Here is a 56,345-nt window from a genome sequence, read left to right on the forward strand (position 1 = left end):
TCGAAATGCTCACCCCACACACTGTTGCCACCGATCCGCAACACCCCCTCGTCCACCCGGATCGGACCCGACGCCGCCTGCTGAGCCACCTGCACACCATTCACGAACAAACGCACCATCGACCCGTCATACGTCGACGCCAGATGCGACCACACACCCGCAGGCAACGTCCCCGTCCCGAACGCCTCCACATCCGCGTTCGCACTCACGATCGCCACCGGACGCGTCGACTCCGTGAACGCGTACAACCCATACGCCAAACCATTGCGATGCTGCTTCACCACCACGCTCTTCCACCGATACGTCGACTCCACCGGCTTCACCCACGCCTCCACCGTCGCCCCACCCGTCAAGCGAAGACTCGGCGAATCAGCCACCGTCACCCAACTCGACGTGCCATTGAACGACAACGCACCGCCGTACCTCCCACCCGTCGTCCAGGTCGTACCGGTCGTCGCACCGTTGTTGTTCAGGCCGGAGGCGTCGGCCACGGCGGTGCCCGTGCCCTCCTCCAGGCCGTAGGCGGCGACCAGGCCGGTGTTCGCCGGGGGCGGGGTGACCGTCGCGCTGACCTGGGCGGACGGCGGGCTCACGTTGGCGGCCGCGTCGAAGGCGAGCACGCGGTAGTAGTGGGTGCCCGCCGGCACGCCCGAGTCGGTGAACGCGGTGCCGGGGGTGGAGCCCACCTGGTTGGCGCCGGAGGGCGTGAAGCCGGCCGTGGTCGAGCGGTGGACGGTGTAGCCGGCGACGCCCGTGTCGTCGGTCGAGGCGGTCCAGGTGAGCTGGGCGCTGCCGGGGCCTCCGGTGGCGACCGGCGAGCCGGGGGCGGTCGGCGGCTGAGTGTCCGCAGGAGGCGGCGGGCCGACGGGGGTGTTCATGTCGGTCTGGATCTGGGTGGTGGTCAGTGCCCGGTCGTAGACGCGGACCTCGTCGATCAGCCCATCGAAATGCTCACCCCACACACTGTTGCCACCGATCCGCAACACCCCCTCGTCCACCCGGATCGGACCCGACGCCGCCTGCTGAGCCACCTGCACACCATTCACGAACAAACGCACCATCGACCCGTCATACGTCGACGCCAGATGCGACCACACACCCGCAGGCAACGTCCCCGTCCCGAACGCCTCCACATCCGCGTTCGCACTCACGATCGCCACCGGACGCGTCGACTCCGTGAACGCGTACAACCCATACGCCAAACCATTGCGATGCTGCTTCACCACCACGCTCTTCCACCGATACGTCGACTCCACCGGCTTCACCCACGCCTCCACCGTCGCCCCACCCGTCAAGCGAAGACTCGGCGAATCAGCCACCGTCACCCAACTCGACGTGCCATTGAACGACAACGCACCGCCGTACCTCCCACCCGTCGTCCAGGTCGTACCGGTCGTCGCACCGTTGTTGTTCAGGCCGGAGGCGTCGGCCACGGCGGTGCCCGTGCCCTCGTCCAGGCTGTAGGCGGCGACCAGGCCCGTCGCGGGCTGGATCGGGCCGTACGCGGCGGTGTAGGTGGTGGCGGTGGCGGGGGCGGTGATGTTGTGGTTCGCCGCGCCGGAGTCCGACCACGAGCCGAACGCCTGGTCGCCCTGCGGGGTGGGCGCGGAGACGGAGTTGCTGGAGCCGACGATCACCGTACGGGTGAAGGGGGCGGTCGTCTGCTCGCTGTTGAAGCCGAGTCGCAGCCCGGCGGGCGCCGTCTGGAAGGTCAGGTTCACCGTCCTCGGCTGGAGCAGGACGCTCTCGGTGTCCGTCAGGCCCTGCGCGTCGGTCACGGTGAGCCGCAGTTCGAGGTGCGAGGGGTACTCGTGGTCGGGGGCCTGGAAGGAGCCGCTGTCGCCGGTGAAGGAGGTGATCTGATGCTCGTGGCAGGTGCTCGGGCAGTGGTGCATGATCAGCGCCCAGAGCATCCGCGCGCCGGGGATCGTCCCGTCCTGGGCGTCGGCGCCCGTGCCGGAGAAGCTCACCGTCTGGCCGACCGCCCAGGTGGTCGAGGACACCGGGGTCGTGATCGTCGCCGTGGGCGCGGTGTTGTCCACGTTGATCGTGACCGTGGCGTCGCCCTGGCCGCCTCTGCCGTCGCTCACGCGCAGCCGTACCTGGTAGGAGCCCGGCTGGGAGTACGTGCGCGAGGGGGTGGCCGCGGTGGAGTCGTCGAGGTCGCCGTCGCCGTCGAGGTCCCAGGCGTAGGTCAGCGGGTCGCCGTCGGCGTCGCTGGAGCCGGTGCCCGAGAGGTTCACGGTGAGGGGCGCGGTGCCGGACGTCGTGCTCGCGGCGATCACCGCGACCGGCGGGTTGTTGTTGTAGATGTAGCGGACGATCCGGCCGTTGGCGAAGTCGACGGCGAACAGGTCGCCGTTGGGGCCGGTCTCCAGTTCCACGACCGGGATGCCGGAGTCGACCGTCGCGATCGCCGTCGTGTCGGGCAGGCCGTTCGCGCCCTTCGGCATGACCCAGATGCAACTACGGCTGTAGTCGGAGAAGAACAGCGCGCCGTCGTAGGAGTCGGGGTAGGAACCGCCGGCGTAGAAGGCCACGCCGCTGGCGGAGGAACCGCCGGACGGGCAGGGCTCGTTCGGGACGACCTTGGCGTTGTGGTTCCAGGCGAAGTACGGCGGGGTGTGCGCGGACGCGCCGGCGGCGTAGAGGTTCTCGCACAGGGTCAGGTTCAGGTTGTCGTAGCCGCCCTGCCGGTTCGGTCCCTCGTAACAGGGCCAGCCGAAGTTCCGGACCGGGCCCGTCGGGGCGGCGATCCTGCCGATCTCCTCGTAGGTGTTCCAGCCGACCTCGCCGTACCAGATCTCGTCGGTTCCGGGGCGGTTGGTGATCCGGAAGGGGTTGCGCATGCCGTGGGCGACGATCCTGGCGAGGTTGGCGTCGGCGCTGCCCGCGTTCGGGTTGCCGGTGGCCGCCGCGCCGGTGTCCGGGTTGATGCGGATCACGGTGCCGTCGAGGCCGGCGGGGTCGCCGCTGGTGCGCACGTCCTGGGAGCGCAGCGCGCCGCCCTGCGCGGCCGGCGGGACGAGCGCGGTGCCGACCGGGGAGGGCGGGTCGCCGCACGGGTTGTCGGGGGTGATGTCCGAGCTGGTCTGGTTGTCCTGGCCGTAGTCGGCGAAGTTGAAGCTGGCGCCGTCGCCGGCCGAGGCGTACAGCATGCCGTCGGGACCGAACTGCAGGTCGCCGACGGAGTGGCTGGGGTGCTGCTGACACCAGTCGGTGATCAACGGGGTCTCCGCGCCGGTGGGCGAGATGACCGACAGGCGGCCCGTGATGAGGCAGCCGTCCCCCGTGGGCCCCGGCGGCGACGGGCAGGGGTCGGCGGTGGCGCCCGCCGTACCCCAGCGTGGGGCGGTGCCGCCGGGGACCGCGTCGCGGGAGTAGAGCACGTAGAGGCGCGGGTCGGCGGGGAAGTCGGGGTGCAGCGCCATGCCGAGCAGCCCGCGGTCCCAGAAGTTGTGCACCTGGGTGCGCAGGTCGGCGTAGACGGACGGGGTGGTGTCGGCGAGGGAGTCGAAGACCTTGATGAGGCCGCTCTTCTCGGCCACGAACACCCGGCCGTCGGCGGCGAACTCGATGTTGGACGGCTGGGTGAGCCCGCTGAGGACGATCTGCTTCTCGAAGCGTTCGGGGAGGGCCTGGGCCGGGGACGCGGAGACGACGGTCAGGCTCGCGGCGATGAGGAGGACGGATAACAGGGCACGGCGAATCCGCTTCACGTTGGAAACCCCCACGGAGAATGATGACCACCCGTGGCGCCCCGAGCCACCCCGGCATCTATGCCGATTTATGCATTTAAATCGGTCCAATGCCACGGATCTGACCTCATGTGGACAGGGGTGAGATTGGGGCCTGGCTAATGAGGGGATCTCATGTTAATCCCGCAGCCGGCCCGCCCCCACCAGCGCCACCGCCCTGGTCCCGATCCTGAACGACACGTCCGGCCGTACCCCCAGCGAGATCTTACGGCTCCGCGCCGCCACCGCGATCACGCTCTCCTCGGGCAGCACCGACGCCAGCGCCCGCACCATCCCCAGCGCCCCCTCCCCCTCATGCCGGCCCCGCCACCTGGTCTGCTCCCCGTAAGGAACATCGGCCAGCACGACATCGGGCCGCCACGAGCCGAGCGCCGCGCCGAGCTGCCCCCGATCGAAGACGTCCGCCCGCCGGATGGCATGCGGCACGTCACCGCCGGCGGCGGCCAGCCCACGCCCGATCCGCCCCGCCGCCTCGGCCGCCGCCGCATGGGACGGCTTGCCGAAACGCTCCGCCAGGTCCCGCAGCTCGCCCGCCCGACCGGCCAGACCGGCCCCGGTCAGCAGCCCGAGATTCCGGCCCGCGATGGTCAGCGCGTCGTCGTCGAAGTCGGAGGCCAGCACCGCCCCGATCCGGGCCCGGAGCAGGATCGCGACCACCGTCAGCAGGTAGCCGCTGCCGCAGCACGGGTCCCAGACCACCAGGGGCCGGTCCGCCCTCCGCAGCTCGGCGGCACGCTGGAACATCTCGGTGGCCAGCCGTACCGGGAAGGCGGGGAAGCCGGGAGCGGAGTGCAGGACCGCGCCGCTCGCCAGGTCCTCGTAGTCGTCGCGGACGGTCGCGTGACGATAGGCCATGCCCGGCGGCTAGCGGGCCGACCGCTGGCGGGCGGCCTCGTAGAGGACCACCGTCGCGGCGTTGGCGGCGTTGAGCGAGCTGGCGGAACCCGTGATCGGGATGCGGGCCATGGTGTCGCACGCCTCGCGCCAGGCCGTGCTCAGGCCGTTGGTCTCGTTGCCGATGACCAGCAGGGACGGGCCGGTCAGGTCGTGGTCGGCGAGGTCGACGTCGCCCTTCTCGTCGGTGCCGACGACGGTCAGCGGCAGGCCGTCCGCCCGCAGCCGCCGCACCCACGCGAGGACCCCGGCGGGCGAGCCCTCGCGCACCACCGGGACGGCGAACAGCGAACCGGTGGACGCCCGCACCGACTTGGGGTCGTAGGGGTCGGCGGCGTGGCCGGTGACGATCACCCCGGCGCCCCCGAACGCGTCGACCGAGCGGATCAGGGTGCCGATGTTGCCGGGGCTGGTCGGCCGGTCGAAGACGACGCCGAGGAAGGACGGGCCCGCCGGGATGCGGGACAGGTCGTCGGCGGGCAGCCCGACCACGGCCAGCAGTTCGGGGACCTCCTCCGCCTTGCCGCTCAGCTCACCGAGAAGCTCGCCCGACATCGCCACCCGCTCCGCCCGCCGCCGGTCGAGGAGGTCGGCCGCCCAGCCGGAGAGCGGCCGGTCGGCGTCGTAGAGCAGCGCGTGGATCGGCCAGCCGTGCTCGTCCGCGAGCTGGATCGGGCGCACCCCCTGGACCAGGAACTCCCCCGCCCGCTGGCGCTTGTTGCGGTTCGACAGCAACGCCTGCCACTGCTGGAAGCGGGCGTTCCGCTTCATCACCCGCAGTATCTCTCCCACCCGACCGCCCCTGATCTTCCCTACGACTCCAGCTGAACCGACCAAAGCCTTTCATGCCGCCACGGGCCCCCGTCACGGCATGGGAGGCGGCCCGCGGATAGCCGGGGTGCGGAAGACGAGAAACGAGGGGACGACTTGATCTCACCCCCTGGAGCAGCCGACGGCACTTCGACGACGACATCCGGCGGGAAGGTGCCCACTCCTCCCCGCCGGACGGACCTGTCAGCAGCTCAGGTTGCCACCGGGAGTGGTGCCGAGGAGCTGGACGAACCTCTGGTAGGACTGGATCCGGCTCTGCACCTGGGCAGGGTTCCTGCCGTCGCACTCCAGGCTGCCGTTGATGCTGCGGATCGTCTGGCCGAAGCCGTGGCCGTTGACCATGGCGTTGTGCGGGGTCATGGTGCCGGGGCCGTTCTGGGTGTTCCAGTACCAAAGGGCCGTCTTCCACGCCACCGCGGCGTCGGTCTGCACCAGGTAGGGGTTGCTGAGCAGATTGATGCCGAGCGCGTCGCCCGCCGCCTTGTAGTTGAAGTTCCAGCTGAGCTGGATCGGGCCGCGCCCGTAGTAGGCCGCCTGTCCCGCCGGGCACCCGTACGGCTGGCCGGCGTCGCAGTAGTGCGGATAGTTGGCGGTGTTCTGCTCGACGATGTGGACCAGGCCACCGGTCTCATGGTTGACGTTCGCCAGGAAGGCGGCGGCCTCCTGCTTCCGCACGGTGTCGCTGCCCGTCTTGGCGAAGCCCGGGTAGGCGCTCAACGCGGCGGTCAGCCCGCTGTAGGTGTAGAAGGAGTTGCGGCCGGGGAACATCTGGTTGAACTGGGCCTCGCTGACCACGAATCCCGACGGGCCCGGCGGATCGGTCGGACCGGTTCCGCCGCAGGTGTAGGGCTCCCAGTACCACGTGCTGATGACCGGGTCGTAGCCCGGGTTCTCGTGCTTGGCCCGGTAGTACAGGCCGTTGGTGTATCTGACGATGGAGCCCGCCGGGTAGAACGTGCCGGCCGCCCAGTTCGGGTGGGTGCAGCCCGGTCCGGTCGAGCCGCCGGTGCAGGAGCCCTGGTCCGCCCAGACGTCCGCATTGCCCGGCGTCTCGTTCTGGGTCCACCACTTGGCCGTCCAGTTGCGGCTGTTGTGGGAGACGGCGGCGCCGCCGACGTACACCGCCGTGGAGTTCCACGCGGTGGCGCAGGTCGCGGCCGAGGCGCTGGACATCGGCAGGACGACCGCCAGCACGCTCACCACCGCGGCGGCGGCCAGAGCCGCCATGAGGCGTTGCCTGAACACCTGATCACCCCATTCCGGGCCAAAACTTTTAGGAAAGTTTCCTAAAAGCTGGGATGACCATAACCTTGACATCACCCCCTGACAAGGCCCATTGGTCCGCCAGGATCGACCTGGCGGACCATGGGGTTAAACGGTGCGTATCAGGCCATCGCGTCAGCGGAACCCGCGGAGTCGCAGGCTGTTGCTGACCACGAAGACGCTGGAGAACGCCATCGCGGCACCGGCGATCATCGGGTTGAGCAGTCCCATCGCGGCCAGCGGCAGGGCGGCCACGTTGTAGGCGAAGGCCCAGAACAGGTTGCCCTTGATGGTGCGCAGGGTCCGCCGCGACAACCGGATCGCGTCCGCCGCCACCCGCAGGTCACCGCGGACCAGCGTGAGGTCGGACGCCTCGATCGCGGCGTCCGTGCCGGTTCCCATGGCCAGCCCCAGGTCGGCCTGGGCCAGCGCGGCCGCGTCGTTGACCCCGTCGCCCACCATGGCCACCGTCCGGCCCTCGCCCTGGAGACGCTTGACGACATCCACCTTGTCGGCGGGCAGCACCTCGGCGATGACCTCGTCGATGCCCACCTCGGCCGCGACCGTCCTGGCCACCGCCTCGTTGTCACCGGTCAGCAACACCGGGGTCAGCCCGAGGGCACGCAGGTCGGCGATCGCCTGCCTGCTGGTCGGCTTGACGGTGTCGGCCACGACCAGGACCGCGCGGGCCTTGCCGTCCCAGCCGACCGCCACCGCCGTACGGCCGGCGGCCTGCGCCGCCAGGAGCTTCCGCTCCAGCTCGGCGGGCAGGTGCTGGGACCACTCGGCCAGCAGCTTGGGCCGCCCGACGAGCACCGCGTGCCCGTCCACGATCCCCTGCACGCCGAGCCCTTCGACGTTGGCGAAATCCTCCACCTTGGCGGTGGACCGCGCGTCCCGGGCGATCGCCTGGGCGATGGGGTGTTCGGAGGCGTCCTCCAGCGCGCCGGCGAGTTCGAGGACCTCCTCGCGGTTCTCGCCCTCGGCGAGGTGGACGTCGGTGAGGGTCATCCTGCCTTCGGTGACGGTTCCGGTCTTGTCCAGGACGACGGTGTCGATCGTGCGGGTGGACTCCAGCACCTCGGGACCCTTGATCAGGATGCCGAGCTGCGCGCCCCGTCCGGTGCCCACCAGCAGGGCGGTGGGGGTGGCCAGGCCCAGGGCGCACGGGCAGGCGATGATCAGAACCGCCACCGCGGCCGTGAACGCCGCCCCCACCCCGTCGCCGGTGCCCAGCCAGAAGCCGAGCGTGCCCAGGGCGAGCGCGATCACGATCGGCACGAAGATCCCGGAGATCCGGTCGGCCAGGCGTTGCACCTGCGCCTTGCCGGTCTGCGCGTCCTCCACCAGCTTGGCCATCTGCGCCAGCTGCGTGTCGGATCCGATCCGGGTGGCCTTGACGACCAGGCGGCCGCCGGCGTTGACCGTCGCTCCGGTCACCGCGTCGCCCGGCCGTACCTCCACCGGCATCGACTCGCCGGTCAGCATCGAGGCGTCGACCGCCGAGGCGCCCTCCTCGATCACGCCGTCGGTGGCGATCTTCTCGCCCGGCCGTACGACGAACAGGTCGCCCACCGCGAGCCGGTCGCTCGGGATGCGGGTCTCCACGCCGTCGCGGAGCACCGCGACGTCCTTGGCGCCCAGTTCCAGCAGGGCGCGCAGGGCCGCGCCCGCGCGGCGCTTGGAGCGCGCCTCGAAGTAGCGGCCCGCCAGGATGAACATCGTCACCCCGGCCGCGGCCTCCAGGTAGATGTTGCCCGACCCGTCGGTGCGCTCGATGGTGAACGCGAACGGGTGGATCATGCCGGGCGTGCCCGCCGTGCCGAAGAACAGCGCCCAGAGCGACCAGCCCAGCGCGGCGATCGTGCCGACCGAGACCAGCGTGTCCATGGTCGCCGCGCCGTGCCGGAGGTTGGCCCAGGCCGCACGGTGGAACGGCCAGCCGGCGTAGACGACGACCGGGGCGGCCAGCGTCAGCGACAGCCACTGCCAGTTGGTGAACTGCAACGCCGGGATCATCGCCATCGCGATCACCGGCACCGCCAGCACCACCGAGGTGATCAGCCGCTGCCGCAGCGGGGCCAGCTCGTCACGCCCGGCGCTCGGGTCAGGGTCCTCGGCGGCGGGCGGGGCGGGCAGTTCGGCGGTGTAGCCGGTCTTCTCCACCTCGGCGATCAGGTCCTGCGGATCGACGCCGCCGGTGAAGGTCACCTTCGCCTTCTCGGTGGCGTAGTTGACCGTGGCGGTCACGCCGTCGAGTTTGTTGAGCTTGCGCTCGATCCGGTTGGCGCACGACGCGCAGGTCATGCCGCCGATCGAGAGCTCGACCGCGCCGCCGGCAATCGGCGGCCTGTCATCGGTGACTGGAGACATCACCTACTCCTTTCGCACGTCGTGGCTGCTCAGTGGGTGTGGTCGCCGTGCTCTTCCGGGGCGGCCGGATCGGGCGTGATCTCGCCGGCGCGGACGGTGAAGGCCGCGGTGCGTACGGCTCCCGCGTGCCGGAAGTCGAGGAAGAGACGGTAGTCGCCGCGGCTGGGCACCTCCGCGTAGAAGGTGATCTCCGGGCCGGGCTTGGTCTTGCCGTCGCCGGGCTCCCCGTCGGGGTGCACGTGCAGGTAGGCGAGGTCACCGGCGCGCAGTGCGACCAGGTGGCCGTACGCGCCCAGGTAGGGCTGCAGGTCGGTGACCGGCTCGCCGTCCTTGGTGACCTTCAGGGTGAGCTTGCTCGACCGGCCGGGCACCAGATCGCCGCCGAGTTCGACGGTGTAGCCGTCGACGCTCGCCGTACGGTTCGCCTCGGGGAGCGATCGCGGCTGGTAGTCGCCCTCAGCGTACAGGTCGACGCCCAGGGTCAGGGCGGTCGCGCCCTGCGGGGCGAAGTCGGCGAACGCCCGGTACGTGCCCGCCTCGGGCAGGGTGAGCTTCACCGACCAGACGCCGTCGCCGGTCTGTTCGGGGTGTAGGTGCTGGAAGTCACGCAGTTCGCGGGAGACCACGATGAAATGGAGCTTCTTGTCGTGCTGCACCTTGTAGTCGGTCACGGGGGCCCCGTCGGGACCGGTCACGGTGAAGCGGAAGTCGGTCGGCTCGCCGGGCTTGATCTGCGTGGTGAGCGGGGTCAGGGTGTAGCCGTTCTGTGACACTTGAAGCCCTCCTGGGATCATTTCCTCCGGCTCATCGCCGGCGGCCGGGGGCTCACTGGTGTGCACGGAGTGCCCTGTGCCGGCCGTCTGACCGGCGTCGGCCGTACGACCCGCGTCGGGCTGACCGCCGACGGGCCCCACCGCGTTGCCCACCCCGAGCGCACCGCCGAAGACCAGAGCCAGCCCGAGGGCGTACGCTCCGACCTTGGCCGCCGTGTTCATGGTGCCGCCACCTTGTATCCGGCCTCCTCGACGGCGGCGACGATCTTCTCCGCGTCGACGAGGCTCTCGCTGTCAACGGTCAGCAGGCCGGTGGCCAGATCGACCTCGACCCCGGTGACACCCGGAACCTCGCCGACCTCCTCCTTGACCGAGCTGACGCAGTGACCGCAGGTCATGCCCGTGACGGTGTAGGTGGTGATGCTCATAACAATCACTCCTCTAGGTACGCAATCAAGAACGGACAAGACGGGCGATGGCCTCGGAGGCTTCCTTGATCTTCGCCTCGGCCTCGGCCCCGCCCTTCGCGGTGGCGTCGGCCACGCAGTGGGCCATGTGCTCTTCGAGCATGGAGAGGGCGAAGGACTGCAACGCCCGGTTGGCCGCCGACACCTGCGTCAGGACGTCGATGCAGTATTTGTCGTCTTCGACCATCCGCTGCAGGCCCCTGACCTGCCCTTCGATCCGTCGCAATCGCCGCAGATGGTCTTGCTGGTTCTCGGTGTATCCGGCCATTCCACCCACCTCCCTGTCGTTTCCCAGGCTAACACCCTACCCCCCTAGGGTATTCCACCAGGTGTGGGATACCCTTGTGGAGTATCCTGAGACAGGAAGTTAACATACCCCCGGGGGGTTAGCAACTAGGCGGGATCCCAGTCGGCCCTGTCGATGGCGTACTCGACCTCGCCGTGCTCCGTGCCCTCGATGGGGTGCTCCCACTCCAGGTGGAAGGTCCGCACGAGACGCAGCCCCGCCTTCTCCATCACCCGTCTGGAGCCCAGGTTGACCGCCATCGTCTGCGCGGTCACCCGCCGCACGCCCAGCTCGGTGAACCCCTTGCGGATCAGCGCCCGCGACCCCTCGGTCCCGTAGCCCAGCCCCCAGGAGGACCTGCGCAGCCGATAACCCAGCTCGGGCTCGTCAAGCGGAGCGCCCTCCGGCGGGCGGAAGTGGAACCAGCCGATGAACTCCCCGGTGGCCTTCTCCTGCGCCGCCCAGAAACCGTACCCCTCGAAACGCCGGTAGTAGGCGAGGAACGCCGGCAGCGTCTCGGCCTCGATCACGCCACGGTCGGCCGGCCTGCCGCCGTCGAGGAACCGCATGACGAGCGGATCGTCGTTCAGCTCGAACAGGTTGTCCACATCGGCCTCGGTGAACCGGCGCAACACCAGCCGATCCGTCTCCAGGAAGATCTCCACCTGTCCTACCGTACGGCGGACCAGGCGCGCCGGAGGGCCTCGATCTCTTCGGGACCGCACTCCCTGGCGATGTACGGGATGTCCAGCACGTGACGCAGGCCCTCCTCGGGAATCCGGTCGCGGACCACCGAGGCGTCCCGCAGGATCTGCGCGTACAGCGCCTCGCCGTCCATGCAGAACACGTCGATGACCGCGAGCCGCCCGTCGGCCGCCTGCCGTACGTTGCCCGGGTTCAGATCGATACCGTCCCACCAGGGCATCCGCGCGCGGTACTCGGCGTCGACGGCCAGCGCCTCCCGCCGCAGCCCGGCGAGGTCGCCCTCGTCGTCCCTGCCTTCGCGCCACCGCCGGGCCACCTCCGCGGCGTCCTGTTCCTTCGCCGGTGTGAGGAACTCCATCACGGTCAGCGAACCGCCGCCGTCGAGCGCGGCGACGAGGTCCATCCGCGGCAGGAACGGATGACCGGGGCAACGGCGGCAGAGCTCCACGAAGGCCGCGTACGCCGGGTCGAACGGGCACACCCGGGCCGCGAGCAGCCCATTCGGCGACCGCAGCCCGACGGCCCAGTCGCCCACGCCGGAGAGGGACCAACCCAGCCCGATGAGATCGGTGATCACCCGGCGGTGGTCGGACGCGTCCCAGACACGGCCGAGCAACGGGGCGAGGTCCTGACCCCGGTGGTGAACTCCCATCCGGGCAGCCTACATAACGTCTCCCGGCCCGGCGCGCGCCTGATCGAACGAGTACGGCCTGGCGCTATGTTTCTACCCAGCGACTGGCGTTCCCCTTGAACCGGAGGCTGCGATGAGTTACCCGGGTCCCGGCCGGCAACCCTCAGGTCCGGCCCCTGGCCAGGGCGGACACGGTCACCCTGCACCGAACGGCCAGCCTCCGCCGCCCTACGGCCAGCCTTCACCGTACGGCCAGCCCTCGCCATACGGGCAACCATCGCCCCACCATCACCAGCAGCAGCCACCACCACCACCGCACGGCCAACCTTCCCCCTATGGCCAACCTTCGCCATACGGACAACCCTCGCCGTACGGGCAACCTGGGGCATACGGGCAGCCAGGGGCATACGGGCAGCCCTCGCCGTACGGACAGCAACCGGGTCCGTACGGACATCCGCCGCAGCAGGGCTACGGTCCGCCGGCCGGGAAGCCCAGCACGGTGCCGGTCTACATCGCGGTGCTGCTGTTCGGGTTGTGCGCCGTGGTGTCGTTCATCTTCGCGATCATCACCTGGGACGGCACCTCAAGGAACCTCGAGGTCACCACCGCTGTCATCGGCATGGCCGTCACCCACTACATCACCGGCAACATCGACTTCGCGATCTCGGCGACCCTGACGGTCGCCTGCACGGTCGCCCTGTTCGCCGTTCTGCTCGCGTTCCGGCTCGGCTTCGCCCGGTGGGTGCTGGCGTTCGTCGGCGGCGTGGTGATCGCCTACTACCTCTACGCGCTCCTCTATGTGCTGATCAACGGCGGCGGCGGGTTCGTCGTCCTGCTCGCGCTGTCGCTCGTCCTGTGGATCAGCGCCGTCGTCACGGTGCTCCTCCCAGCGGTCGGCAGAGGCCTCCGCGGGCGTTGATTTAGACTGGGCACTCCCGGTGAATGGAGTTCGATTCCTGATGAGCAAGTCTCCGAGCTATCTCGGTCGCATGCTGGGGCTGCTGGAGTTCGTCGCGACGCAGGACGGTTCCGCCGCGCTGGCCTCCGAAGCGGCCCAGCGGCTCGACATGCCGTTGTCGACCGCCGCCCGCCAGGTGACCCTGCTCGAAGAACTCGGTTTCGTACGGCGGAGCCAGGACGGCGCGCTGATGCCGGGGCCGCGCCTGTTCAGGATGGCGCTGTGCACCGTCGCGCAGCTGCCGCGTGACGAGGGCCTGCGTACGGCGGTGCGCACGCTCGCGCTGGAGACCGGCGAGAGTGTGAGCGCCGGGGTGCTCGTCGGCGCGGAGATCATGCTGGTGGCCAGACAGGAGTCCGCCCATCCGCTGCGGATCGCCGCCCAGGTGGGCGACCTGGTCACGGCGCACAACTCGGCGATGGGCAAGGCCGTACTCGCCAATCTGCCGCGCCCCCGCCAGCTCGCCCTGCTGCGCGCCTCGCTCGGCGCCGCGGCAGGCCACGCGGAAAGCGAAGCGGAGGAGACGCTCGACGGCCTCGCCGCCGAACTGGACGAGGTGCGCAAGTACGGCTACGCGGTCGACGAGGAGACCTACCATCCGGGGCAGCGCTGCCGGGCGGCGGCGATCCCCGACTCCCGGGGCAACGCGTACATGGCGATCTCGGTGGCCGGGCCGACTGTCAGGTTCACCGCGGAGCACGCGCGGGCCTGCCTGCCCGCGCTGCTCGCCGCGGTCAACGAGCTGTCGCCGTGGCTGACGGGCGACCGCTGAAGGACGCCTCCGCGGCGTCGAGCAGCAGGTCGACGTCGGCCTCGGTGTGGGCCGCCGACAGCGCGCAGTGCAGCAGCGGCTTCTCCACGATCAGGATGCCGCGCTCGACGGTCTCGGCGAGGAGCGCCGCGTACCTGGTCGCGTCCGTCGCCGTCGCCGTCCGGTAGTCGTCCACCGGCTCGGCGGTGAAGTACGGCTGGAAGTGCCCGCCGCCCCCCGCCAGCCGCGCCGGGACGCCGTGCGCGGACGCGCGCCGCTCGAAGCCCTCACGCAGCCGGTCGGTCAGCTGGACGAGGTGGCCGTGCACGGACCCGTCCCGCAGCGCGGTCAGCGAGGCCGTCACCGCGGCCATCGCCACCGCGTGCCCGTTGTAGGTGCCGACCCAGCCCACCGGGCCGCCCGCGGTGGGATCGGTGGACGCGATCAGCGCCGGGTCGCCCTCGACGGCGGCCACCGGGTAACCGTTCGCGATCGCCTTGCCGAAGAGCGTGAGGTCGGCTCGCACGCCGTACAGTTCACGCGCCCCGCCGGGGGCCACCCGGAAGCCGGTCAGCAGCTCGTCGAAGACCAGCACGATCCCCAGTTCGGCGGTCACCTCGCGGAGTCGCCGGAGGTAGCCGGGCGTGGCGGGGACATAACCGATGTCGATCAGCACCGGCTCGACGAACACCGCGGCCAACCGGTCGGCGTTCCGCCGCAGCAGGGCCTCGGTGCCGTCGGCGTCGTTGAACGGCAGGACCAGGGTGTCGGCCGCGTCGGGCGCGAGCCCCGCGGACGAGGGCACGGCCGCCGGGGCACCGGTGGGCCCCCACTGGGCCGGCGGCGGCCAGGTCGACACCCACAGCGGGTCGGACCAGCCGTGGTAGGACGACTCGGCCTTGGCGACCGCCGGACGCCCGGTGGCGTGCCTGGCGATGGCGAGGGCGTGCATCGCCGCCTCGGTGCCGGTGTTCGCGAACCGCACGGAACCGCAGCCGGGCACGATCTCGGCGAGCAGTTCCACGGCCTCGACCGCCGCCGCCGTCTCCGAGCCCGTGGTGACGCCCGAGCTCACCGCCGCGTGCACCGCCTCCTGCACCCCCGGATGCGCGTGCCCGAGGATCACCGAGGCGTTGCCCATCGTGCAGTCGAGCCAGCGCCGGCCGTCCACGTCCCAGAGATGGGCGCCCTCGGCCCGCGCCGCGAACACCGGGTGCGGGGCACGCAGCCGCGAGTTGGAGTGCACGCCTCCGGGCACCCGTCGCTTCGCCCGCTCGAACAGCTCGGTTGATCGCACACCCGGCCCCTAGCTCTCACTCAGTGAGTGTCTAATCCCAACAGTCGGTTCGAGGTTAGGCGGCACGCGGGGGCTCTTGTCAACCAGGCCGCGACATGTCGGGGCTGGATTGCCGGGCAACTCAGGCGAAGGCCCCACTTTTTGAAATGTCACGCCTTGGTAGCAAATTTCCGTATAGCTGGATTGGCGGCGGCGGTGAACCCAGATTGACAGGCATGTCCTGTGACACACGGAGGTCTATGTGAAACGCACCATGGTCATCGGTGCCGCAGCCGTACTCGCCCTCACCACGGTGGTGACCCCGGCTCAGGCTCAGCGTGTCTCCCAGGAGACCGAGTACGTCGTCCTGTACAAGGAAGGCGCCGACGCGGCTCAGGCCAAACAGGCCATCCAGGCCGCGGGCGGCACCGTCGTCAAAGAGAACACCGCCGTCGGCCTGGCCACGATCTCGACCACCAACGCCGACTTCGTGAGCGCGGTACAGGGGAACGCCACGATCGACGGCGTCGCGCACAACCGGACCATCGGCAACGTGCCCCCCGAGGCACGCTCGACCGGCGCGGCGCGCAAGGCCATCGCGAACCGGGCCGTGGAGAAGGAGGGCCGCGGCGCTCCCGCCGCCGCCACCAAGCACGGGAAGCCGAAGCCCAAGGCGGAGCCGCTGTCGGAGCTGCAGTGGGACATGAAGCAGATCAACGCGACCGTCGACGGCTCGTACAAGCACAACCAGGGTGACCCCGGCGTACTCGTCGGCATCCTGGACACCGGCGTGGACGGCTCGCATCCCGACATCGCGCCCAACTTCAACCGCGCCCTGAGCCGCAACTTCACCGTCGACGTCCCGGCGGACGCCGACGGCGCCGAAGTCGACGGTCCCTGCGCGGACGAGCCCGACCAGTCCTGCAACGACCCCGCCGACGTCGACGAGAACGACCACGGCACCCACGTGGCCTCCTCGATCGCCTCGCCGATCAACCAGCTCGGCACGTCCGGCGTGGCCCCCAAGGTGTCCATCGTCAACCTCCGGGCGGGCCAGGACTCCGGCTACTTCTTCCTGCAGCCCAGCGTGGACGCCCTGACCTACGCCGGTGACGTGGGCGTCGACGTGGTCAACATGAGCTACTACATCGACCCGTGGCTCTTCAACTGCACCGACAACCCGGCCGACTCCCCCGCGGACCGGATCGAGCAGGGCATCATCATCAAGGCCGCCCAGCGGGCCCTCGACTACGCCCACCGGAAGGGCGTCACCCTGGTCGCCGCGGCAGGCAACGGCGCGACCGACTACACCAAGACACTCACCGACGCCTCCAGCCCCGACTTCGCCAGCGTGCCCGGCGAGGCCGCCTACGAGCGCACCATCTCGCCGAACTGCATCTCGATGCCGAGCGAGGGCAACCACGTGATCTCGGTCTCCTCGACGGGCATCAGCAAGCGCAAGTCGTACTTCTCCGACTACGGCAATGGTTACGTCGATGTCGCCTCCCCCGGCGGCGACGCCTACGACACCCCCGGCAACACCCGGGACATCACCAAGGCCACCCTCGCCGCCTACCCCAAGGCCCTGGCCGAGGCGCGCGGCGAGCTGAACGCCGACGGCACCCCCAACGTCGAGTACCTGGTCCGTGACTGCAAGGGCGACGTCTGCGCCTACTACCAGTTCATCCAGGGCACCTCGATGGCCTCACCCCGCGCCGCCGGCGTGGCCGCCCTGATCGTCAGCAAGTACGGCCAGCGCGACCGCCACCACGGCGGCAAGACCCTCAACCCGGCCGTCGTCGGGACGGTCCTGGCGGCCACCGCCAGCAAGACCTCCTGCCCCACTCCCCCCGCCCACACCTACACCCGTCACCTGCCCACCGGGGCGACGGTGACCGCCACCCACCTGTGCGAGGGCAACACCCTGCGCAACGGCTTCTACGGCCACGGCATCGTCGACGCCCTCCGCGCCGGCCGCTGACCCCACCGGCCCCCGCAGCCTGCGGGGGCCGCCTTTTCCTGTACGGCCCGCCACCCCGGCGCCATTCGCCGTAGCCACCGGGCGTCCGTGGGCACATGGCACTCCAGCGCCCGTGGCCGGGCACCGTAACACCCCGGCCGCCGGCCATCTCCGCTGGTTTCTTGGCCGAGCACCGAACAATCCGCCGCCAAGCCATCTCCGCTGGCTTCCCGTGGCCACCACCCAACCGGCGCCTCAGTCTCCGAAATACCGCCGGAGGACTCCATTCCAGCGATTGGCGGACATGTCTCGTAGCCGGGCCACCCCGAGGCAGTATTTGCTGATGCTCACCGGACGCGCCCCCATGTCGCGCAGTATCCCGTCGGCCCGGCCGTAGCCTGCCTCGGATTTCGATTCCACCAGCACATAATCTCCCCGAGCCCTGACCACTCCCGTTCCATCACGGCAGATCAGTCCGGAATCACAGGTCAGCCTGGCTTGGCCCAGGCGATCGACCAGGGTGATCCGCCGGTAGTCCGTGGCGATAACAGGTTCCAATCCATTGGGCGGAAAAACTCGCAATCCACTCAGCAAAGTGTCGGACACAAATTCCATGGCCTTCGAACTCAACACACCGCGCGGACCGTCGTCATAGGGGATGCGGTGTTTGTCGGTGTTCTTTCCCGCACCACTCAATTTGACCTCAAGAAATCTGCCGCCGCCGTCCAGATAGGTGCGGACGCGGATCTTGAAACGGTTTCGCCGTCCTTGTCGATGGTGGCGGTAGGTAAGCAGGTCGGGCGTGTCAAAATAGGTGGAGCTGTACCGGAACTGTCGCCGCCCGCCGATCTCCAGCACCGCGAAGCCGTCGCCGAGTTCGGCGGCGAGCCGGGCCATCGTGGAGACCGGTACGACATACTTCCGGTCCACGCGGGTCATCAGCTCCGCGACGTCGCCGAGGCCGACCGGCGGCAGCCCCGCCGCGACCCCGGCGAGCAGCACATCGGCGATCACGGCCGCACGACCCGGTAGCGGACGTCGACCACCATGACGTCCCTGACGTAGTCGACCTCGTTGACGATGCACTGCAGTACGGGAGCCCGCAGCCGGTTCTCCAGGTCCGCGTGCAGCGACCGCGGGTCGGCGTGCACGACGTCGAGCGTCACCACCTGGTGCCGCGTCTGGCCGAGCAGCTGGGGGTGATCCGCGATGTACATGACCGCCAGCAACATCAGGTCGAGGAGCAGCGCGGTCAGCGGGAACGCCGCCGCGATCCCGTTCACCAAACCGAGCGCGATCGCCACGAAGTAGTACGCGATCTCGCCCTGGGTGATCTCGCTCGATCGCAACCGGATGATCGAGAGCACCCCGAACAGCCCGAACCCCACCGCGAGATCGACCCGCTGCACCAGCAGCAACGACACCACCGCGAAGATCCCCACGTTCAGCGCGATGTACGCGAACAGCAGGTCACGGCGATGGTGACGGCGGAAGTACAACACATACGCCAGCACGGTGATAGCGGCCAGATCCATCACTAGCCCAATCAGGGTAGCCCCGGACATTTCGCCTCCTTGAAGCCGTCCGATCCTTCGATGAACAGCTTGGAGATGGCGGGTGAACCCTCAGTGAGGCGTTCATGAGGACGCTCTCATCGTCGAAACCGCACCATTTCCACCATCGTGCCGCCGTGCAGGGCGATCACCACCCGGCCGCCCGCCCTGACGGCTGCCGCGGTGGCAGCTCGCGCAGCCCGGCCGCCAGATCCGGCCAGATGGCATCGTTGTGCCCGAAATCACGCAAACTTCAGGAATAGCGGACTATCGCGCGGCGGTTGCAGCAACCCATGAGCGTCGAAGCGATCGTGGGCATCACGATGGTGGCCCTGGGGATGGTCCTCACCCCCGGGCCCAACATGATCTATCTGGTCTCACGATCGATCACCCAGGGGCGCAGAGCCGGGTTCGTCTCGCTGGCCGGGGTGGCCGCGGGTTTCTTCGCCTATCTGGCGGCGACCTGTCTCGGCCTCACCGTGATCTTCGCCTACGTGCCCGCGGCGTACCTCGCGATCAAGTTCGGCGGCGCCGCCTACCTGCTCTATCTGGCGTGGAAGACGCTCAGGCCCGGCGGCGTGTCGGTCTTCGAGCCGAAGGCCCTCGCTCCCGACTCCCCGCGCCGCCTGTTCACGATGGGGCTGGTCACCAACCTGCTCAACCCCAAGGCCGCGCTGCTCTACCTCTCGCTGCTCCCGCAGTTCATCGATCCCGGCGCGGGAAACGTGATGCTGCAGAGCTTCGTGGTCGGCAGCATCCAGATCACGGTGAGCATGCTCGTCAACACCGTGTTCATCCTGACGGCCGGGTCGCTGGCCGCCTTCCTCGGCAGCCGCCCGTCCTGGCTCCGCATTCAGCGCTACCTGATGGGCACGATCCTCGCCGGGCTGGCCATCCACCTCGCGACCGACCGCTCCAAGGCCATAGTCGCCACCTGACCCGGTCAGGGGCAGGCCAGAGCCACCTAACCTCGGCCGGCGGCAGGCTTGAGCAGCCCGGTCTCGTACGCCGCCGCGACCGCGGCCGCCCGGTCGCCCACCTCCAGCTTGGCGAAGATGTGCAGCAGATGCGTCTTCACCGTCGCCTCGGTGATGAACAGTTTCGCGGCGACCTCACGGTTGGTCGCGCCACGGGCGATGAGCCAGAGCACCTCAAGCTCGCGGCGGCTCAGCGTCCGCTGCTCCGGCGTGCGCGCCCGTTGCGTCAGCACACCGGCCACGGAGGGGGACAGCACCGACTCACCGCGAGCCGCCGCCCGTACGGCGCGGCGCAGGTCGGCGCGCGGGGTGTCCTTGAGCAGATAGCCGGTGGCGCCCTGCTCGATCGCGGGCAGGACGTCGGCGTCGTCGTCGAAGGTGGTCAGGACCAGCACGTGGATGCCGGGTGTCTGCTCGCGTAGCCGGCGGATGACCTCCGCGCCGCTCATCTTCGGCATGCGCAGGTCCAGGAGCACCACATCGGGGCCGGTCCGCAGGGCTACGGCGAGCGCCTCCGGCCCGTCGGCGGCCTCACCGACCACCTCGAAGTCGCCGCCGTCGCTGAAGATCCCGCGCAGCCCGTCACGGACGACCGGATGGTCATCCACGATGATCATACGAATGGGCATGTCTCACACCGTGTCTCTGGAGCGGTCGGGCGATGCCGGATCCGAACCGGCGGCGCTCCCGTCGAGATCCCCCGGGGCCCCGAGGAGGACCTGGCCCACGTCGTCTGGGACCTGGTCGCCGGGGGGGATGGCCGGAACCGTGGCGGAGATGCCCGTCCCCTGGCCGGGGGCCGTCTCTATCGTGAAGGCCCCGGCCAGCCGGGTGACTCGCTGGCGCATCGCGATGAGGCCGAAGCCGCCCGCGATCGAGGAGGCCGTCGCCCCGGGGGTGAAGCCGGAACCGTCGTCCCGCACGTCCAGCGCCACGACGTCCTCCATGTAGGACAGGGTAAGTCCGGCCCGGCCGGCCGCGGCGTGCCTGCCGACGTTGGCCAGCGCCTCCTGCGCCACCCGCAGCAAGGTGATCTCCACCTCCGCGTGCAGCGGCCGAGGGTCGCCGGTGACCGACACGGCGGCGGGCACGCCGGTGGCCTGCGACCATTTCGTCGCGATGTCGTGCAGGGCCGCGCCGAGCTGGGCCTCGTCCAGCGGCACCGGACGCAACCCCTGAACCGACCGGCGAGCCTCGTTCAGGCTCTCTCTGGCCAGGGTGCGCACAGTGTCGAGGCGCGAGCGGACGGCGGGCACGTCGTCGATCACGCTCTCGGCGGCTTCGACCTGGGTGAGGACGCCGGCCAGGCCCTGCGCGATGGTGTCGTGGATCTCCCTGGCCATCCGCTGCCGCTCCTCCAGCACGCCGGCCTCACGAGCGCGGGTCAGCAGCTGGGCCTGCAGATTCCCGTTCTCCTCCGCGAGCGCGGCCAGTTCGGCGGTGGTCTCCCTCAACTGCGCGATCATGACCTTGCGACGGTCGTTCTGGGTGGCGACGGTCCTGGTCAGCAGGCCGACCGCGGAGGCGATCAGCATCGCGACGAGGAAGGCGTAGAGCGTCTCGCCCGGGGTCCGCACGGCCCCGGGGGGAAGGGCGACCAGCACGCCCGCCGTCGCCGCCACGCCCCCGTACGCCCACCATCCGGGCAGCAGGACGAATGCCTGCATGAACGCGCCGATGCCCGTCACCATGAACAGCCCGTCGATCCTGACCAACGCCCCCACGACGGCGAGCAGCACGCCGAAGCGGATGATCGCCCCCACCGGCCGCGCCGCCGGGCCGAGGCGCGACGTGACGAACCAGTGCCACGCTCCCGCGAGCGACGCCAGCACCAGCACCTCCAGCCGCCAGTCCCGGACCAGGGCGAAGACCGCCGGGAGCAGGATGAAGAGGTACGGCAGGGCGAGGTGGGCGCGATCCCGGCGCGAGACGCCGGGGCCGTCGGTCACCACCGGAACGCTTTGACGGCGACGCCGCCGGCAATGATGAACATCGCCACCATGACGCCCAGCGTAACCGGGGAGATCGCGTTGCCCTCCCAGGCGGCACGGATCGCCTCGACCACGGGGGCCATGGGGGTCAGGTCGCCGATGGCCCGCATCGCACCGGACGTGGTCTCGCGGGGGATCATGGCGCCGGAGACGAAGACCATCGGAAAGAAGACGCTCAGCCCGATCACGGTCGCGGTCCGCCCGGTCGGGACGAGCGCGCCGATGAGGAGGCCGATGGCGCCCAGGCTCAGCGCGCCCAGTATCCACGCCAGCAGCACACCCGCCGCGTTGGCGGGCGCCGACAGCCCGAAGGCGGCCAGGCCGATGATGATCAGCAGCACCGTCCCGAGCGCGGCCAGCAGCATGTGCGCGGCCCACTGGGCCCCGAACAGCATGGCGGGCGAGGCGGGAGTGGCGCGCAGCCGCTTCAGCACCCGGCGTTCTCTGTACTGTGCCAGCGTGGCCGGGAGGACGACCAGCCCGGCCAGGCCGATGACGAAGATGCTCAGCATCGGCACCGTGGCGTCGACGACGGGCAGCCCGCCCGGCAGAGGCTTGCCGGTGCGCAGCTTCACCCACATCATGATCGCCGGGAAGGCCAGGGCGAAGAACCCCGACATCGGATCACGAATGATCAGTTTGAGCTCGACCGCGATGACCTGCGTGATGCCTTTCATCCGAGTTCCCTTCCGGTCAGTGCGAAGTACGCGTCGTCCAGTGAGGCGGACCGTCCCTTGGCGATCAATTCGCGCGGGCTGCCCTCGGCGATGACCCGGCCCTGATCGATGATCGCGATACGGTCGCACAGCGCCTCGGCCTCATCCATGAAATGGGTGACCAGCACCACGGTGATCCCACGATCACGCATGTCGCGGATCAGCTCCCAGGTCATCCGGCGGGCGGCGGGATCCAGGCCCGTGGTGAGTTCGTCGAGGAAGACGACTTCCGGGTTGCCCACCAGGGCCAGCGCGATGAACAACCGCTGCTTCCAGCCACCGGACAGGCTCGCGAACCGGGCGCGCCGCTTGTCCGTCAGTCCCCACTCCTCCATCAGCTTCCGCCAGTCGGCGGGCTTGTCGTAGAAGGAGGCGTACATCCGTAGCGCCTCGCCGACCTTGATCGCGTCGGGCAGGGCGGCCTCCTGCAGTTGGACGCCGATCCGCTGCAGCAGCTCGCGCCGGTCGCCTTCCGGATCCAGGCCCAGCACGCGCAGGGTGCCGCCGTCTCGCCGCCGCAATCCCGACGCGCACTCCACCACCGTGGTCTTCCCCGCTCCGTTGGGCCCGGCGATCCCGAAGATCTCGCCTCGCTCCACCCGCACGGAGACGCCGTCCACCGCCTTGCCGGCCTTGTAGCTCTTGGTCAGGCCGTCGATCTCGATGACTGTCATGTCCCGAGAATCGCCGGTGGACGAACCCCTCGGAATCCACCGAACGGTTGATGAGGGACGGGTGGCCGCTCGACGCGTGAGCCGGGTTTACGTGGTTTTGCGGGGTGGCTTGATGTCATGGGGTCAACCCCGGGCGGTTGGAACGAGTGCCCTGAAACCGCCCGGGGCCCCAGCCGGATCGTGCCCGACGGAAGGACCTGCACATGGTACCGAAGTGGAAGATCGCAGTCGGAGCCGCCGCGATCGGCGCCGGAGCGCTGCTCGCGACCGGGGGCGTGGCGCTGGCCAGCGCCGGCGCGGCCGTGACGCCTGCGACGCCCGCTCCCGCGGAGCCTCCGGCGACGAGTCAGCCGCCCGCGCCCGAGCAGTCCCCCACGGAGTCCCCCGCGGAGAAGGACTGGGACTGCCCGGACAAGGAGCGGGCCGCCGACGCGTCGGCGGTCTGACCGGTCGCAGAGGGTTCGGCAAGGGCCTGTGGTCTCGACGACCACAGGCCCTTGCCGTGTCGCCATTGACCGGGACAATGAGCCGAATTACGTTCGGGAGGCAGGTGATGACATCCCAGCGGAGCGAACGAGGCGGAGCCCTTGAATCCTCGGCGAACCCGGCAGGCCGGTGCCCATGCGAGAGCTTGACGCGGTCGTCGTCGGCGCGGGCATCGCGGGCCTCTACATGCTGCACCGCCTGCGCGGACTCGGCCTGAGCACGGTGGTCTACGAGGCGGGCGACGGCGTGGGCGGCACGTGGTACTGGAACCGCTACCCCGGCGCCCGGTGCGACGTGGAAAGCCTGGAGTATTCCTACTCCTTCTCCCCCGAGCTCGAACAGGAATGGGTGTGGACGGAGAAGTTTCCGGCCCAGCCCGAGATCCTCCGCTACCTGGAGCACGTCGCCGACCGCTTCGACCTGCGCCGGGACATCCGCTTCCAGACCCGGGTGACCTCGGCGCGCTTCGACGAGGGAGCGAACCGGTGGCTGGTCACGACCGCCCCGGGAGAGACGGGCGAGACGGGCGAGACGGTGTCGGCCCGGTTCTGCGTGATGGCGACGGGCTGCCTGTCGGTCTCGAAGAAGCCCGAGGTGCCGGGGCTGGAGCGCTTCCGCGGCACGTCGTACCACACCGGCCACTGGCCTCGCGAGGGCGTCGACTTCACCGGCCTGCGGGTGGGCGTGATCGGCACCGGTTCCTCCGGCATCCAGTCGATACCGATCATCGCCGAGCAGGCCGCCCATCTCACCGTCTTCCAGCGCACCCCCAACTTCAGCTTTCCCGCTCAGAACGCCCCGCTCGACGAGGAGACGCAGCGCGCCAGGAAGGCCGTCTACCCCGAGCACCGGCAGCGCGCCCGCGAGTCCGGCTTCGGCGTCCCCGGCGAGGCCGGCCAGACCTCCGCCCTGGACGCGGACGCCGAGGAGCGGCGGCTCGTCTACCAGGCGGGCTGGGAGCGGGGGAGCCTCGTCGGCATCCTGCAGTGCTTCAACGACCTGCTCGTCAACGAGAAGGCCAACGACACCGCCGCCGAGTTCGTCCGCGCCAAGATCCGTGAGATGGTCGACGACCCGGAGACCGCCGCGGCCCTGTCCCCCGCCGGCCACCCCATCGGCACCAAGCGCCCCTGCCTCGACACCGGCTACTACACGACCTACAACCGCGACGACGTCTCCCTGATCGACCTGCGCCGGTCGCCGATCGCCGAGATCACCGAGACCGGCGTCAGGACCACCGGCACCGACCACGAACTCGACAGCCTCGTCTTCGCGACCGGCTTCGACGCGATGACCGGCGCCCTGCTCGCCGTCGACATCCGCGGCCGCGACGACCTGTCCCTACGACAGAAATGGGCCGCCGGCCCCCGCGCCTACCTCGGCCTCGGTACGGCCGGCTTCCCCAACCTGTTCATGATCACCGGCCCCGGCAGCCCGTCCGTGCTCAGCAACATGATGGTCTCCATCGAGCAGCACGTGGAGTGGATCGGCGACTGCCTGCGCTACATGCGCGACCACGATCTGACCTCGATCGAGGCCACCCCCGAGGCCGAGGACGACTGGGTCCGGCACGTCGAGCGGATCGGCTCCCGCACGCTCTACCCGAAGGCCGACTCCTGGTACATGGGCGCGAACGTGCCCGGCAAACCCCGTGTCTTCATGCCCTACATCGGCGGCGTCGGCACCTACCGGAAGACCTGCGAGGAGGTGGCCGCGAAGCACTACACCGGCTTCACCTTCGACCGGCTCAGCCCTCATCCGGATCCTCGTCGCCGCTGTCCGTGACTCACCGCTGCGGGCGCCATCCCGTGGCGCCCGCAGCGGCAGGACCAGGCTCAGCCCGCCCCGCCCCCACCGGAGCAGGAAAGGACCTTGCAAGTTCCGAGACACTATGTCCGGCGCCTGGCCACGAGCGTGCGCCGCCTTCGTCGCGGCCGAAGGATCGCCGGTAGGCGGCGGGGGTGGTGCGCACCAGGGAGTGGAAGCGCCTGCGGAGGTTGGCGGCCGAGGACAGCCCGACCCTGGTCGCTATCGTCTCCACGGGGAGATCCGTCTCCTCCAGAAAGGCCTGGGCCGCCGTGACGCGCTGCTGGAGCAGCCATCGGCCAGGGCTGACGCCGAGTTGGTCGGCGAACCTGCGAGCGAGCGTCCGCGGCGAGATCTTGGCCCGTGCGGCGAGGTCGTCGATGGTGAGGGGTTCGTGCAGCCGTTCGGTCGCCCAGTCGAGGACCGGGGCCAGCGACTGCGGCAGGCGGTCGGCGGGGGCCGGGGTGGCGTACTGCAGTTGCCCGCCCTCGCGATGCGGCGGCATGACCATGTGCCGGGCGATCTGCGCGGCGTAGGCGGCGCCGTAGTCGGCGCGGGCCAGGTGCAGGCACAGGTCGATGCCGGCGGCGGTGCCGGCGCTGGTGGCGATGTCGCCCAGGTCGATGTACAGCGTGTCGGGCTCGACCCGCACGTCGGGGAAACGGGCCGCGAGCTCGCCGGCCATCCTCCAATGGGTGGTCGCCCTACGGTGATCCAGCAACCCGGCCCGGGCCAGCAGGAAGGCGCCGGAGCAGATCGCGACGATGCGGGCGCCGCGACGATGGGCTTGCCTCACCGCGTCGATCACGGTGGGCGAGGCGGCCTCCTGGCGGCGTTGCCAGCCGGGGATCACCACCGTGTCCGCCGCCTCCAGGGCCGCCAGGCCCTCGCTCACCACCATGTCGTAGCCCGCCAGGGTGGGCACGGCTCCCGGACGCTCGGTGCACACCCCGAATTCGTAGCGGGCGGGCAGGCCGACGCGGCGCACGCCGAAGACCTCGGCGGCGCACGCCAACTCGAACGTGGCCTGCGGCGGCAGGATCAGTGCGACCACCCGATGAACGCTCATGGCAGAAAAGTACCTGTAGGCGTCAATCCAGACACTGGCCCGGAACGTGCACCCGCATCGACGATGGGGTCATGACGCAAGATTCGAGTGACGTCCAGATGCTGCAGGTCGACGAGGTCGAACCCGTTGAGGTCGTCCCCGGGATCATCCGGCGGCGCCTGCCGGCCACCGAGTGGGCCCGCGGCTGGATGTACGACTTCGCTCCGGGAACCGAATGGCCCGAGGTGGACGTGCATGAGGGCGAGGAACGTTACTACGTGGTGTCGGGCGAGTTCATCGACCGGGGGCAGCGGCTCGGTCCGGGCAGTTATGTCGTGTTCGCGCCGGGCAGCGCGCACCGCCCGCGTACGGAGACCGGCGCGCGCATGCTGGGCATCAGCATCCTCAGCAGATAGCCGGTTCGCCGTGGCGCGCCGGCCGGAGGGCACCCGCGCGGGCGGCGGCGAGCGTGACCCGCGCCGCCTGCTCGGCGGCCGCGTCATCGACCGGCTCGGCGGTGATGAGCAGGCGCAGGCGACGTGTCGCGAATGGACGAACAGGTGAAGGTGGATCGGCGCGGCGAGGGTCTTGAGAGGTTCGGCGGGGTCGCCGGACGGAACAGGGTGATCTCCGAGTGACGGGGTCAGTCCCAGTCGTGACCCCGGCCGACGGCGAGTTCGGCCTCGATCCGTTCCAGGTCGTCGAGGATGCCGTAGAAACCACGGGTGTCGACGCGATGCCGTACAAGATCGCGAGTGGTGGCCCGGCGGACGTGTTCAGCCAGGTCATCGTCCTCTGGGAGGAGGATGGGATGCGTGTGGGACGAGTGTCCAGTCATGTCGGCGCCTTGCTCTTGAATGGCCTGTGCAAGAGGGTTGGTCTGTTAATAACGACGCACGGGTGACATGTGTGGTTGACGAAATCGGTGATGCTGCACCAGATTGTGATATGGGACGACGGCTTACCAGTTGATCTCCCCCACCCGCCATGATCGATTCCGGCACACTGTCGGCATGACGATCACCCCCGAGGTTGTCCCCCAGCAGCGGCTCGCCGCCAGGCGGCACCGCTTGGCCGCCTCTCTGATCGACGGCCTGATCTATGCGGTCGCCGCCGCCGTGGTCTACGCGCCGTTCCCCGACGAGGCCGGCACCGTCCCCGCGGACCTGTCGTCCACCGAGGTCTTGCTCAATCCCTATGCCGGCGACCCGTACTGGTGGATCCAGATCCTCATCAGCGCGATGTTCTTCGCCTACTACTGGGTCCAGCACGCGGTGTGGGGACAGACGGTAGGCAAACGGCTCTGCGGGCTGATGGTCGTCTCGAAGACGGGAGAGAAGCCGGGATGGGGCGGCGCGGCGGTTCGCGCGCTCGTCTACCCCGCGAGCAGCGCCCTGCCCTTCGCGGGGCCGGTGTTCACCCTGGTGACCATGCTGTGGATCTTCTTCGACCCCCGCAAGCGCTGCCTGCACGACCTGATCGCGGGCACCGTGGTGATCGACACCAGGGAGCACCGCACCTCGTCCGGCCTGCTGTTCGGCCTCGGGCTCCTGATCGCCGGCACCGTCCTGCTGGTCCTGCTCTCCGTACTGCTCGCCCGCTGACGACCACGATGCCGCCGCTCTGCGGCCGGCCCAGCGTCATCTAACCGGTCGACAGATGCACACCTTGACGGTCAGTCGCGGCCGAGTAGCGCCGTGGCCATCTGCTGGATGGAACGGGTGAAGCGGCGGGGGTCGTCGGACGGTGTCAGGCGGCGGATCAGGCCGCCGTCGAAGACGGCGAGCAAGGCGTGGGCCAGGAAGTCGGCGTCCAGATCGGGGCGTTCGTCGGCGAGCAGGGTGCTGAGGTGGCGGTGCCAGAACTGGTAGCTGGGGTCGCTGTACTTGTCCTCGGCGCAGGCTTGCTCGTGCGCGAACAACAGGACGGCGTTGCGTTCGGCGATCTCGCCGAGCCCGTCGAGGAAGGCGAGCAGTCGCTGCCGGGTGGGCGCACCGGGCCCGAGGGGCGGGGCGCCGTGCGTGACCGCGTCGCGCAGTTCGCGGGACCGCTCCTCCAGCAGGGCCTGCAGCAGTCCGGCGCGGTTGCCGAATCGGCGGAAAACAGTGCCCTGCCCGACCCCGGCAAGGGCGGCGACGCGATCGAGTGACACGTAGTCGCCGCCGCCTTCGGTCAGGAGTTGCTCGGTCGCGCGGAGCACCGCACGGCGATTGCGGACCGCGTCGGCGCGTTCGGTGCGCTGTTCCGCCATCGCGAGCACCCTTCCACTAGAAACGGAGTGTTAGTCCGTATATGCTACCATCCGTCAAACGGAGTATCAGTCCGCTTTGTCGTCCTTTCCATGGAGGTGCATTTGATGGACATGCGTGCGCTCGTCGTTGATCTCGACGTCCCCGGTTCCCTTCGTCTGGGTACGGCTGCCGAGCCCCAGCCTGCGCCGCATCAGCTCGTGCTCGATGTCCGGCACATCTCGCTCAACCGTGGCGAGGTGGCGTTCGCCGGCAGCCGACCTTCGGGGACCGTGCACGGCTACGACGCCTCCGGTGTCGTCGTGCACGCCGCGGCGGACGGTACCGGACCGGCCGTAGGCGCCAGAGTCGCGGCGTTCGGTGCCGGCGCCTGGGCAGAGCGGATGGCTGTGGACACCACCGCGGTGGCCGAAGTCCCGAGCCGGGTCGACCTCGCCGATGCCGCCGCACTGCCGATGGCCGGTATCACCGCGCTACGCACGTTGCGCTCCCGGTCCATCTTGGGCAGGCGGGTGCTGATCACCGGCGCGGCCGGCGGCGTCGGCCGTTACGCAGTCCAGCTGGCAGCGCTGGGCGGCGCCCACGTGATCGCATCGGTGGGGTCGGCGGCCCGCGCCGACGGCTTGGTCAAGCTGGGCGCCCATGAGGTGGTGGTCGGCCTGGACGGCATCGACCAGCCGGTCGACCTCATCCTCGACAACGTGGGCGGACCGCAGTTGGCCGCCGCCTGGGAACTCCTCGCACCGGGTGGTGGCGTGCAGAACATCGGCTGGGCGTCCGGCGAGCCGGCGGTGTTCGCGCCGTACTCGCTGTTCTCCATCGGCCCCGCCAAGACGATGAGCACGTTCGGCGACGTCCACGAGGTCGGGCCAGACCTCGGCACCCTGCTCACGTTCGTCGCGGCCGGCCGGCTTTCACCGGAGGTCGACTGGCGCGGGTCCTGGGAGCGTGTCGCTGAGGCCGCCCAAGCGTTGCTCGACCGACGGATCGCGGGCAAGGCGGTCCTGGACGTGGAGCCGGCGGTGGCCGACTGAATCCCCGTTCTCATGTCCCAGCTTCTATCGAACCCTTGACACACCAACCGGAGCCTTGGCTACCCGGCATCAGGGCTAGCCGATGAGGGCTCGGTCGATGCCCTCCCGCATGAAGGTCCTGGCCAGCCCGGCCCGCCGTACCTTCCAGAGCGGGGAGCGCCGGGTGCGCCTGCCGTACCGGCGGTCGTGGATGTCGCGGACCACGTCGGCGGGGGCGCCCAGCTGGATCAGTACGGCGAGGGCCTCGCGTTTGGAGATCATTCCGCCGCCGCGCAGGGTGACCGTGGCGCGGGCCAGGGTGAGCAGGCCGCTGTCGACCCACGCGTCGCGCAGCCAGGGCCGGCTGCGTCCGGCCACCCGCCGCCAGTAGGTGTCGAGTTCGTCGCTGATGAAGGTGGTGAGCTCGTCCTCGGTGACCGGCGGGACCATGCCGGCGGGCTCGGGCCCGTAGAGGGCCACGCCGTCGACGAGCAGTTCGCGGCGGTTCACCGGCGAGATGGGGCGGCGAAACAGCTCCTCGAAGGCCCAGGTGTCATGCTCCTCGCCGGGGTCGCGCAGGAGCCGGCGCTCGACGTAGGAGCAGTGCAGCTTGCGGGCCACCGGGAAGTCCTTGATCAGGCGGCGGTGCAGGCGCTCCAGCTCGCGCCGCTGCCCGGAGTCCATCTCCTCGGCGATGATCGCCACCAGGTCGAAGTCACTGCGCCCGAGCTGGAAGTCGCCCGCCGCCAGCGACCCGTGGACCCAGACGGCGACCAGCGGCAACGCACGGCGCACGTCACCCACGAACCGTTCAAGCAGCGCAGCGGCCTCCTCGTCTGACACGTGTTCGACTATCCCATGATCGAGCCGGGTGGCGCAGAATAGAATTACATTCTAAAATTTGTTAGGCTGCCGCCGGAACACCGAGAGGAACCAGCCCGTGCAACTGCCCTCCGACCTCGGCATCGACGCGGTCTTCGACCATACGGCGGTGGCCGCGCCACGCATCAGGGACCTGCTGCCGATCTACCGTGACCTGCTCGGCGGCAGCTACCTCGGCGGCGGCGACAACACCCGCAGCGGTTACCGGACCCTCCAGCTCCGCTACCCGAACGGCGGGAAGGTCGAACTGATGGAGCCACTGGCCGGCTCCACGTTCTTCGACTCCTTCTTCGAGCTGTCCCGCGGCCGGGGCGGCGTCCACCACCTGAACTTCCACGTCACCGACATCCACGCCGCCGTCGCCCGGCTGACCGAGCTCGGCTACCGGCTGCACGGGCTCAACCTGTCCGAGCCCCGCTGGCGCGACGTGTTCCTGCACCCCAAGGAGGCGTACGGCGTGCTGATCCAGCTCGCCCAGCCGGGTGGCCCACGTCCACCTGAGGACAATCCCACCCTTGATGAGCTCCTCGCGGGTCGTGGAAGGCGTGGCAACGGCATTCCGAGCCCCTGACGAGTCCTAGATTGGCTTCCATGGCACGCAGTTCGAGCGGCAAGAGCGGCTCCTGGGAGTGGAGCCGCACGGCCCAGACGCGCAGCGGGATGCTCCAGGCCGCCAGGGAGGTCTTCGCCGAGCACGGCTTCGCCGAGGCCAGCGTGGCCGACGTTGTCGAGCGCGCCGGATCCAGCGTGGGCAGCCTCTACCACCACTTCGGCGGCAAGACCGAACTGTTCCTCACCCTGTACGAGGAGCACCAGGCCGCCCATGAGGAGGCGGCGGCCTCCTCGGTCGCCCTGGCCAGGCAGGCGGGGCAACGCGACCCGCTGGAGCTGTTCATCGTCGGCGCCCGCGCGTTCCTTGAGAGCTCGTGGGAGCGCCGTGACCTGGTGCGCCTGTTCATGGACGGCGACGGCCCGCCGGGTTTCGAGCTGATGCGCCGTACCCGTGGCCGCGACTGGGTGCGGCAGAACACCATCCTGCTCGGGGTCGGCGACGACCCCATGGACCGGCTCACCGTCGCCGTGCTGACGACCGTGATCGGCGAGGCGGGGCGTGAGGTGGCCACCTCCGAGAGCCGCGAGGAGGCCGCCGAGGTCGTCGCCGCGGCCATCGAGATCATCCGCCGGTTCAACACGCCCTAGAAGACTCCTGAAGATCTTGCGCCCGGCTCGTCACGCATTGCCCCGATTGATATCGCAACAATCCAGGGCAAGACGGGCGGAGCAAGCAAGATCTTCAGCGGCGTTCCCGTCGCCGGGGCCCAAAAGCCTCGACGATCATGACTCCTGGAGCCGGTGAACGTTACCGGACACCGCGCCGGCGAACTTCGGGACGAACACCGAGTGCGCGCCCAGGATGGAGGCGACGCCACGACCCGGGTCCTTCTGAGCCGAGAAGCTGACCCAGATCACATACGCTCTTGACAGCGGGTTACTCGCGAGTAAACATCAGCTCACGGCGCCGTCCCCTTCTTCGTGTGATCTCCTACAGGAGGCCGGCCACATGGGCTTACGTGTGCGCGTGAGCATTGCCTTCGCCGCCATGGCGACCCTGATCCTCTCCCTCGCCCCCCTGAGCACCCCGGTCCACGCCGCGACAGCCGGCGACGTGCTGACCGCCCAGCCCGTCAGCGTCTACCTCGCCCCCGGCCAGCTCCTCAAGGTGCCGGCCAGAGCCTGGAAGATCCTCTACCACTCCACCTCCGCGACCGGCGCGGCGAACCAGGTGTCCGGCACGCTGCTGGTGCCGAAGGCCGGCTACTCGGGCACCCGCCCCATCGTCGGCTACGCCGTCGGCACCCACGGCCTGGGCGACCAGTGCGCGCCGTCGGCCAAGATGCAGCAGGGCACCGACGCCGAACTGGCCCTGGTCAGCCTGATGCTGGTCCGCGGCTGGGCAGTGGTCGTCACCGACTACGAAGGGCTCGGCACACCGGGCGACCACACCTACATGGCCGGCGTCTCGCAGGGCCATGCCGTACTCGACTCCATCCGCGCGGCCACCCGGGTGCCGGGCTCGGGCCTGGCCACTGGTGGGCCGGTCGGGGTGCTCGGCTACTCCCAGGGCGGCTCGTCCGCCGGCTGGGCGGCCCAGCTCCAGCCCGGCTACGCGCCCGAGCTGAAACTGCGCGGCGTCGCGGCGGGCGGTGTGCCCGCCGACCTCCAGCGGGTCGCCGACAACCTCGACGGCTCGTCCAACTTCGGCCTCGCCGCCGCGGCGGGCGTGGGCCTGGACGCCGCGTACGGCGAGCTGAACCTCGACGGTCACCTCACCGCCGAGGGCCGGGCGCTGTTCGCGGACGCACGAGACGACTGCACCGACGAGATCGGGTCCAAGCTGGCCGGGCGCACCCTCGACGAGCTGACCACCTCCGACGTGCTGAACCTCCCCGACTGGCAGGCGCGCCTGGCGGAGAACCGGCTCGGCGCGACCCGCCCGCAGATGCCCGTCTACCTCTACCACGCCAAGGGCGACGAGATCATCCCGATGGCCATCGGCAACACCCTGCGCCGCGAATGGTGTGACAAGGGCGCCCGGGTGCTGTGGACCGGCCTGCCCGCGCCGAACCACGTGCTGGGCGCGGTCGAGGGCGCGCCGGTCGCGATCCAGTGGCTCGCCAACCGGTTCTTCGGCCTGCCCGCGCTGAGCAACTGCTGATTCGCTGGGTCTACCATCGGTCGAATGCGGTACATCGTGATCGGCGCGGGAGCCATCGGCGGAACCATCGGCGGGCGGCTGTTCGCAAGCGGCCACGACGTGGTCCTCATCGCGCGGGGCAAGCACGCCGACGCCCTGCGCGAAGAGGGCCTGCGCCTGGCCACACCCGGCGGCACGCTCACCCTGCCGGTCCCCGCCGATCAGGATGTCACCCTGCGCGCCGACGACGTGCTGCTGCTCGCCGTAAAGACACAGGACACCACCGCCGCACTCGACATCTGGGCCGACGCCCCCGTCGAGGGCGGCGGTACCGCGGCCGAACGGCTCCCCCTGGTCTGCGCGCAGAACGCGGTGGAGAACGAGCGCCTCGCCCTGCGCAGGTTCGCCCGGGTCTACGGCATGTGCGTCTGGCTGCCCGCCCTGCACCTCGACCCCGGCCTGGTCGCCGCGTACGGCACGCCGAAGTCGGGCATACTGCACCTCGGCCTCTTCCCCTCCGGCGTCGACGAGACCGCGGAGCGGATCGCCGCCGACCTGTCCGGCAGCGACCTCCTCGGCTTCGCCGTCCCCGACGTGATGCGCTGGAAGTACGCCAAGCTGCTGGGCAACCTGGGCAACGCCACCGAGGCCCTGTGCGGGCCCGATCCCGCGACCGGCGAGATCAACGAGCGCATCAGGGCCGAGGGCCGGGCCGTGCTCGACGCGGCGGGCATCCCCTACGTGACCGCCGCCGAGGAGCGCGCGAAGCGGGGCGACCAGGTCGAGATCGGCGAGCTCGACGGCATCGCCCGCGGCGGCGGCTCCTCCTGGCAGAGCCTCGCCAAGCGGAGCGGCTCCATCGAGACCGACTACCTCAACGGCGAGATCGTGCTCCTCGGCCGGCTCCACGGCGTCCCCACCCCGGCCAACGAGGTCGTGCAACGCCTCGCCGCCGAGTTCGCCCGCGACCGCCGCCCACCCGGCTCCCTCCCGGCCGACACCCTCACCGCCGCCATCGACCGAGCGCGCTGACCAACCTCACCCACCCGTCCTCTCCCAGCCGACACCCCGCCCGCTCCCCGGTGGCGCCGGAGATCGAACGCGACGCTCCCAGTCCGCTCCCCGGTGGACGCCAGGGAACGAACGCGACACCCCGCACGCCCGCCCCTCACCCAGTCCGCTCCCCGGTGGACGCCGAGGAACGAACGCGACGCCCCGCGCGCCCGCCGCTCACTCAGTCCGCTCCTGCCCGGGGTCCGGGCCGCTGTCGCCGGTCGGGGACCCCAGCCCGCGCACGTCGGTGGAGGCGGGCACTCTCAGGGTGTAGGTGGCCTGGCAGGCATCCTTCTCGCGGCGTAAGGCGTCCGGCTGGCAGTCGATCGTCGCGCGCAGCCGCCTGCCGTTCCACTCCTCGGTGACGTTCGGCCGGCCGTACTGGGTCCAGACGAGCGTCCGGGTCACGGAGATCGTGCCCTCGACGCCCTCGACCACCTTCACCTCGACGTTCCTGCCCAGGTTGAGGTAGAGGACCGGCGACGTCAGCCGGTAGACCTGCACGGAGGTCTCGGTGGTCCGGGAGGAGACGAGCGAGGTGGGGGCCGACTCTCCCGGCCACTCGATGGCGACCCACACGACGGCCGCGACGCCGACCACCAGGAGCGCGGTGAGCACCCCGCCCACCGCGACCCACGCCCTTCTCCGCATCAAGCCGCCCCTCAAACCCTCAGGAACCGCAGTACGGCGAGCACCCGGCGGTGATCCTTGTCGGCGCCGGAGAGTTCGAGCTTGGCGAAGATGTTGTTGATGTGCTTGCCGATCGCGCCCTCCGACACCACGAGCGTCTCGGCGATCCCGGCGTTCGACCGGCCCTCGGCGATCAGCGCGAGCACCTCGTACTCCCTGGGCGTCAGCAGGCTCAGCGGATCACTGCGTGTGCGGATGAGGAGCTGGGCGACGACCTCCGGGTCGAGCGCCGTGCCGCCGGCGGCGACCCTCCGCAGCGCGTCGAGGAACTCGGCCACGTCGGCCACCCGGTCCTTGAGCAGGTAGCCGATGCCGCTGGTCTCGGTGGACAGCAACTGGGTGGCGTAGCGCTCCTCGACGTACTGCGAGAGAACCAGGATCGCCAGACCCGGTCGCCGGCGCCGCAGCACGAGGGCGGCGCGCAGGCCCTCGTCGGTGTGCGACGGCGGCATCCGCACGTCGGTGACGACGAGATCGGGCTCGTGCTCCTCCACCGCGCGCAGCAGCCCCTCCGCGTCGGCCACCGCGGCCACCACCGCCATGCCCGACGAATCGAGCATCCGGATCAGCCCTTCTCTGAGCAGCACCGAATCCTCGGCGAGCACTACTCGCATGGCAGCTCCACTTCGATCGTCGTCGGCCCGCCCACCGGGCTGTCGATGCGCAGCGTCCCGTCCACGGAACCGACCCGCTGGCCGAGGCCGCGCAGCCCGGTCCCGGCCGAGGGATCGGCGCCGCCCTGCCCGTCGTCGTGCACGACCAGGTGGAGCCGATCGGCGCGGCGCCGGACGCTGATCTCGGCACCGGTCGCGCGGGCGTGCTTGGCGATGTTGGTCAGCGCCTCCGACACGACGAAGAACGCCACCGCCTCGATCGTCGGCGAGGCGCGCTCGGGCACGTCCACGCGCAGCCGTACCGGGATCGGCGCCCGCGCGGCCACGCCCGACAGGGCCGCGTCGAGCCCCTGGTCGTTGAGCACGGCCGGATGCAGGCCGCGCACCAGGTCACGTAACTCCTTCAACGCCTGCTTGGCCTCCTCGTGCGCCCGCACGATCGCCTCGCGGGCCGGCTCGGGCAGGTCGGCGAGGTTGGCGCGGGCCATGCCGAGGTTCATCGCGAGCGAGACCAGCCGCTGCTGAGCGCCGTCGTGCAGGTCACGCTCGATACGGCGACGCTCGGCGTCGGCCGCGTCCACCACGTCGGCCCGGCTCTCCCGCAGGGTCTCCACCTTGATCGCGAGCTCGTCGCTGAGGCTGGGTCCGAGCAGCGCCCGCGCCGCCAGCAGGTCGAACCCGGCGATCCCCCGCGCCACCCACGGGCCCACCACCAGCAGGAACACCGCGATCGTGCCGAACAGCGCGACCATCCAATCCAGGCCCAGCGCCCACCCCCGGCCGGCGACGCCCGCCGTGACCAGCCCGCCCGACCAGACCCCGACCACCCCGAACAACCCGATCGCGCTGATCAGCGGCGAGAGCAGATGATAGAGGAGCTGCCGCCAGGTGCTTCCCGTCCGCGCCATCCGGAGCAGCCAGGTCAGCGGATATCTGCCGACCGGCTTGGTCGGCACCCTCGGGATGTCCTCCCCCATCAAGGCCGCGAACCTGGCCCGCTGCACCCTCGTGAACACCGGCACGCTCGCGACGAGCAGCGGCAACGCCAGCAGGGGCACCACCACGGTCCAAACGAGCAGCACCGCCAGCATGGCCAGCCCCACGATCGTCGTCGCCGCGACCGCGGCGACCGCCGCTCCCGTCACCACGTGAACGGTGCACAGCCAGGTGGCCGCCGACCAGTGGCCGCGGATCCTGTCCCAGGGAGTGGACAGCCGGATGGGGATCACACGACCACCGTAGAGATCAGACCCGTCCGGGCGACATGGTCGGGGTATCCCTAATGGAGGTAGGGATACCCCCACCCACCTGAACGTGCCGCTTCCGGGGGCACCGTGGGCGCTGATCGTATGCCGACGGTCATCTGCCACGTGAAGGGCTCAGGTGCGGTCGCCCGGCGGGCCGTACGCCAGGGCGCTACTTCTCGGGGCAGAGAATCGCTTCGGCCGCCTTGTCGTAGAGCGGCCGAAGGGCCGGGTCGTTGTTGGAGACGGCCAGCGTGGTGGAAATGGCGAGCTGCGTGCGGCCGTCGCGTGAGGAGTAGGTGACGGCGTTGAAGCCGGGCGCGCTGCCCGTGAGCGGCGACATCGCGGGATCGCCGTCGCACAGGCGCGGCGGCCGCGACTCACCCGGCTGCGGCTCCGGCCCTCTCGGCGGCCCTCCCATGAGCACCTCCTGCAGTTCCGCCGGCAGCAGCTTGCCCTGGGCGAACGCGCGCTGGAAGGCGCTGATGTCGTGCGCGGTGGAGATCACTCCACCGGCGGCGTACCCGTAGCTCATGTTGAACCGGTCGATGTCGCGCGGCTTTCCGTCCTTGCCGGGGAAGTAGCCGTGGCCGTGCGGGCCCTTGATGCTGTCGGGGAACTTGGTGGGCAGATAGCTGCGGTCCATGTCGAGAGGGGCGAAGATGCGCCGCTTGAACTCGGCGGCCACGGTGTTCTTGGTCGTCTTCTCGATGATCAGCCCGAGGAGCATGTAGTTGGTGTTGGAGTAGGCGAACTTCTCGCCCGGCTCCTGGTCTCGGGATACGGTTCGGGCCTTCTTCACCAGCTCGATCGGCGGGTAGTACGTCGTGAAGTCGAAGATGGAAACCAGCTCGGGGGTGAACCAGTTGGGAATGCCGGAGGTGTGCTGGATCAGCTGCTGCAAGGTGATCTCGTCGGCCCGCTCCACCAGGTCCTTCTCGGCCGTCTCCGGCAGCAGGTCGCTGAGTTTGTCGTCGAGGGCGAGCTTGCCCTCCTCGACCAGCTGCAGCACCACGGTGCCGGTCATCTGCTTGGTCTGGGATCCGACCCGGAAGCGGGAGCCGTCCGGGATCTTCCCGCCCTTGCCGCCGATGAGACGGGTGCCGGCCGAGCCCTCGCCGACGCGCTTTCCGTCGACGTAGAGCTCGCCGATGGCGGCCACCACCTCGGGGGACTTCGCGAGTGCCGCCAGCGCCTGCTGGACATCTCCGAGCTTGGGGCGACCGGCGTCGGTGGACGCGGCGGCGGGCGTAACGGCGCTCAACGTGAGCACCGCGCACGCCAGACCGGCAAGGCCAACCGCTGTCGAACGATTCACAGTGATCCTTTCCTCGTGGGAACGCGCAGGAGGCGCCTGCCATCCGTTGCGCGCGACCTTCGAGGACAAGGTGTAGGCCAGCAGAGGTTTTCTGCCCGTAAGGCGATGACGACGGCTCACTTGACGAGCGTGTGCGCTGAGTCAGAGCGGTAGGACGGACGGGCGTCTTTGTTCGGGAGCCGGTGACGCATGCGGGTTGCCCCGCGTACTTGGCCGCGTCGGATGGCTTGCCGGGGTCAACGGTCAGGGTGAAGCGAGGTGTGTACCGGTTGATCATCGGATCGCCCGCCCTCGATGAGGGCGTTGAGCAGTGCGGCGCCGCGCCTGGCGTCGTCGATGCTGATGACCAGCTGGCCGCCCGATCGGTAGCGGATGACCAGGCACTCGCCGCCGCGCAGCATGATGGTGGCGCTGCCGGGCACGCCGCGGAGTCCCCAGCCGCCCACCTGGCTCGGCCGGCGTGTCTCCGACCAGGCCCGCTCGATCTTGGAGAGCTTGATCCGCCTGACCGGCCAGCCGAAGGGGCCGAAAGCGATCGCCAGCCCGTTGTCAGTGATCCGTGCGGTGATCGAGGTGAACAGCGAGGCGAACAGCGCGATGGCGGTCGCGAGGATCAGCACCCCGACGATGCCGGCCGGCGCGCCCATCCTCATCGACATGACCGCTGACGCCAGGACCACGATCGAAGACGCCACGGCCACCGCGACGAGCCAGTGGTTGACCAGGCGACTGATCCACACCGATCGCTGACCGGGACGCAGGCGCAGACGAGGCACCTCCTCCCCCGCCGGGGAGGGCTGGTCGGCGGCACCCCTGCCGAGGTAACCGGCCAGCACTCCGGCGACGAGCGACGCGCCGAGCACCACGGGCATGGACCAGACGGGGAGTTCCGCGCCGGTCCAGGAGGGACGGTCGAGGTTCGCATGGAGGATGGACAACTCCACTCCGACGACGAGCACGCCCACTCCGAACAGGAAGCCCCACCAGTAGGCGCGGCTCATACGACGCTCCGCCATCCGCCCGTGCAGCGCGAAACCCATCATGACCGCCCAGGGCAGCAGCCACAGCAGCACGCTGATCACCAGGTGCGACGTGAACGCGGTGCTGCGGTCCGGACCGTTCCCCCAATGCGTGGCCAGCGGCTCGGGAAGCCGGTCGCGGACGGCCAGCGGCAGCAGGGCCAGGGTGGCGAGGACGATCAGTCCCCAGATCGCGCCTACCAGGCGGTGCGTCACTGCAACTCCTCCAGGATCTTGATGAGGTCCGCACGGCTGTAGCCGTACCTCCGGGCCTCGGTCAGCAGCTCATGCGCCCGCTGCACCAGCAGCGCCCGGCCGTCGGCCTGCCCCACGACGCTGACTCCGCGTCCGCGTCTGAACTCCAGCAGGCCCTCGTCGCGCAGTTCCCGCAACGCGCGGAGCACAGTGTTGGCGTTGATGCCGAGTGCGTCCGCCAGGTCGCGGGCGGAGGGCAACCGGTCGCCCGGCCCGTAGGAGCCGTCACTGATGGCGCGGCGGATCGCACCGGCCACCTGCTCGTGCAGGGGGCGCGCGTCACTGAGATCAAGCGTAAGCAACATGATGCTAGTAACACTAACATCATTCATTACTTGAAGCTACTGAAGGTAGCACCATCCAAGCGCGAACGTTGAGGGCTACACGTCGCCTTCGATGCGTTCGAAGATGTCGGCGTCGGTCTGCTGCTGCCACGGGGGGAGGTCGTCCCAGTCAGCCACATAGGCGAGCTTCGGGGTCCTCCATGTGCTTTTGGACATCCCACACGGCAGTGCCTCTACGGCTGGGGCCGAGCCGGCCTTGCGGAGCCTCTGGCGACCCGGCTGAGCAGCGACTTCGGCGCGAGTTTGCCGAGATGGAGCAAGTAGGTCGCCGGTGCGGGATCGAGCTTCTGGGCGCGCTCGCGTCTGGTGGCGCGAACGACGCTGACAAGGCCGAACGCCGCCCCGGCGCCGGCGAGGACGGGCTGCCCCGCGACCAGGCCACCGCCCAGAGCGGCCAGCGCTGCGGGCAACTCGAACTTGACGTTCAGTGCTCCGAAGACGGAGTCCACGCCGATGCCTCGCATGGCCTTCCGCAGTTCTTCGAGCGGGCGCTCGAATCTCCGTTCGACCTCCTGGCGGAGGTAGGCATCGAGGATCCGGGGCTCCTTGACGTCGGCAAGGATGCCGGCCAACTCCGACACCGTGGTGGTCACCGATTCGCCGAACGCGTCGAAGTCGGCTCCGTATCGCTGCCGGAGAAGGACGATCTTCTTGGCGGGGATGTCGTCGAGGTCGGCTGGAACAACGACTCGGAGGGCCAGAAAGGCGAGCCTGTCGCTCAGTTCCTGCGTGCGCCGCTCCGTCGGCTCTCCGACCGGGGACAGCAGGGCGTCGGCGATCTGGTCGGCCGTCCATTCATGGTCGGCCGATTGAGTCGCGATCTGGTCGGTGGTGGGCTGGAGGAGGTTCTGCCGGGCGACCTCTCGGGTGAGGACGCATTTGTAGACCCAGGCGAACTCCGGATCGACTGCCAGCCAGTCCCTGGGACTCCCCGCCTCCCGGCCCGCTTCGAAGGCGAGTTCCGCTTGGACGAGACTTTCTCGAAGTGCGGGTTCGACTTCGTCGAGAAGAATGCCGGTGAGCGGAAACGAGTCGGCCGGCCCGGCCACGTCGTCTTCTTCGTCGTCCCACTGCTCGAATGCCTCTGACAGGGCCGGAGGATAAAGGCGCTCATTCGCCAGGAGAGAGGGAAGAATCGGCCCTGGCACTTCCTTGGACATCCGGAAGGCAGAGCCATAATCTGCCCGATACTGCATGCGCAGGTCCTCGGTGTGCTCCGCCAACACCTGCTGGAACAGGGAGGACACGGCGACGGCCGCGGCGTCGGGTGGTATGTCGATGAGGAAATCGAGCCCGTCAGCGAGCGCCCGTGCCACCTCCGAGTCGCGCGGCCGATATCCGGCCGGCACGACGCGCGCCATTTGGGGCCAGTACAGCGCCGCCGCCTTGAGCCACCGGTCGTCACGAAAATGAACGTAGGGATAATAGAGCCCGATCCGTCGCACGCCCACCATTGTTTCAGATGGACATCTTTTCGGCGGCGTCTAAGGACGATATTATTACGCGCTCCAGGATTGTCGCCCCGTTCACCGCTCGTCCACTCGGAATCCGGTTCCAGGAGGACGGTCAGCCGCAGCCCTCGAACTGGGGGACGCTGAGGGTGACCTTGAGGCCGGTGGGGCCGAACCACTTCTTGAGGAGTTTCTCGGCGGTGCCGTCCTGGTACATCTCGGTGATGGCCTTGTTGACCGCCTCGCACCCGGCCACGTCGCCCTTCTTGACGCCCACGCCGTACCTCTCGTCGGTGAACGGGGCGTTGATGATTTTGATGGAGTCGTCCTGGCCGGCGAAGCCCGCGAGGATGAGGTCGTCGGTCGACACCGCGTCCACCGTCTTCTCTCTGAGCTGGTCGATGCAGTCGCTGTAGGAGGCGCCGGCGACGAGGTTGACGGCCACCTTGCGCTCCTCCTTGACGCGTCTCCAGGAGTTGGAGCCGGCCACCTCGCAGAGTTTCTTGCCGCGTAGGTCGCGGACGTTGTGGATGGTGGTGTCGGAGGAGCGGATGAGGGTGTCCTGGTGGGCGACGTAGTAGGGGCCGGCGAAGTCGACCTTGGTCTTGCGCTCCGGGGTGACGGAGTAGGAGGCGAAGATCAGGTCGACCGTGCCCGCCTGGAGCATGCTCTCCCGCTTGGCCGACGGCGCGGTGACGTAGCGCACGTTCTGCACGCCGAGCTTGCCCGCCACGTAGGCCGCGACGTCGACGTCGAAGCCCTCGTACTTGCTGCCCTTTCGCAGGCCCAGTCCGGGCTGGTCCTGCTTGACCCCGATGACCAGGGTCTCCTTGTCGGCGACCGATTCGGGCTGGCCGCTGCTGAGCCCGCAGCCCGCCGAGACGAGGACCAGCGCGGAGATCGCTGCCAGCCGTACACGCATGATGTTCTCCATCTCAGCGGTATTCGCTCAGCCGCGGCCAGACACCGGCGGCGATCAGCAGGGCGATGAGCAGGCTGGCTCCGGGCAGGATCAGGTTCCAGCCGCCGAGCGAGCCGTCGCCGTTCTCGATGGCCCGGTCGAACGCCTGCCCGTGCAGGCCGGTGAGACCGACCAGGGACTTGTCATAGCTCTCGAAGCTGTCGCTGAGCGGGCCCATCCGGTGCGCGATGGCCTGCCTGGACTGGCCGGCGAGGGCGAGCTGGCGCATCCGGCGGTCGTCCTGCTGGAAGCGTTGGTAACCCTTGAGCACGTCGGCGACGGCCTCCGACTGGGCGGGCAGGGTGATGTTGTTCGCCTCGATGCCGTGGAAGCCGAGGAAGTCGGACTTGTCGGGGAAGGCGGAGACCGCGTTGTCGACGCCTACGTAGTATTTGTCCAGGTTTCCGCCGGGCGTGTAGAGCACCGACTGCGACTTGTCGAGGTAGACCTGCTCGTAGGTGTCGGCCCTGCCGGGGTCGAGAAGGTAGCGGCTCTGGTCGCCGTGCATCGTGTTGCCGATCGCGCGGGCCCGCGACAGCGAGAGCACCGAGTTGAAGCCGTTCTCCTTGGCCATCCGCAGATCGTCGGCCTCCTGGCTGAGCAGCAGCCAGCCGGCCAGGGTGAGCCCGGCGGTGGCGAGGGTGGCGAGCAGCAGCGCCGGGTTCGTCACCCGGCGGAACCTGCGGGCCAGGAAGATCTGCAACGCGATGAGCACCGCCAGCGTGCCCAGCCCGGCCACCGCGACGAGGATGCGCCCGGTGAGTACGGCGGCGCGTTCCTCTTCGTAGGTCTCGCGGACGATCGTGCCGCTGTCCAGGGTCAGGTTGTACGCCTTGGGCAGCAGGTCGAGCCGCATCAGGTCGGTGGCCTGGCGGTAGATGTCGATGACCCGCTGCGGCGGCGGCCCCGCGGGGTGCCGTGCCTGCTCGTCGAGGAGGAGCGCCTGGGAGGCCAGCCGCTCGTACCGGCCGAGGCCGTCGAGCACCGAGCGGACCGTCCGCTGCTCCGTCGGATCGCCGATGGTCAGTTCGGCGGCCTGGAGGACCGCGCGGCTCGCCTCGGCCCGGCGCTGGTCGTAGCGCGTGAGGGCCTGCTGCCTGCCCTTGCCGAGGCTGGTCTCCCTGCCGATCAGGAGCACGTTGGCGATCTGGGCGTCCATGTCGCTGAGCGCGAAGTACAGGTCGGCGGTGGCGACGACCTGGGGGCCCGCGTCGTGGCCGATGACCTGCAGCCCGTCGCGCACGTTGCCGATGGCCAGCGCGGTCGCGCCGAACAGCAGCGCCACGGCGACCACCGCCACGCCGGTGAGGGTGCGGACCCTGCCGGGAACCGTCCGTCTCCGGGGCGTGCGCTCGTCGGACGGCGGGCCCGGTGGCAGCGTGAGCGGCGGACCGGTCGCGGCCATGGTCGCGGGGGCCGCGTTCTGAGGGGCAGGACTGACGGGGGCAACGGTCACGATGCTCACCCTTTCCGCAGCGTGATGACGGTCCACGCGCCGAGCTGGATCCGGTCGCCGTCGCCGACGGGCACGGGCACATTGGGTTCGAGCAGGTCGGCGGAGCCGCCGACCGTGGTGCCGTTGGCCGATCCCGGGTCCACGAGCAGCCAGGAGCCGTCGGGTTGCGAGAGGAGCACGGCGTGCAGGTGCGAGACGCCCGGGTCCTCCGGCGGGCCGCTCAGGTCGATCTCCGGGGTGAGGCCGCGCGAACGGCTGTGCCGTCCGATGCGGACCTGCTGGCCGTGGAGGGGGAAACGGCGCTCGGGGCAGTACGGCGGGAACGGGACGCTTGAGGCGTCGGGGCCGCCCTGCCCGATGATGGTCTCGTAGTAGGCGCGGTCGGCGGTCACCACGGCCTCCCAGACGCCGGGCAGCGGCATCGCCGCCGTGCCGCCGGGAGCGGGCAGGTACGCCCCGGTGCCGACGGGAGCCGACAGGTACCCGCCCGAAGGCTGCTGCGCGGACGCGCTCCCCGGGCCCGGCGCGAAACGGGGGTCCCGGAGAGCCTGCGACTGGGTCTGCACCTGCACCTGGGCCTGGGCGGCCTGCTCGGCCATCCGGACCGAGCCGGAGACCTCGACCGCGAAGTCGTAGCCGCACTCCTCGCAGAAGCGGCCCGTGCGCGGGGCCTCGCAGTCGGGGCAGCTCGACCGGCCCTCACCGGCGGCGGCGGGGGTGACGGGGGCCGCGGCCGGAGCGGACGCCGGGGAACCCGACATCATGGTCCCGCAGATGTCGCAGTAGTCCGTGGAGTCCGATTCGTGCCCGCTGGGGCAGGTGGCCATCGCTGCGGTCCTCCTAGCTCTCGGGGTCCTTGCGCATGCGCACGGTCCGGGTCGACCGGGTGTCCAGCGCGATCTCGTCGGCCTTCTCGACGTTCGGCTTGAGGCGGGCCGTACCGCTCTCCGGGTCGAAGTCGATGACCTTGTCGAGGAGTCGCGCGGTCTCGCCGTGGCCCGACTGCTGCGCCATGCCGCGGGCGCGGCCGAGGCGGGCCGTGGCCAGCTCCAGGTCGCCTTCCTTGCGGGCCTGGAGGCCCTCCTGGATCAGCCCGGCCAGTTCCTGCTGTCCGGTGTAGTGGGCGACCCGCGGGTTGATCCGGGTGGACTGCACCAGGTCGTCGCTCCACAGGGCGAGCACGTTGCCGGCGGCGAGCTGGAAGCCCGAGTCGGGCACGACCAGCTTCACCCAGGCCGCGCGCATCTCCTGGCCGACGACGCCGGGCGGCACCTCGACGCAGATGTGGTACTCGCGGCTCTCGCCGCCCCACGAGCCGGTCGGGTAGTCGCCGGCCTGCGGACCCGACGGGATTCTGCGCGCGGTGAGGTCCTCAAGGGCGGGCGAGACCTGCTTGACGAACTTCAGGGTGGCGTTCTGCGGGGTCCAGACACGCAGCGCCACGTCGGCGACGGCCTTGCCCATCGCGGCCTGGGTCATGGCGCGGAAGTCGGCCTCCAGGTCCTTGGGGTTGGGAATGTCCATCACGTTGCCGAGCAGGGCGGAGCCGACCTTGCGCAACTCGGCGACGACCCAGGCGGTGCCGACGCCCCGGCAGTCGCAGACGAACCTGCCCGTGCAGTAGGCCAGGTCGGCGTCGAACTCCTCGGCGCTCTGGTGCTCGTTCTTGCCGTCGGTGAGCAGGATCGCGTGCTTGATCGCGCCCGGGAACGGCTCGAACAGGTCGGCCGCCAGCCGCAGCCACCGGCCCATCGCGGTGCCGCCGTCGGCCTGCAACCGGCTGATGGCTTCCTTCGCCGCCTGCCTGGTCTGCGGGTTCGACGGCAGCAGGCGGCGCTCCGGCGGGTAGATCATGTGGGCCTGGGCGGTACCCGCCACGATGGCGAAGAAGACGCCGTCGCGCAGCGTGTCGACCGCCGCCTGGGCCGCCTTCCGCGCCTCGGCGATCTTGCCGTACGACATGGAGCCGGAGGTGTCCACGATGATGACCTCGGCCGCCTGGGTCTCCGGCACGGCGTTGTCGACCGGCCCGCTGGCCTCGACGGTGAGGACCGCGTGGACCTCTCTGCCGCCCACCGGGAGGTACTTGTTCTGGTCCACGCGGATCGTGAACTGCGGCTGCTCGGTCACTTTGGACTGCTCCCCTTCTCGAACGGGATCACCAGCACGGTGATGTTGTCGCGTCCCCCCGCGTCGTTGGCGAGCCGTACCAGTGCCTGGGCCGTCGGCAGGGGGGAGACCGCGGCGTCGGGAGCGGCCTGGGCCATGTCCTCGGCTGAGGGCAGATAGTTCCACAGGCCGTCGCTGCACACGATGATCACTCCGGGGCCGTCCGGCTCGAAGGTGCTGACCTGCGGGATCACCTCGCCCGCGTCCGCGCCGAGCCAGGCGGTGAGCATCCCGCCGCTGTTGTCGTCGGTGGTGAGGCGGGTGGGCCGGGCGCCGAGCCAGTAGGCGCGGCTGTCGCCGACCCAGCCGATCGTCACCTGGTCGGGGGCGACGACCGCCGAGACGTAGGTGCAGGCGGGGGCGTCGTCGTAGGTGCCCAGTACGGCGATGGCCGCCGCCGCCCTGGCCACGGCGGCCCTGGTCGCGTCCACCTGGCCGGTGCCGCTGCGCAGTTCCTTGAGCAGGGTCGCCATCCCGGCCTCCACCGCCGCCAGCGAGCCCTCGTCGGGGCGGGGCGAGGAGGACACCCCGTCGCACACCACCCCGGCCATGACCCGGTCGCCGACCTCGGCGAGCGCCATCGCGTCCTCGTTGCGGCTGTGCCGCCTGCCGCGGTCGCTCACGCCCGCGGAGTTGCCCGCCACGGTCTCGTGGTGGTCCCTGCCGGTGGGCTGCCTGACCCCGCATCTCCCGCAGTAGCCGTCGGCGCCGAGGGAGGCGGAACCGCAGGCCGTACAGGCTCCGGGGGCGCCCGCGTGGATGGCGCGCCCGCACTCCTCGCAGAACGACTCGCCCGCGAGGACGGGATAGGCGCAGTGCGGACAGGTGTCGGTGACGGCGGTCATGCCCATGTCCTCGGCCTGATGGAGTTGGCCTTGTCGACGAAGGCGTGCCGGTCCTGCCGGACCCCCGAAGACCTGGCCAGCGTGCGGTAGACGCGTTCGAGCTCCTTGCGGACGCCCTTCTCCGTCAGCGGCGCGTCGAGCAGCGGCGGGGTCTGCCCCCGTGGTCGCTGACCCGCCTCCAACCAGCCGAGCGCCGTCGTGAGCACCTCGGCGGCGAGCCGGTGGCGGCGGCCCGCGTCGAGCCCGAGGTCGTTCAGCCGCTCACCCGCGCCGATCAGCTCGGCCACCGGCAGCGCCTTCGGATCACGCCCTCGTACGGCGATGGCCACCGCGGCCATCTGGGCGGCGATGTGGTGGCTGGAGGTCGTCGGCACCTCGTCGAGCACTCGGGTCGCTCCGATCCTGTCGTCTTCCACCAGGCGAACCCTGGCCAGGCCGAAGGCGGCGCTGACGTAGGAGCGGTCGGTGCGCCAGATGGTGCCGTAGAGGCGGGCCGCCTCCCTGGGTTCCCCCGCGCACTCGCGGGCGAAGGCGAGGGCCAGCTTGGTGGCGGGCTCGCCGGGCATCCGGTAGTAGAGCTCGTCGAAGATGCGCGTGGCATCGGCCATGTTCCCCCAGGCCAGGTCGCGCAGGCCGTGGTACCACAGCACCCGCCAGTCCCACGGCGTCTCCCTGGCGGCCTGTTCGAGCACCTCGCCCACGGCCGGGTTGCGCTGCTCGATCAGCGCCCTGATCAGCGCGAGCCGCGCCTCGATGGAGTCGGCGGGGGCGCCGCGCAGCATGGTGACGAGGTCGTCGAGGGTGCGCGCGGTGATGCCGGCGAGGTAGCTTGCCGCCGGGTCGGCGGGGTCGACCAGCGGCGTCGGGAGCGCGCCCACCGCCGACGACGGGTCCAGCGGGACGAGCACCCGGCCCGGCGTGCCGTCGTCGTCCGTGGCCAGCGCCGTGCCCGCCGCCACCCGCTCCGGACCGAACTGGGTCGAGGGCGCGGGATACGGGATGCCGTCCTCAACCGCCCTGATCTCCCGCAGCACCCCGGTGAGCTGCTCGGACATCTCCTCGGCCGTGGCGAACCGCCTGGCCGGCTGCGGATCAGTGGAACGATGCAGGAAGCGCACATACGACTCGTGCCCGGCGAGCACCGGTACCTTGCCCGGCGCGGGCAGCGGGGTCGCCTCGCCGCCCGTGACCGGGCTGAACGGGAAGCTGAGCACGGCGAGCATCCGGCCGACCGTGTAGAGGTCGGAGCTGACCGTCGGCCCGTCCTTGGCGATCTCCGGCGCCTGGTAGCCGACCGTGCCGTAGATCGAGCTGTCCTGGTCGTCGTGCCGCCGCACCGCACCGAGGTCGATCAGCTTGAGCTGGTCCTCGACCTGGATCACGTTGGCCGGCTTCAGGTCGCAGTAGAGCAGCCCGCGATCGTGCAGGTAGTCGAAGGCGCGCAGCACCTCCAGCACGTAGGCGATGGCCTGGCCGAGCGGCAGCGCGTCACGGTTGCCGCTGGCGCGCAGCCGGTCGCGCAGCATCTCCTGGAGCGGCTGGCCGCCGACGTACTCCATGACGATGTAGCCGACCATCGTGCCGGTGCCCGGATCCGGGTGCTGCACGAAGTTGAAGATCTTGACGATGTTGGCGTGGTCGACCCCGGTCAGGAACCGCCGCTCGGCCTCCGCGGCGAGCAGCGCCTCCACGTCACCCGTGTCGAGCAGGCCCTTCATCACCACCCAGCGGCCGTCGAGGTTGCGGTCGGCCGCCAGATAGATCCAGCCGAGCCCGCCGTGCGCCAGGCACCCCTTGACCTCGTACTGGCCGGCGACCAGGTCGCCCTCGCGCAGCTTGGGAGTGAAGGAGAAGCGGGTGCCGCAGTGCGGGCAGAAGCCCTCCGGCCGGCCGGGCCGATCGCCCTTGGCCCGCCCGACCGGCTGGCCGCAGTTCGCGTTGCTGCAGTACCGCTTCTCCTCGGGCACCTCGGGGTTGTGCAGCACGACCTCCGACGGGTCGCGGTACGGCACCGGCGGCACGGCCACCAGCCCCGCCCCCAGCAACCCGCGGCGCGCCCGTGTGCTCGACGTGGTCCGCCCGCTGCCCGGCCCGGCGGCGGGCATGGTGCCCAGATCGAGGCCCGGGGTCGCCCGCCAGCTCGAAACGGGCGCGCTGCCCGGCGTCGCCCGCCAGCCGGACACCGGCGCACTGCCCGGCGTCGCCCGCCACGCGGACACCGGCGCGCTGGGCGGCTGCGCCTGTTGCGGATTCGCCTGCTGCGGATTCGCCTGTTGCCCGGGGGGCGGAGGCTGCTGCGAGGGAGGCGGCGGCTGCTGCTGCGCGTGCCTCGGGGCAGGCGGGTACGACGTGCCCGGCTGGCCGTACTGCGGCGCGGCCGGTTGACCGTACTGCGGTGTGCCCGGCTGGCCGTACGACGGTGCGCTCGGTTGGCGGGCGTGCTGGGGAGCGTTGGGGGGCTGGGCGGGCCAGGCAGGGGGCGCGGCGGGCTGCGCCGGCGGGGCGAGCCCGCAACTGTCGCAGTAGCCGTCCTGCACGGTGCCCGTGCAGCCGGGATGGGTGCACTGAGTCATCCGCTCGCTCCGATCTCCTTGATCGCCCGCTGGTAACCCGCCACGGCCACGGTCGCCTGACGCAGGTCGCAGGGAGCCGTCCACAGCAGGTCGTGCGCCTGACGATAGAGGTAACCGAGCTGGGCGTCCTCGGCCCTGCCCAGCCGTACCGCCTTGGCCTTGAAGGCGTCGAGCCGCCCGCGCAGTTCGTCGCGCCGGTCGAGCAGGCCGGTCACCGTCGCGGTGGTGTCGCGCGCCTGGGCCAGCGCGTCGTCGACGGCTCGGTCGAGGTCGATCATCAGGCGGGCCAGCTCCGCCCAGTCGCCCCGGCCGCGCACCCCGGCCAGGGCCGCGAACCGGTCGCTCAGGTTGCGCGCCTGGTCGGGCATCCGCGGCAGGGCCGGGGAGGCGATCTTCACCAGCACCCGGTCGCGCGCCACGAGCACCTCGCCCTCGGCCGCCGACACCTCGGCGATTCGCCCGGCGAGCTGGGCCGCACGCTGGTCGTACGCCTCCTTGACGCGGACCGCCTCGTCGAGGACGCGCCGCCGTTCGGTCAGCTCGGCCACGACCCGGTCGAGCTCCACCAGCTCACGCGGATCGCCGTTGGCGTAGGTCAGCGGGTCGGTCCTGGCCTCGTCTCTGAGCCGGACGACCCGCTCGCCGATCCGGTCCAGTTCCTCGTCGGGCGTCCCCAGGGCGCGTGCCAGCTCCAGCGCCGCCAGCAGGGCGGCCTCCGCCTCGTTGACCCTCGGCGCGAGCACGCTCCACGCGGCGTCGGCGGCGGCGACCATCTGGGCGCTGTCCCGGTACGCGGTGTCCATGCGGGCCATGACCTGGTCGAGGGTGAGCCATTCCGCCGCCGCCCTGACCAGCGACCGCCGCTCCACCGGAACGTCCTCGACCTTCATCTCCACCGAGGCTCCGGTCAGCAGGGCGGTCAGCTCAAGCTGCTCCGCCATGCCGGGCTTCGAACTGCGCGCCCAGATGTTCTCGGCCCGGTCGATCACCCGCCGGTAGGCGTCGAACAGCCACCACATCGTCGCGATGTCGGCCTGCGCCTGGTCCCAGCGCCGCTTCGTCTCGCCACGCAGCTCGGCGCCCTTCAGCAACTGGTGTCCCGCGTGCTGCTCAAGGTCGAGGAGGTCGCCGGACAGCCGGTCACGCTGGCTCTGCCGGTGCGCCAGGGCATGCTGGACGCCCTCCGCACTCATGGGCGGCCCGCTCGTGCTCACCACTTCCCCCGCCACCTCTGACAGCACAGGCCCCGGTCCCCTGAACTGGTCTCCCGATCGAGCAAGTCTGCCTATTTACTCAATCTTTGTATATCGCAGTCTCCCGCGCGCAGACACTGGTCAACACCTCGCAGGTGTGACCGCAACGTGACCTGGCTTGATATCTGACTATTTCGGGTCGTCCAGGCGGAGGGCGAGAGCGGGGCACATTTCCACCGCACGCTGGGCCTGAGCGCGAAGAGAGGTGGGCACGGGAGAGTCGGCGATCACGGGGTACCCGTGAGCATCCAGGTTGACATGATCCGTGAGGATCTTGGAACACAGGCCGTGGCCCTGACAGCGGGTCCAGTCGACCAGCAGGCGGACTTGGGAGCCCTCGTCGGCGGGGATGGGCAGGATGCCGTAGACGGGACGGCCGCAGGTGCCCTCCCGCAGGTGTTCCGCCACGTCGTCGGCGAAGGTGTCGAGCGCGGAGAGCACGAATCTGGACGTGCCGTCGGGGTGCGAGCAGGCCCCGCGGCCACGGGTCCCGACGACGGCCCAGCGCACCGCCTCGACCGTGCCCGAGCCGTCCGCCACATCCTTCAGCAGGTGCGCGATGTCGGGCAGGCCCAGCCGGCAGGGCCCGCACTGGCCCGACGACTGCTCCGCGAGATACGACGTCACCCGTACGGCCTCGCCCAGCGGGCAACTCTCGCCGCCGAGCGGCAGCACGATCCCGGCGCCGAGGACTCCCCCGACGTCGGCGAGGCTCTTGCGGGAGACCGGCACCGAGGCGGCGTCCACCGGGGTCAGCCACCTCCCGTGGTAACCGCCCACCAGCACGCCGTCGCCGACGGCCGCCCCGCAGAGGTCGAGGACGGCGGCCAGCGGCACGCCGGTGGGGGTCTCGACCACTGCGGGGCGCATCGAGGAACCGCCCACGGTGAGCAGGACGGTCCCCGCCTCGCCGGGCGCGCCCAGTTCGGCGTACCCGGTGGCGCCCAGGCCGGTGAGCACCGCGAGTTGCGCGTACGTCTCGGCGTTGGACAGCAGCGTGGGCAGCCCGCGCACGCCGCTGTCACTGGTCCGGCCCCCTCTGCCCCGGGGTACGGCGTCGCGTCCGCTGACCCCGTTGACGACGGAGCCGCCCTCACCCGTGACGAACTTCTCCGGCAGCCCGACCACCCGCACGTATTCGCCCAGGCCACGCTCCTCGACGGCGGCCAGCATCGACTGCTCCGCCACGTGCCCCTCGGCCACCCCGATCACGATCTCCACCGCGTCGAGGGCGTCGGCCGCCAGCATCGCCCCGTCGAGCACCAGGTGCGGGGTCCGCAGCAGCAACATCTTGTCCTTGGCGCTGGCCGGCTCGCCCTCCGTGGCGTTGACGACCACGACGACCTCGGCCTTCTTGCTGCGCGCCGTACGGGCGACCGCGCCGAGTTTGCGGGCGAACGGGAACGCCGCGCCGCCGCGTCCTCGCAGGTCGACCGCTTCGGCCAGGGAGATCAGCGTCTCCACGTCGTGGCTGGCCGCCTCGGGGTGCACGTCACGGTGCGCGGCGTAGTCCAGCCGCCGGACCCGGTCGAGCCCGGCGGTCAGTCTGGGCTCTCCGACGCTGCGAACGTCGGGAACGCGATAAGGGATCATCCGGTGCGCCGTGTCTCCGTGTTCGATCGCAGGTTGTAGACCCGGGCCAGCGGTTCTGCGGCGGCCTTCTCGGTGACCTCGACCTTCGGGGTCACGGCGGTCTCGCGAGCCTTGGAGGTCGCGGCGAGCCGGAAGGACAAGGCCACTCCGACCCCGACCAGGGCCAGCACGTAGCTCCAGACCACCCAGGTCGCGGGCGGCCGGCCGCTGAACAGGCCGTGCAGGATGGACACCGGCCACGCCAGGTAGGCGCTGTCGTGCAGCGCCCGCCACATCCACGGGCGGGCCGACTGCGCGAACTTGCCGCGCAGCAGGCCGGTCAGCAGGACCAGCAACATGATGTCGCCCGCGATGGCGCCCAGGCCGACGAACAGGCCCGCCCCGCCGGCGAAGGGGATGATCGCGCCCGCCGCCCCGACCAGACCTGAGTCGATCTTGAGCGCCACATGGGTCACCAGGAACCCCATGCCGGCCAGCGCCGTGGCCCGGTGGACGCGCTGGGAAAGGATCCTGTGGTCGATCGAGAGGAGGGTGCGCTCGGTCGTGACGACGCCGAGTATGACCGTTCCGGTGAGCCCGAGCAGCGCGAACACACCGGAGTAGAAATCGAGGAAGCCACGTGCGGAGGCGACTGCCGCCGCGCCCCAGCCAGTCGTCAGTGCGAGCATCGCCATGGTCACGGTGCCCGCGACCACGACGAGCGAGACCATGGTCATGCCCTTCGACTGGGCAGGGCTCGTGTGCCGGGGGGCACGCCTGCTTTTGGTCAACGCGATCTCCAAGAGCTGAGGGCGGCCCACCGCCGGCCCGGACCGCGCTCCGGGCCGGCGATGGGCCAGATCTAGGTGGGGGGTGTGTGTCAGCAGCGGCGGCCGCGGTTGATGCAGGAGACGACGAAGTTCATCAGGTTGTTCGGCATCACGTTGGCGAAGTCCGAGTGGTCGGTGATCGGGTTGTGCAGCTGCTCCGGGAAGCTGTCCACCGCGAAGGACTCACCCGGCGGGACCCGATAGGTGAGGGTGATCCGCAGCTGCGGGATGGCCCGGGTGCCCTGCGGGCAACGGCCCTGGCCGTCGGGGTAGAGCACGTGGGTCCGGTGGTTGGCGCTGTCGGTGTTGGCGCCGTCCCAGCAGCTCGGGAAGTCCTGGATGCGCATCACCTGGCTGCCCCTCGGGCACAGCGGGTACTGCGAGGTGATCCGGTTGTTGAAGCCGGTGCACGACCACTTGGCCAGCGCGTTGGCGCCGCCGTTCGTGGCCGACTTGGCGTCGCCCATCAGCAGCCTGAGGAACCTCGGCATGGCCGTGACCCTGGATACCGGGTTGCCGCGGAACTGGAGGGTGACCGAGGTCGGGCGCAGGATCGTGCCGACGTTGCCGTCCGCCGCGCCGCCCGGCTCACCCGACGGGTTCGCGCTGGGGGTCGGGGAGGGGTCGGGCTGGTCGTCGTCCTGGGTGGGGGTGGGAGTGGGGGTCGGCCTGGAGGTGGGGCGCCGGCGGTTCTGGGAGCCGAAGGTCTCGGGGTTCTCGTTCTCGTTCTCGGCCTGCTGGCCGTCCTGGCCGTCCTGGCCGTCCTGGCCGTCCTGGTTCTGCTGGTCCTGTGGGTCCTCAGGGTTCTGGTTCTGCTGGTCCTGGTTCTGCTGGTCCTGGTTTTGCGGGTCCTGGTTTTCGGCGTCTTGGCCGTCCTGGTTCTGTCCGTTTTGGCCGTTCTGATCGTCCTGGAGGTTCTGGTTATCACCGTTCTGGTCTTGGTTCTGGTTGTCCTGACCGTTCTGGTTCTGGTCGTCCTGGTTGTTGTTGTCCTGGTTCTGGTCGTCCTGGAGGTTCTGGTCGTCCTCCTCGGTGGGGCTCGGGGTGGGGGCGGGGGCGGCCTCCGGCTCCTGGGGGTCACGTTCGCGGAGGACGGGCCAGAAGTAGGTCGACCTGTCGTTCAGCCGGCACGTCGTGCCCGCGGCGGCGAGGCTCTGGTCCGTGGAGAACGCGTCGGTGGACAGGTTGCCCACGTAGTCGTGGATGTGGTGGGCGCCGTTCGTCACCCCGGGGGCGACGATGAAGTTGTCGGAGTTGAAGTGGCCGTTCTCGTTCCTCCCGCAGCGGGAGACGAAGCTGCCACGCGATCCGCCGCGCTGGACACGAGGATCGCCCTCGGCGCGCTGGACCTGGCGGATGTCAATGAAATCCTCCGAGAACGGGCCCTGCTCACCCGCGCACGCCTCGGGGTTGGCCGCGAGCTCCTCGGGCGTGCAGTGATCGGCCGAGGCACTGAAGGGCCCGATCACACTGAGTGTCACCGAGCTCACGGCGACGGTCAGTCCCGCCAGTACTGCGGTGATTCGTCTTCGTATCACGGTCGAACTCCTTGTGTGGTGGGTGGGTTCGGCGGCTGCGGCAGGGCGGTGTAGTCCACCAGGCCCGTGCTTTCGAGCAGGGTCATGTGCCGCATGACCACGTTCACCACCCGCGATGCGAAGGAACGGATGAGGTCGTTCCTCGTGCCGGCGCGAATCCCGGCGACCACGGTGAAGACCTTGCCGTGGGCCGCGCGCAGCAGCTTGGCGAAGGCCAGGTCGTACTCCTGGCCGAACTTGCCGGACAGCTCCGCCATCCAGCCCTGTTGGTCGGCGCTCGGCTGGCTGGGCAGGATGACGCCCAGCTTGCCCGCGAGCGCGAGCACCTCCTTGTCGAGGGCGGTGTGATCTTCGACGAGATGGGCGCCGACGTCCTTGACCCGGGCGCTGCTGGCCCGCTGGCCCGCCTGCTGGCCGGTCGGGATCTCCCACAGTCCGGCCTGCCGTACCTTGACCAGGAAGTCGATGTCGGCCGCGGTGATCGGGCCGAACTTGGTCGAGGTCGCGGCCTGGGCGAACGGAACAGGACCGGACGCTCCCGGCAAAGCTCCGGGGGACACCGTGATGAGGATCGCGATGGACCCCGCGATGATGAAGATGGCCAGGACCAGCATCTCGCCACGTCCGATGGGCCATCGGGAGAAGCCACGCATATGCCAACTCCGCGAGTGCTCAGTATCCGGCCGGGGCGTTATCCGCTTTAAGGCCGCTCGGTGTCACGGCGAACCAGGCGTCACTTTGACCCTGACCGTTAACCTCTCCCGGACGCGCGTCGCCGGTGAAGCGATACAGCGGCCAGCCGGCCAGGGTGGCCTGCCAGGTGCCGTCCGGCCGCCTTATCTTTCCGACGAGTTCCTGGGACACCCCGTGGGCGTGCATGTGCCGGTCGGGCACCAGGGGCCGCCACTTCTCCGTGCAGGTGGCGAGGCAGTTCGTGGTCGGCGGGGCGGCGGTGTCCTTGTCGAAGCGATACAGGGTGAAACCTTTGACGTCGGTGACGATCGCACCGACGCCCTCGTTGTCGGCGGCGTTGATCAGTGAGGGACCGCCATGGCTGTGACCGTCCTCGTGGGTCGCGGCCTCCGTACTCCCGCTCGCGCCGCAGGCGCTGGTCACGGCCATGACGCCGAGCGAGAGAGCGGCGAGTCGACTCCGTCGGGTGTTCATCCTTCGTCCTTCCGGTCGGCTCCATGGCCCCATCTCGGAGAGAGGTACGGCGGCGCTTGGGGAAGGGTTCACCTGATGTGACGAGATAGCCCGAAATGACGGAAGTTACAAAAGTTACCCACTAGTTGCTCAATCGCTGCAAGTATGTGGCCGTGTCGCGGAAGCCCAGCCCGGAGTCCGCAGAATTGGACCCTGGCATAAACGAACAGGACGAGCGGTTGATCGGCGCGCTCTATCAGGCGTTCGGGTCCCGTCTCCTGCACCATGTACGCAGGGCAACCGGCAACGACCATCACTGGGCGGAAGACGTCGTCCAGGAGACTTTGGTCCGAGCCTGGCGCCATGCCGGGAAGCTGAATCACGAACCCGGCCTGCTGTGGGCGTGGCTGTTGACGGTCGCCCGCCGCATCATCATCGATGGCCGCCGACGTCGTAGTGCCCGACCAGAAGAGGTCGAGGACACCGGACTCGATGCCGTCTCAGTTCCGGACGAATCCGAGCGAACCATCGCAGCGATGGTCGTCTCGGAGGCGCTTGAGCGCCTGTCCGTCGAGCATCGGGAGGTGATCGAGGAAACATATCTGCGCGATCGAACGATCAACGAGGCAGCCGAGGTGCTGCGCATCCCGCCGGGTACTGTGAAGTCACGGCTCTACTACGCGATCCGAGCCCTTCGGAGAGATCTGAAGGAGAAGGGGGTCACCTGATGTCCTCGCCACCTCATCACGAGGTGGCCGCCTATGCACTCGGATTGCTGGATCAAGAAGACAACGAGGTCTTCGAGCGTCATCTCGTCGAGTGTGTGGACTGCCAGACCGAGTTGACCGAACTGGCAGATGTGCCCGACCTCCTCGACGAGGTAAGGAACAAGCGGTCCCCCATCGAAGGCCGCCCAGGCTGAGCGTGTTCCCTCTTCCCGGCGTACAACCGCACGCCCGCCGGGAAGGGGTCGAACCTGCGGACCCGCGCGACTCGGG

At 70.0% G+C, this 56,345-nt stretch carries 57 protein-coding genes; 16 read left to right on the forward strand and 41 right to left on the reverse strand.

Translation table 11 applies throughout. The features are described 5' to 3' along the window. The 10 genes from MBA17_RS43275 to MBA17_RS43320 form a co-directional block, all read right to left on the reverse strand. Positions 1-3,719, reverse strand: a 3,719-nt coding sequence (locus tag MBA17_RS43275) for a LamG-like jellyroll fold domain-containing protein (RefSeq protein WP_238503804.1), incomplete at its 3' end; no start/stop codon positions are given. Between the two features lie 156 nt (positions 3,720-3,875). Then, positions 3,876-4,613: an rRNA methyltransferase gene (locus tag MBA17_RS43280; protein ID WP_238503805.1), complete on the reverse strand. Its 738-nt coding sequence runs from the start codon at positions 4,611-4,613 to the stop codon at positions 3,876-3,878. A 9-nt stretch (positions 4,614-4,622) separates the two neighbouring features. Further along, on the reverse strand, positions 4,623-5,423 hold the full coding sequence (locus MBA17_RS43285; RefSeq protein WP_238503806.1) for a TrmH family RNA methyltransferase: 801 nt from the start codon (positions 5,421-5,423) through the stop codon (positions 4,623-4,625). Between the two features lie 243 nt (positions 5,424-5,666). Beyond that, a complete protein-coding gene (locus tag MBA17_RS43290; RefSeq protein WP_238503807.1) occupies positions 5,667-6,728 on the reverse strand; it encodes a glycoside hydrolase family 19 protein in 1,062 nt (353 codons plus the stop codon). A 153-nt stretch (positions 6,729-6,881) separates the two neighbouring features. After that, positions 6,882-9,119 carry a heavy metal translocating P-type ATPase gene (locus MBA17_RS43295; protein WP_238503809.1) on the reverse strand — a complete coding sequence of 746 codons (2,238 nt, stop codon included), beginning with the start codon at positions 9,117-9,119 and terminating at the stop codon, positions 6,882-6,884. Between the two features lie 29 nt (positions 9,120-9,148). After that, a complete protein-coding gene (locus MBA17_RS43300; RefSeq protein ID WP_238503810.1) occupies positions 9,149-10,114 on the reverse strand; it encodes a FixH family protein in 966 nt (321 codons plus the stop codon). Beyond that, positions 10,111-10,320: a heavy-metal-associated domain-containing protein gene (locus MBA17_RS43305; RefSeq protein ID WP_238503814.1), complete on the reverse strand. Its 210-nt coding sequence runs from the start codon at positions 10,318-10,320 to the stop codon at positions 10,111-10,113. The genes MBA17_RS43300 and MBA17_RS43305 overlap by 4 nt, the downstream gene beginning before the upstream one ends. A gap of 25 nt (positions 10,321-10,345) precedes the next feature. Beyond that, a complete protein-coding gene (locus MBA17_RS43310; protein WP_238503816.1) occupies positions 10,346-10,627 on the reverse strand; it encodes a metal-sensitive transcriptional regulator in 282 nt (93 codons plus the stop codon). A 125-nt stretch (positions 10,628-10,752) separates the two neighbouring features. Then, entirely contained in the window at positions 10,753-11,310 is a 558-nt protein-coding gene (locus tag MBA17_RS43315; RefSeq protein ID WP_238503818.1) for a GNAT family N-acetyltransferase, read from the reverse strand. Positions 11,311-11,315: 5 nt separating this feature from the next. Further along, on the reverse strand, positions 11,316-12,002 hold the full coding sequence (locus MBA17_RS43320; RefSeq protein ID WP_238503820.1) for a hypothetical protein: 687 nt from the start codon (positions 12,000-12,002) through the stop codon (positions 11,316-11,318). A 478-nt stretch (positions 12,003-12,480) separates the two neighbouring features. Here MBA17_RS43320 and MBA17_RS43325 point away from each other — a divergent pair, with 478 nt between their 5' ends. Together MBA17_RS43325 and MBA17_RS43330 are read left to right on the forward strand one after the other, a co-directional pair. Next, entirely contained in the window at positions 12,481-12,900 is a 420-nt protein-coding gene (locus tag MBA17_RS43325; protein WP_238504127.1) for a hypothetical protein, read from the forward strand. A 40-nt stretch (positions 12,901-12,940) separates the two neighbouring features. Further along, the gene (locus MBA17_RS43330) at positions 12,941-13,711 is read left to right on the forward strand and encodes an IclR family transcriptional regulator (RefSeq protein ID WP_238503824.1); all 771 of its coding nucleotides are present in this window, start codon (positions 12,941-12,943) and stop codon (positions 13,709-13,711) included. On the opposite strand, the gene MBA17_RS43335 is transcribed toward MBA17_RS43330, so the two are convergent. Further along, positions 13,674-14,987 (reverse strand): aspartate aminotransferase family protein, encoded by a 1,314-nt coding sequence (locus MBA17_RS43335; RefSeq protein WP_238503825.1) that lies wholly within the window; start codon positions 14,985-14,987, stop codon positions 13,674-13,676. The genes MBA17_RS43330 and MBA17_RS43335 overlap by 38 nt on opposite strands. Before the next feature lie 241 nt (positions 14,988-15,228). Between MBA17_RS43335 and MBA17_RS43340 the strand changes: the two genes are divergently transcribed. Continuing rightward, the gene (locus tag MBA17_RS43340) at positions 15,229-16,947 is read left to right on the forward strand and encodes a S8 family serine peptidase (protein ID WP_238503826.1); all 1,719 of its coding nucleotides are present in this window, start codon (positions 15,229-15,231) and stop codon (positions 16,945-16,947) included. Positions 16,948-17,181: 234 nt separating this feature from the next. On the opposite strand, the gene MBA17_RS43345 is transcribed toward MBA17_RS43340, so the two are convergent. Next, complete coding sequence (locus MBA17_RS43345) at positions 17,182-17,940, reverse strand: polyphosphate polymerase domain-containing protein (protein WP_238503828.1); 759 nt, start codon at positions 17,938-17,940, stop codon at positions 17,182-17,184. Further along, entirely contained in the window at positions 17,937-18,461 is a 525-nt protein-coding gene (locus MBA17_RS43350; RefSeq protein WP_238503829.1) for a DUF4956 domain-containing protein, read from the reverse strand. The genes MBA17_RS43345 and MBA17_RS43350 overlap by 4 nt, the downstream gene beginning before the upstream one ends. Before the next feature lie 311 nt (positions 18,462-18,772). On the opposite strand from MBA17_RS43350, the gene MBA17_RS43355 reads away from it, so the two are divergent. After that, positions 18,773-19,417 carry a LysE family translocator gene (locus MBA17_RS43355; protein WP_238503830.1) on the forward strand — a complete coding sequence of 215 codons (645 nt, stop codon included), beginning with the start codon at positions 18,773-18,775 and terminating at the stop codon, positions 19,415-19,417. A 26-nt stretch (positions 19,418-19,443) separates the two neighbouring features. Here MBA17_RS43355 and MBA17_RS43360 read toward each other — a convergent pair whose 3' ends face one another. The 4 genes from MBA17_RS43360 to MBA17_RS43375 are packed head-to-tail and all read right to left on the reverse strand — an operon-like array spanning position 19,444 to position 22,837. Then, positions 19,444-20,085 carry a response regulator gene (locus tag MBA17_RS43360; protein WP_238503832.1) on the reverse strand — a complete coding sequence of 214 codons (642 nt, stop codon included), beginning with the start codon at positions 20,083-20,085 and terminating at the stop codon, positions 19,444-19,446. 3 nt (positions 20,086-20,088) lie between these two features. Then, positions 20,089-21,405 (reverse strand): sensor histidine kinase, encoded by a 1,317-nt coding sequence (locus MBA17_RS50795; protein ID WP_238503834.1) that lies wholly within the window; start codon positions 21,403-21,405, stop codon positions 20,089-20,091. Continuing rightward, positions 21,402-22,124: an ABC transporter permease gene (locus MBA17_RS43370; protein WP_238503835.1), complete on the reverse strand. Its 723-nt coding sequence runs from the start codon at positions 22,122-22,124 to the stop codon at positions 21,402-21,404. Before MBA17_RS43370 ends, MBA17_RS50795 begins: the two co-directional genes overlap by 4 nt. Then, a complete protein-coding gene (locus MBA17_RS43375) occupies positions 22,121-22,837 on the reverse strand; it encodes an ABC transporter ATP-binding protein (RefSeq protein WP_238503838.1) in 717 nt (238 codons plus the stop codon). The genes MBA17_RS43370 and MBA17_RS43375 overlap by 4 nt, the downstream gene beginning before the upstream one ends. A gap of 203 nt (positions 22,838-23,040) precedes the next feature. Between MBA17_RS43375 and MBA17_RS43380 the strand changes: the two genes are divergently transcribed. Next, positions 23,041-23,283: a hypothetical protein gene (locus MBA17_RS43380; protein ID WP_238503839.1), complete on the forward strand. Its 243-nt coding sequence runs from the start codon at positions 23,041-23,043 to the stop codon at positions 23,281-23,283. 175 nt (positions 23,284-23,458) lie between these two features. Continuing rightward, positions 23,459-25,108: a flavin-containing monooxygenase gene (locus MBA17_RS43385; RefSeq protein WP_238503840.1), complete on the forward strand. Its 1,650-nt coding sequence runs from the start codon at positions 23,459-23,461 to the stop codon at positions 25,106-25,108. Between the two features lies 1 nt (position 25,109). Here the strand turns inward: MBA17_RS43385 and MBA17_RS43390 are convergent, their stop codons facing one another. Beyond that, on the reverse strand, positions 25,110-26,198 hold the full coding sequence (locus MBA17_RS43390; protein WP_238503841.1) for a helix-turn-helix domain-containing protein: 1,089 nt from the start codon (positions 26,196-26,198) through the stop codon (positions 25,110-25,112). Between the two features lie 71 nt (positions 26,199-26,269). On the opposite strand from MBA17_RS43390, the gene MBA17_RS43395 reads away from it, so the two are divergent. Both MBA17_RS43395 and MBA17_RS43400 read left to right on the forward strand, forming a co-directional pair. Continuing rightward, positions 26,270-26,593, forward strand: coding sequence for a cupin domain-containing protein (locus MBA17_RS43395; RefSeq protein ID WP_238503842.1), 324 nt, complete (start codon positions 26,270-26,272; stop codon positions 26,591-26,593). A gap of 10 nt (positions 26,594-26,603) precedes the next feature. Beyond that, positions 26,604-26,741: a hypothetical protein gene (locus MBA17_RS43400; RefSeq protein ID WP_238503843.1), complete on the forward strand. Its 138-nt coding sequence runs from the start codon at positions 26,604-26,606 to the stop codon at positions 26,739-26,741. Between the two features lie 79 nt (positions 26,742-26,820). Here MBA17_RS43400 and MBA17_RS43405 read toward each other — a convergent pair whose 3' ends face one another. Further along, positions 26,821-27,015: a hypothetical protein gene (locus MBA17_RS43405; protein ID WP_238503845.1), complete on the reverse strand. Its 195-nt coding sequence runs from the start codon at positions 27,013-27,015 to the stop codon at positions 26,821-26,823. A gap of 175 nt (positions 27,016-27,190) precedes the next feature. Between MBA17_RS43405 and MBA17_RS43410 the strand changes: the two genes are divergently transcribed. Further along, complete coding sequence (locus tag MBA17_RS43410) at positions 27,191-27,781, forward strand: RDD family protein (protein WP_238503847.1); 591 nt, start codon at positions 27,191-27,193, stop codon at positions 27,779-27,781. A 71-nt stretch (positions 27,782-27,852) separates the two neighbouring features. On the opposite strand, the gene MBA17_RS43415 is transcribed toward MBA17_RS43410, so the two are convergent. Beyond that, positions 27,853-28,428: a TetR/AcrR family transcriptional regulator gene (locus tag MBA17_RS43415; RefSeq protein ID WP_238503850.1), complete on the reverse strand. Its 576-nt coding sequence runs from the start codon at positions 28,426-28,428 to the stop codon at positions 27,853-27,855. 105 nt (positions 28,429-28,533) lie between these two features. On the opposite strand from MBA17_RS43415, the gene MBA17_RS43420 reads away from it, so the two are divergent. Continuing rightward, positions 28,534-29,460: a zinc-binding dehydrogenase gene (locus MBA17_RS43420; protein ID WP_238503853.1), complete on the forward strand. Its 927-nt coding sequence runs from the start codon at positions 28,534-28,536 to the stop codon at positions 29,458-29,460. 75 nt (positions 29,461-29,535) lie between these two features. Here MBA17_RS43420 and MBA17_RS43425 read toward each other — a convergent pair whose 3' ends face one another. After that, on the reverse strand, positions 29,536-30,282 hold the full coding sequence (locus MBA17_RS43425) for a nucleotidyltransferase (protein ID WP_238503855.1): 747 nt from the start codon (positions 30,280-30,282) through the stop codon (positions 29,536-29,538). Positions 30,283-30,379: 97 nt separating this feature from the next. Between MBA17_RS43425 and MBA17_RS43430 the strand changes: the two genes are divergently transcribed. Both MBA17_RS43430 and MBA17_RS43435 read left to right on the forward strand, forming a co-directional pair. After that, a complete protein-coding gene (locus MBA17_RS43430) occupies positions 30,380-30,892 on the forward strand; it encodes a VOC family protein (protein WP_238503862.1) in 513 nt (170 codons plus the stop codon). 20 nt (positions 30,893-30,912) lie between these two features. Continuing rightward, on the forward strand, positions 30,913-31,521 hold the full coding sequence (locus MBA17_RS43435) for a TetR/AcrR family transcriptional regulator (RefSeq protein WP_238503864.1): 609 nt from the start codon (positions 30,913-30,915) through the stop codon (positions 31,519-31,521). Between the two features lie 135 nt (positions 31,522-31,656). Here the strand turns inward: MBA17_RS43435 and MBA17_RS50035 are convergent, their stop codons facing one another. Continuing rightward, a complete protein-coding gene (locus MBA17_RS50035) occupies positions 31,657-31,791 on the reverse strand; it encodes a hypothetical protein (protein ID WP_274386863.1) in 135 nt (44 codons plus the stop codon). Positions 31,792-31,900: 109 nt separating this feature from the next. Here MBA17_RS50035 and MBA17_RS43440 point away from each other — a divergent pair, with 109 nt between their 5' ends. Both MBA17_RS43440 and MBA17_RS43445 read left to right on the forward strand, forming a co-directional pair. Further along, complete coding sequence (locus tag MBA17_RS43440; RefSeq protein ID WP_238503866.1) at positions 31,901-33,037, forward strand: lipase family protein; 1,137 nt, start codon at positions 31,901-31,903, stop codon at positions 33,035-33,037. Positions 33,038-33,061: 24 nt separating this feature from the next. Next, the gene (locus MBA17_RS43445) at positions 33,062-34,048 is read left to right on the forward strand and encodes a ketopantoate reductase family protein (protein WP_238503868.1); all 987 of its coding nucleotides are present in this window, start codon (positions 33,062-33,064) and stop codon (positions 34,046-34,048) included. A 198-nt stretch (positions 34,049-34,246) separates the two neighbouring features. Here the strand turns inward: MBA17_RS43445 and MBA17_RS43450 are convergent, their stop codons facing one another. The 19 genes from MBA17_RS43450 to MBA17_RS43540 all read right to left on the reverse strand — a co-directional run bounded on the left by MBA17_RS43450 (position 34,247) and on the right by MBA17_RS43540 (position 55,368). Continuing rightward, the gene (locus MBA17_RS43450) at positions 34,247-34,720 is read right to left on the reverse strand and encodes a hypothetical protein (protein WP_238503869.1); all 474 of its coding nucleotides are present in this window, start codon (positions 34,718-34,720) and stop codon (positions 34,247-34,249) included. Positions 34,721-34,731: 11 nt separating this feature from the next. Next, positions 34,732-35,373, reverse strand: coding sequence for a response regulator (locus MBA17_RS43455; protein ID WP_238503870.1), 642 nt, complete (start codon positions 35,371-35,373; stop codon positions 34,732-34,734). After that, positions 35,364-36,602 (reverse strand): sensor histidine kinase, encoded by a 1,239-nt coding sequence (locus MBA17_RS43460; RefSeq protein ID WP_238503871.1) that lies wholly within the window; start codon positions 36,600-36,602, stop codon positions 35,364-35,366. Before MBA17_RS43460 ends, MBA17_RS43455 begins: the two co-directional genes overlap by 10 nt. A 187-nt stretch (positions 36,603-36,789) precedes the next feature. After that, positions 36,790-37,881, reverse strand: a complete 1,092-nt coding sequence (locus MBA17_RS43465; protein WP_238503872.1) for a serine hydrolase domain-containing protein — start codon at positions 37,879-37,881, stop codon at positions 36,790-36,792. Between the two features lie 290 nt (positions 37,882-38,171). Continuing rightward, a complete protein-coding gene (locus MBA17_RS43470; RefSeq protein ID WP_238503874.1) occupies positions 38,172-39,170 on the reverse strand; it encodes a hypothetical protein in 999 nt (332 codons plus the stop codon). Further along, a complete protein-coding gene (locus tag MBA17_RS43475) occupies positions 39,167-39,514 on the reverse strand; it encodes a GntR family transcriptional regulator (RefSeq protein WP_238503878.1) in 348 nt (115 codons plus the stop codon). Before MBA17_RS43475 ends, MBA17_RS43470 begins: the two co-directional genes overlap by 4 nt. A gap of 212 nt (positions 39,515-39,726) precedes the next feature. Next, positions 39,727-40,998, reverse strand: coding sequence for a DUF6236 family protein (locus tag MBA17_RS43480; RefSeq protein WP_238503881.1), 1,272 nt, complete (start codon positions 40,996-40,998; stop codon positions 39,727-39,729). A gap of 121 nt (positions 40,999-41,119) precedes the next feature. Beyond that, on the reverse strand, positions 41,120-41,926 hold the full coding sequence (locus tag MBA17_RS43485) for a glutamate ABC transporter substrate-binding protein (RefSeq protein ID WP_238503883.1): 807 nt from the start codon (positions 41,924-41,926) through the stop codon (positions 41,120-41,122). 13 nt (positions 41,927-41,939) lie between these two features. Beyond that, on the reverse strand, positions 41,940-43,421 hold the full coding sequence (locus MBA17_RS43490) for a hypothetical protein (RefSeq protein WP_238503885.1): 1,482 nt from the start codon (positions 43,419-43,421) through the stop codon (positions 41,940-41,942). Positions 43,422-43,426: 5 nt separating this feature from the next. Continuing rightward, entirely contained in the window at positions 43,427-44,248 is an 822-nt protein-coding gene (locus MBA17_RS43495; RefSeq protein ID WP_238503887.1) for an FHA domain-containing protein, read from the reverse strand. A gap of 13 nt (positions 44,249-44,261) precedes the next feature. Next, positions 44,262-45,551 (reverse strand): VWA domain-containing protein, encoded by a 1,290-nt coding sequence (locus tag MBA17_RS43500; protein ID WP_238503889.1) that lies wholly within the window; start codon positions 45,549-45,551, stop codon positions 44,262-44,264. Next, positions 45,548-46,435 (reverse strand): protein phosphatase 2C domain-containing protein, encoded by an 888-nt coding sequence (locus MBA17_RS43505; protein ID WP_238503891.1) that lies wholly within the window; start codon positions 46,433-46,435, stop codon positions 45,548-45,550. The genes MBA17_RS43500 and MBA17_RS43505 overlap by 4 nt, the downstream gene beginning before the upstream one ends. After that, entirely contained in the window at positions 46,432-49,008 is a 2,577-nt protein-coding gene (locus MBA17_RS43510; RefSeq protein WP_238503893.1) for a serine/threonine-protein kinase, read from the reverse strand. Before MBA17_RS43510 ends, MBA17_RS43505 begins: the two co-directional genes overlap by 4 nt. Beyond that, on the reverse strand, positions 49,005-50,225 hold the full coding sequence (locus MBA17_RS43515; RefSeq protein ID WP_238503895.1) for a hypothetical protein: 1,221 nt from the start codon (positions 50,223-50,225) through the stop codon (positions 49,005-49,007). The genes MBA17_RS43510 and MBA17_RS43515 overlap by 4 nt, the downstream gene beginning before the upstream one ends. Positions 50,226-50,390: 165 nt before the next feature. Continuing rightward, positions 50,391-51,854, reverse strand: a complete 1,464-nt coding sequence (locus tag MBA17_RS43520) for an NADH-ubiquinone oxidoreductase-F iron-sulfur binding region domain-containing protein (protein ID WP_238503897.1) — start codon at positions 51,852-51,854, stop codon at positions 50,391-50,393. Beyond that, complete coding sequence (locus MBA17_RS43525) at positions 51,851-52,624, reverse strand: hypothetical protein (RefSeq protein ID WP_238503898.1); 774 nt, start codon at positions 52,622-52,624, stop codon at positions 51,851-51,853. The genes MBA17_RS43520 and MBA17_RS43525 overlap by 4 nt, the downstream gene beginning before the upstream one ends. 89 nt (positions 52,625-52,713) lie before the next feature. After that, positions 52,714-54,201 (reverse strand): DUF1996 domain-containing protein, encoded by a 1,488-nt coding sequence (locus MBA17_RS43530; protein ID WP_238503899.1) that lies wholly within the window; start codon positions 54,199-54,201, stop codon positions 52,714-52,716. Continuing rightward, positions 54,198-54,854 (reverse strand): DUF4142 domain-containing protein, encoded by a 657-nt coding sequence (locus MBA17_RS43535; RefSeq protein ID WP_238503900.1) that lies wholly within the window; start codon positions 54,852-54,854, stop codon positions 54,198-54,200. Before MBA17_RS43535 ends, MBA17_RS43530 begins: the two co-directional genes overlap by 4 nt. 19 nt (positions 54,855-54,873) lie before the next feature. Continuing rightward, entirely contained in the window at positions 54,874-55,368 is a 495-nt protein-coding gene (locus MBA17_RS43540) for a hypothetical protein (RefSeq protein ID WP_238503901.1), read from the reverse strand. A 218-nt stretch (positions 55,369-55,586) separates the two neighbouring features. Here MBA17_RS43540 and MBA17_RS43545 point away from each other — a divergent pair, with 218 nt between their 5' ends. Together MBA17_RS43545 and MBA17_RS43550 are read left to right on the forward strand one after the other, a co-directional pair. Continuing rightward, positions 55,587-56,075 (forward strand): sigma-70 family RNA polymerase sigma factor, encoded by a 489-nt coding sequence (locus tag MBA17_RS43545; RefSeq protein ID WP_238503902.1) that lies wholly within the window; start codon positions 55,587-55,589, stop codon positions 56,073-56,075. Next, positions 56,075-56,269: a zf-HC2 domain-containing protein gene (locus tag MBA17_RS43550; protein ID WP_238503903.1), complete on the forward strand. Its 195-nt coding sequence runs from the start codon at positions 56,075-56,077 to the stop codon at positions 56,267-56,269. Before MBA17_RS43545 ends, MBA17_RS43550 begins: the two co-directional genes overlap by 1 nt. Positions 56,270-56,345: the final 76 nt, after the last annotated feature.

The sequence above is a fragment of the Dolomitihabitans soli genome (assembly GCF_022213955.1).
GTDB lineage: Bacteria > Actinomycetota > Actinomycetes > Streptosporangiales > Streptosporangiaceae > Streptosporangium_A > Streptosporangium_A soli.

Coding starts and splice junctions, on each gene's coding strand:
- MBA17_RS43280 (WP_238503805.1), bottom strand. CDS start 4,613: ATGGCCTATCGTCACGCGACCGTCCGCGACGACTACGAGGACCTGGCG.
- MBA17_RS43285 (WP_238503806.1), bottom strand. CDS start 5,423: ATGAAGCGGAACGCCCGCTTCCAGCAGTGGCAGGCGTTGCTGTCGAAC.
- MBA17_RS43295 (WP_238503809.1), bottom strand. CDS start 9,119: ATGTCTCCAGTCACCGATGACAGGCCGCCGATTGCCGGCGGCGCGGTC.
- MBA17_RS43300 (WP_238503810.1), bottom strand. CDS start 10,114: ATGAACACGGCGGCCAAGGTCGGAGCGTACGCCCTCGGGCTGGCTCTG.
- MBA17_RS43305 (WP_238503814.1), bottom strand. CDS start 10,320: ATGAGCATCACCACCTACACCGTCACGGGCATGACCTGCGGTCACTGC.
- MBA17_RS43310 (WP_238503816.1), bottom strand. CDS start 10,627: ATGGCCGGATACACCGAGAACCAGCAAGACCATCTGCGGCGATTGCGA.
- MBA17_RS43320 (WP_238503820.1), bottom strand. CDS start 12,002: ATGGGAGTTCACCACCGGGGTCAGGACCTCGCCCCGTTGCTCGGCCGT.
- MBA17_RS43330 (WP_238503824.1), top strand. CDS start 12,941: ATGAGCAAGTCTCCGAGCTATCTCGGTCGCATGCTGGGGCTGCTGGAG.
- MBA17_RS43350 (WP_238503829.1), bottom strand. CDS start 18,461: ATGGATCTGGCCGCTATCACCGTGCTGGCGTATGTGTTGTACTTCCGC.
- MBA17_RS43355 (WP_238503830.1), top strand. CDS start 18,773: ATGAGCGTCGAAGCGATCGTGGGCATCACGATGGTGGCCCTGGGGATG.
- MBA17_RS43360 (WP_238503832.1), bottom strand. CDS start 20,085: ATGCCCATTCGTATGATCATCGTGGATGACCATCCGGTCGTCCGTGAC.
- MBA17_RS43370 (WP_238503835.1), bottom strand. CDS start 22,124: ATGAAAGGCATCACGCAGGTCATCGCGGTCGAGCTCAAACTGATCATT.
- MBA17_RS43375 (WP_238503838.1), bottom strand. CDS start 22,837: ATGACAGTCATCGAGATCGACGGCCTGACCAAGAGCTACAAGGCCGGC.
- MBA17_RS43380 (WP_238503839.1), top strand. CDS start 23,041: ATGGTACCGAAGTGGAAGATCGCAGTCGGAGCCGCCGCGATCGGCGCC.
- MBA17_RS43385 (WP_238503840.1), top strand. CDS start 23,459: ATGCGAGAGCTTGACGCGGTCGTCGTCGGCGCGGGCATCGCGGGCCTC.
- MBA17_RS43390 (WP_238503841.1), bottom strand. CDS start 26,198: ATGAGCGTTCATCGGGTGGTCGCACTGATCCTGCCGCCGCAGGCCACG.
- MBA17_RS43395 (WP_238503842.1), top strand. CDS start 26,270: ATGACGCAAGATTCGAGTGACGTCCAGATGCTGCAGGTCGACGAGGTC.
- MBA17_RS43405 (WP_238503845.1), bottom strand. CDS start 27,015: ATGACTGGACACTCGTCCCACACGCATCCCATCCTCCTCCCAGAGGAC.
- MBA17_RS43410 (WP_238503847.1), top strand. CDS start 27,191: ATGACGATCACCCCCGAGGTTGTCCCCCAGCAGCGGCTCGCCGCCAGG.
- MBA17_RS43415 (WP_238503850.1), bottom strand. CDS start 28,428: ATGGCGGAACAGCGCACCGAACGCGCCGACGCGGTCCGCAATCGCCGT.
- MBA17_RS43420 (WP_238503853.1), top strand. CDS start 28,534: ATGGACATGCGTGCGCTCGTCGTTGATCTCGACGTCCCCGGTTCCCTT.
- MBA17_RS43435 (WP_238503864.1), top strand. CDS start 30,913: ATGGCACGCAGTTCGAGCGGCAAGAGCGGCTCCTGGGAGTGGAGCCGC.
- MBA17_RS43445 (WP_238503868.1), top strand. CDS start 33,062: ATGCGGTACATCGTGATCGGCGCGGGAGCCATCGGCGGAACCATCGGC.
- MBA17_RS43450 (WP_238503869.1), bottom strand. CDS start 34,720: ATGCGGAGAAGGGCGTGGGTCGCGGTGGGCGGGGTGCTCACCGCGCTC.
- MBA17_RS43455 (WP_238503870.1), bottom strand. CDS start 35,373: ATGCGAGTAGTGCTCGCCGAGGATTCGGTGCTGCTCAGAGAAGGGCTG.
- MBA17_RS43475 (WP_238503878.1), bottom strand. CDS start 39,514: ATGTTGCTTACGCTTGATCTCAGTGACGCGCGCCCCCTGCACGAGCAG.
- MBA17_RS43485 (WP_238503883.1), bottom strand. CDS start 41,926: ATGCGTGTACGGCTGGCAGCGATCTCCGCGCTGGTCCTCGTCTCGGCG.
- MBA17_RS43495 (WP_238503887.1), bottom strand. CDS start 44,248: ATGGCCACCTGCCCCAGCGGGCACGAATCGGACTCCACGGACTACTGC.
- MBA17_RS43505 (WP_238503891.1), bottom strand. CDS start 46,435: ATGACCGCCGTCACCGACACCTGTCCGCACTGCGCCTATCCCGTCCTC.
- MBA17_RS43510 (WP_238503893.1), bottom strand. CDS start 49,008: ATGACTCAGTGCACCCATCCCGGCTGCACGGGCACCGTGCAGGACGGC.
- MBA17_RS43520 (WP_238503897.1), bottom strand. CDS start 51,854: ATGATCCCTTATCGCGTTCCCGACGTTCGCAGCGTCGGAGAGCCCAGA.
- MBA17_RS43535 (WP_238503900.1), bottom strand. CDS start 54,854: ATGCGTGGCTTCTCCCGATGGCCCATCGGACGTGGCGAGATGCTGGTC.
- MBA17_RS43540 (WP_238503901.1), bottom strand. CDS start 55,368: ATGAACACCCGACGGAGTCGACTCGCCGCTCTCTCGCTCGGCGTCATG.
- MBA17_RS43550 (WP_238503903.1), top strand. CDS start 56,075: ATGTCCTCGCCACCTCATCACGAGGTGGCCGCCTATGCACTCGGATTG.